This is a genomic window from Micromonospora sp. NPDC005205 (assembly GCF_040608275.1).
GTDB lineage: Bacteria > Actinomycetota > Actinomycetes > Mycobacteriales > Micromonosporaceae > Micromonospora.
Map to the genome: position 1 here is coordinate 55,928 of NZ_JBEXHV010000018.1, position 57,671 is coordinate 113,598.

The 57,671-nt window shown below is 72.2% G+C and carries 52 protein-coding genes (2 of these 52 running past the window's edge); 5 read left to right on the top strand and 47 right to left on the bottom strand.

Features of this window, described 5'->3' with window-relative positions; all coding sequences use genetic code 11:
* On the bottom strand, positions 1–599 hold the start of the coding sequence (locus ABZU43_RS26560; protein WP_355009187.1) for a tetratricopeptide repeat protein. It extends 1,885 nt beyond the left edge of the window; the window shows 599 of its 2,484 coding nt (coding positions 1–599); its start codon is at positions 597–599; its stop codon lies beyond the left edge, outside the window.
* 239 nt (positions 600–838) lie between these two features.
* Here ABZU43_RS26560 and ABZU43_RS26565 point away from each other — a divergent pair, with 239 nt between their 5' ends.
* Positions 839–2,119 carry a hypothetical protein gene (locus tag ABZU43_RS26565; RefSeq protein WP_355009188.1) on the top strand — a complete coding sequence of 427 codons (1,281 nt, stop codon included), beginning with the start codon at positions 839–841 and terminating at the stop codon, positions 2,117–2,119.
* Between the two features lie 73 nt (positions 2,120–2,192).
* Here ABZU43_RS26565 and ABZU43_RS26570 read toward each other — a convergent pair whose 3' ends face one another.
* The 15 genes from ABZU43_RS26570 to pyrR form a co-directional block, all read right to left on the bottom strand.
* Entirely contained in the window at positions 2,193–3,176 is a 984-nt protein-coding gene (locus tag ABZU43_RS26570) for an AAA family ATPase (protein WP_355009189.1), read from the bottom strand.
* Positions 3,177–3,433: 257 nt separating this feature from the next.
* Positions 3,434–5,344: a primosomal protein N' gene (locus ABZU43_RS26575; RefSeq protein WP_355009190.1), complete on the bottom strand. Its 1,911-nt coding sequence runs from the start codon at positions 5,342–5,344 to the stop codon at positions 3,434–3,436.
* A 59-nt stretch (positions 5,345–5,403) separates the two neighbouring features.
* Entirely contained in the window at positions 5,404–6,597 is a 1,194-nt protein-coding gene (gene metK, locus ABZU43_RS26580) for a methionine adenosyltransferase (RefSeq protein ID WP_091401916.1), read from the bottom strand.
* Between the two features lie 87 nt (positions 6,598–6,684).
* Complete coding sequence (coaBC, locus tag ABZU43_RS26585; RefSeq protein ID WP_355009191.1) at positions 6,685–7,893, bottom strand: bifunctional phosphopantothenoylcysteine decarboxylase/phosphopantothenate--cysteine ligase CoaBC; 1,209 nt, start codon at positions 7,891–7,893, stop codon at positions 6,685–6,687.
* 14 nt (positions 7,894–7,907) lie between these two features.
* Complete coding sequence (gene rpoZ, locus ABZU43_RS26590; protein WP_030335666.1) at positions 7,908–8,171, bottom strand: DNA-directed RNA polymerase subunit omega; 264 nt, start codon at positions 8,169–8,171, stop codon at positions 7,908–7,910.
* Positions 8,172–8,235: 64 nt separating this feature from the next.
* Positions 8,236–8,769, bottom strand: coding sequence for a guanylate kinase (locus ABZU43_RS26595; RefSeq protein WP_355009192.1), 534 nt, complete (start codon positions 8,767–8,769; stop codon positions 8,236–8,238).
* A gap of 25 nt (positions 8,770–8,794) precedes the next feature.
* Complete coding sequence (gene mihF, locus ABZU43_RS26600) at positions 8,795–9,112, bottom strand: integration host factor, actinobacterial type (RefSeq protein ID WP_030335662.1); 318 nt, start codon at positions 9,110–9,112, stop codon at positions 8,795–8,797.
* A gap of 178 nt (positions 9,113–9,290) precedes the next feature.
* Entirely contained in the window at positions 9,291–10,127 is an 837-nt protein-coding gene (pyrF, locus tag ABZU43_RS26605) for an orotidine-5'-phosphate decarboxylase (protein WP_355009193.1), read from the bottom strand.
* A 73-nt stretch (positions 10,128–10,200) separates the two neighbouring features.
* Entirely contained in the window at positions 10,201–11,475 is a 1,275-nt protein-coding gene (locus tag ABZU43_RS26610; RefSeq protein WP_355009194.1) for an adenosylmethionine--8-amino-7-oxononanoate transaminase, read from the bottom strand.
* Positions 11,476–11,749: 274 nt separating this feature from the next.
* Entirely contained in the window at positions 11,750–12,796 is a 1,047-nt protein-coding gene (locus tag ABZU43_RS26615) for a quinone-dependent dihydroorotate dehydrogenase (RefSeq protein WP_355009195.1), read from the bottom strand.
* Positions 12,793–16,140, bottom strand: coding sequence for a carbamoyl-phosphate synthase large subunit (gene carB / locus ABZU43_RS26620; RefSeq protein ID WP_355009196.1), 3,348 nt, complete (start codon positions 16,138–16,140; stop codon positions 12,793–12,795). The genes ABZU43_RS26615 and carB overlap by 4 nt, the downstream gene beginning before the upstream one ends.
* Entirely contained in the window at positions 16,133–17,332 is a 1,200-nt protein-coding gene (carA, locus tag ABZU43_RS26625) for a glutamine-hydrolyzing carbamoyl-phosphate synthase small subunit (RefSeq protein WP_355009197.1), read from the bottom strand. Before carA ends, carB begins: the two co-directional genes overlap by 8 nt.
* On the bottom strand, positions 17,332–18,609 hold the full coding sequence (locus ABZU43_RS26630) for a dihydroorotase (RefSeq protein ID WP_355009198.1): 1,278 nt from the start codon (positions 18,607–18,609) through the stop codon (positions 17,332–17,334). Before ABZU43_RS26630 ends, carA begins: the two co-directional genes overlap by 1 nt.
* A complete protein-coding gene (locus ABZU43_RS26635) occupies positions 18,606–19,532 on the bottom strand; it encodes an aspartate carbamoyltransferase catalytic subunit (RefSeq protein ID WP_030335650.1) in 927 nt (308 codons plus the stop codon). The genes ABZU43_RS26630 and ABZU43_RS26635 overlap by 4 nt, the downstream gene beginning before the upstream one ends.
* Positions 19,529–20,113: a bifunctional pyr operon transcriptional regulator/uracil phosphoribosyltransferase PyrR gene (gene pyrR / locus ABZU43_RS26640; protein WP_355009199.1), complete on the bottom strand. Its 585-nt coding sequence runs from the start codon at positions 20,111–20,113 to the stop codon at positions 19,529–19,531. Before pyrR ends, ABZU43_RS26635 begins: the two co-directional genes overlap by 4 nt.
* Before the next feature lie 288 nt (positions 20,114–20,401).
* Here pyrR and ABZU43_RS26645 point away from each other — a divergent pair, with 288 nt between their 5' ends.
* Entirely contained in the window at positions 20,402–20,890 is a 489-nt protein-coding gene (locus ABZU43_RS26645; protein ID WP_007458348.1) for a transcriptional regulator, read from the top strand.
* 91 nt (positions 20,891–20,981) lie between these two features.
* Here the strand turns inward: ABZU43_RS26645 and nusB are convergent, their stop codons facing one another.
* From nusB to ABZU43_RS26670, 5 genes are all read right to left on the bottom strand, one after another.
* Complete coding sequence (gene nusB, locus ABZU43_RS26650) at positions 20,982–21,392, bottom strand: transcription antitermination factor NusB (protein WP_184188983.1); 411 nt, start codon at positions 21,390–21,392, stop codon at positions 20,982–20,984.
* Positions 21,393–21,415: 23 nt separating this feature from the next.
* On the bottom strand, positions 21,416–21,973 hold the full coding sequence (efp, locus tag ABZU43_RS26655) for an elongation factor P (RefSeq protein ID WP_355009200.1): 558 nt from the start codon (positions 21,971–21,973) through the stop codon (positions 21,416–21,418).
* A 98-nt stretch (positions 21,974–22,071) separates the two neighbouring features.
* Positions 22,072–22,497, bottom strand: coding sequence for a type II 3-dehydroquinate dehydratase (aroQ, locus tag ABZU43_RS26660; protein ID WP_355009201.1), 426 nt, complete (start codon positions 22,495–22,497; stop codon positions 22,072–22,074).
* A complete protein-coding gene (gene aroB / locus ABZU43_RS26665; RefSeq protein WP_355009202.1) occupies positions 22,494–23,573 on the bottom strand; it encodes a 3-dehydroquinate synthase in 1,080 nt (359 codons plus the stop codon). Before aroB ends, aroQ begins: the two co-directional genes overlap by 4 nt.
* 10 nt (positions 23,574–23,583) lie before the next feature.
* On the bottom strand, positions 23,584–24,582 hold the full coding sequence (locus ABZU43_RS26670) for a YafY family protein (RefSeq protein ID WP_355009203.1): 999 nt from the start codon (positions 24,580–24,582) through the stop codon (positions 23,584–23,586).
* A 79-nt stretch (positions 24,583–24,661) separates the two neighbouring features.
* Between ABZU43_RS26670 and ABZU43_RS26675 the strand changes: the two genes are divergently transcribed.
* Positions 24,662–25,390 carry an alpha/beta hydrolase gene (locus ABZU43_RS26675; RefSeq protein ID WP_355009204.1) on the top strand — a complete coding sequence of 243 codons (729 nt, stop codon included), beginning with the start codon at positions 24,662–24,664 and terminating at the stop codon, positions 25,388–25,390.
* Between the two features lie 142 nt (positions 25,391–25,532).
* Here ABZU43_RS26675 and ABZU43_RS26680 read toward each other — a convergent pair whose 3' ends face one another.
* The 14 genes from ABZU43_RS26680 to ABZU43_RS26745 form a co-directional block, all read right to left on the bottom strand.
* Positions 25,533–26,036: a shikimate kinase gene (locus ABZU43_RS26680; RefSeq protein WP_355009205.1), complete on the bottom strand. Its 504-nt coding sequence runs from the start codon at positions 26,034–26,036 to the stop codon at positions 25,533–25,535.
* Positions 26,036–27,214, bottom strand: a complete 1,179-nt coding sequence (aroC, locus tag ABZU43_RS26685; protein ID WP_355009239.1) for a chorismate synthase — start codon at positions 27,212–27,214, stop codon at positions 26,036–26,038. The genes ABZU43_RS26680 and aroC overlap by 1 nt, the downstream gene beginning before the upstream one ends.
* 213 nt (positions 27,215–27,427) lie before the next feature.
* Positions 27,428–28,351, bottom strand: coding sequence for a glycosyltransferase family 2 protein (locus tag ABZU43_RS26690; RefSeq protein ID WP_355009206.1), 924 nt, complete (start codon positions 28,349–28,351; stop codon positions 27,428–27,430).
* Positions 28,348–29,022 (bottom strand): glycosyltransferase, encoded by a 675-nt coding sequence (locus ABZU43_RS26695; protein ID WP_355009207.1) that lies wholly within the window; start codon positions 29,020–29,022, stop codon positions 28,348–28,350. Before ABZU43_RS26695 ends, ABZU43_RS26690 begins: the two co-directional genes overlap by 4 nt.
* On the bottom strand, positions 29,019–29,498 hold the full coding sequence (locus tag ABZU43_RS26700) for a UDP-N-acetylglucosamine--LPS N-acetylglucosamine transferase (protein WP_355009208.1): 480 nt from the start codon (positions 29,496–29,498) through the stop codon (positions 29,019–29,021). Before ABZU43_RS26700 ends, ABZU43_RS26695 begins: the two co-directional genes overlap by 4 nt.
* 214 nt (positions 29,499–29,712) lie before the next feature.
* Positions 29,713–30,975, bottom strand: a complete 1,263-nt coding sequence (locus ABZU43_RS26705; protein ID WP_355009209.1) for a hypothetical protein — start codon at positions 30,973–30,975, stop codon at positions 29,713–29,715.
* A complete protein-coding gene (locus tag ABZU43_RS26710) occupies positions 30,972–31,874 on the bottom strand; it encodes a sulfotransferase domain-containing protein (RefSeq protein ID WP_355009240.1) in 903 nt (300 codons plus the stop codon). Before ABZU43_RS26710 ends, ABZU43_RS26705 begins: the two co-directional genes overlap by 4 nt.
* 8 nt (positions 31,875–31,882) lie before the next feature.
* Positions 31,883–33,520, bottom strand: a complete 1,638-nt coding sequence (locus ABZU43_RS26715; RefSeq protein ID WP_355009210.1) for a lipopolysaccharide biosynthesis protein — start codon at positions 33,518–33,520, stop codon at positions 31,883–31,885.
* Positions 33,517–34,806 carry an O-antigen ligase family protein gene (locus tag ABZU43_RS26720; RefSeq protein ID WP_355009211.1) on the bottom strand — a complete coding sequence of 430 codons (1,290 nt, stop codon included), beginning with the start codon at positions 34,804–34,806 and terminating at the stop codon, positions 33,517–33,519. The genes ABZU43_RS26715 and ABZU43_RS26720 overlap by 4 nt, the downstream gene beginning before the upstream one ends.
* 68 nt (positions 34,807–34,874) lie before the next feature.
* On the bottom strand, positions 34,875–36,473 hold the full coding sequence (locus ABZU43_RS26725) for a lipopolysaccharide biosynthesis protein (RefSeq protein ID WP_355009212.1): 1,599 nt from the start codon (positions 36,471–36,473) through the stop codon (positions 34,875–34,877).
* Positions 36,466–36,981, bottom strand: a complete 516-nt coding sequence (locus tag ABZU43_RS26730) for a DapH/DapD/GlmU-related protein (protein WP_355009213.1) — start codon at positions 36,979–36,981, stop codon at positions 36,466–36,468. Before ABZU43_RS26730 ends, ABZU43_RS26725 begins: the two co-directional genes overlap by 8 nt.
* 132 nt (positions 36,982–37,113) lie before the next feature.
* Entirely contained in the window at positions 37,114–39,051 is a 1,938-nt protein-coding gene (locus ABZU43_RS26735) for a hypothetical protein (RefSeq protein WP_355009214.1), read from the bottom strand.
* Between the two features lie 221 nt (positions 39,052–39,272).
* The gene (locus ABZU43_RS26740; RefSeq protein ID WP_355009215.1) at positions 39,273–40,979 is read right to left on the bottom strand and encodes a glycosyl hydrolase; all 1,707 of its coding nucleotides are present in this window, start codon (positions 40,977–40,979) and stop codon (positions 39,273–39,275) included.
* Positions 40,980–41,228: 249 nt separating this feature from the next.
* Positions 41,229–42,059, bottom strand: coding sequence for a shikimate dehydrogenase (locus ABZU43_RS26745; protein WP_355009216.1), 831 nt, complete (start codon positions 42,057–42,059; stop codon positions 41,229–41,231).
* Positions 42,060–42,325: 266 nt separating this feature from the next.
* Here ABZU43_RS26745 and ABZU43_RS26750 point away from each other — a divergent pair, with 266 nt between their 5' ends.
* Positions 42,326–42,757, top strand: coding sequence for a peptidoglycan-binding protein (locus ABZU43_RS26750; RefSeq protein ID WP_355009217.1), 432 nt, complete (start codon positions 42,326–42,328; stop codon positions 42,755–42,757).
* A gap of 112 nt (positions 42,758–42,869) precedes the next feature.
* Here ABZU43_RS26750 and mltG read toward each other — a convergent pair whose 3' ends face one another.
* The 8 genes from mltG to ABZU43_RS26790 all read right to left on the bottom strand — a co-directional run bounded on the left by mltG (position 42,870) and on the right by ABZU43_RS26790 (position 53,187).
* Complete coding sequence (mltG, locus tag ABZU43_RS26755) at positions 42,870–44,063, bottom strand: endolytic transglycosylase MltG (protein WP_355009218.1); 1,194 nt, start codon at positions 44,061–44,063, stop codon at positions 42,870–42,872.
* A complete protein-coding gene (gene ruvX, locus ABZU43_RS26760) occupies positions 44,063–44,521 on the bottom strand; it encodes a Holliday junction resolvase RuvX (RefSeq protein ID WP_184184558.1) in 459 nt (152 codons plus the stop codon). Before ruvX ends, mltG begins: the two co-directional genes overlap by 1 nt.
* A 72-nt stretch (positions 44,522–44,593) precedes the next feature.
* Positions 44,594–47,272 (bottom strand): alanine--tRNA ligase, encoded by a 2,679-nt coding sequence (alaS, locus tag ABZU43_RS26765; RefSeq protein WP_355009219.1) that lies wholly within the window; start codon positions 47,270–47,272, stop codon positions 44,594–44,596.
* A complete protein-coding gene (locus tag ABZU43_RS26770; protein ID WP_091401860.1) occupies positions 47,269–47,574 on the bottom strand; it encodes a hypothetical protein in 306 nt (101 codons plus the stop codon). Before ABZU43_RS26770 ends, alaS begins: the two co-directional genes overlap by 4 nt.
* Before the next feature lie 30 nt (positions 47,575–47,604).
* A complete protein-coding gene (locus ABZU43_RS26775; protein WP_355009220.1) occupies positions 47,605–48,069 on the bottom strand; it encodes a DUF948 domain-containing protein in 465 nt (154 codons plus the stop codon).
* Positions 48,070–48,218: 149 nt separating this feature from the next.
* The gene (locus tag ABZU43_RS26780; protein WP_355009241.1) at positions 48,219–48,914 is read right to left on the bottom strand and encodes a hypothetical protein; all 696 of its coding nucleotides are present in this window, start codon (positions 48,912–48,914) and stop codon (positions 48,219–48,221) included.
* A gap of 2,447 nt (positions 48,915–51,361) precedes the next feature.
* Entirely contained in the window at positions 51,362–52,900 is a 1,539-nt protein-coding gene (locus tag ABZU43_RS26785) for a replication-associated recombination protein A (RefSeq protein WP_355009221.1), read from the bottom strand.
* A 74-nt stretch (positions 52,901–52,974) separates the two neighbouring features.
* Entirely contained in the window at positions 52,975–53,187 is a 213-nt protein-coding gene (locus ABZU43_RS26790; protein ID WP_124855015.1) for a hypothetical protein, read from the bottom strand.
* Positions 53,188–53,327: 140 nt separating this feature from the next.
* On the opposite strand from ABZU43_RS26790, the gene ABZU43_RS26795 reads away from it, so the two are divergent.
* Positions 53,328–54,074 (top strand): GNAT family N-acetyltransferase, encoded by a 747-nt coding sequence (locus ABZU43_RS26795; RefSeq protein ID WP_355009222.1) that lies wholly within the window; start codon positions 53,328–53,330, stop codon positions 54,072–54,074.
* A 34-nt stretch (positions 54,075–54,108) separates the two neighbouring features.
* Here ABZU43_RS26795 and ABZU43_RS26800 read toward each other — a convergent pair whose 3' ends face one another.
* From ABZU43_RS26800 to aspS, 4 genes are all read right to left on the bottom strand, one after another.
* Positions 54,109–55,395: an MFS transporter gene (locus tag ABZU43_RS26800; protein WP_355009223.1), complete on the bottom strand. Its 1,287-nt coding sequence runs from the start codon at positions 55,393–55,395 to the stop codon at positions 54,109–54,111.
* On the bottom strand, positions 55,392–56,000 hold the full coding sequence (locus tag ABZU43_RS26805) for a helix-turn-helix domain-containing protein (RefSeq protein ID WP_355009224.1): 609 nt from the start codon (positions 55,998–56,000) through the stop codon (positions 55,392–55,394). The genes ABZU43_RS26800 and ABZU43_RS26805 overlap by 4 nt, the downstream gene beginning before the upstream one ends.
* 61 nt (positions 56,001–56,061) lie before the next feature.
* Positions 56,062–56,874, bottom strand: a complete 813-nt coding sequence (locus ABZU43_RS26810; RefSeq protein ID WP_355009225.1) for a sugar nucleotide-binding protein — start codon at positions 56,872–56,874, stop codon at positions 56,062–56,064.
* A gap of 100 nt (positions 56,875–56,974) precedes the next feature.
* Positions 56,975–57,671, bottom strand: partial view of an aspartate--tRNA ligase gene (aspS, locus tag ABZU43_RS26815; RefSeq protein ID WP_355009226.1) — the end only. 1,109 nt of this gene lie beyond the right edge of the window; only the last 697 of its 1,806 coding nucleotides appear in the window; its start codon lies off the right edge, out of view; it ends in the stop codon at positions 56,975–56,977.

A 57,671-nucleotide genomic window follows, 5' to 3' on the forward strand; every position in this document is an offset into this window, starting at 1 on the left:
AGGGTCGTCTTGCCGACCCCGGCCGTACCGGACAAGGTCATGACGGGGATCGACGCCATACCGTCGTTCCCGGGTGCCACGGCGCGAGCGCATTCGGCCTCGAGCTGGGCGAGTTGGGTCGCCCGCCCGACGAACCCGGGCAGCGCCGGGGGCAGCTGACGGGGTATCGGGAACCGGGGGGACGTGGTGCCGGCGCGCGGGCCGCCGACCCCCGCCCGCGCGACCGCCCGCCCGCTGGTCGCGTGCTCCCGGTTCGGGCGTCGGCGTCGCTCTTCGACCCGGTCCCGCGCGGTGGCCAGCACCCCCTGTTCGGCGGGGCTGGCCCCGAGCAGTCGGATGAGGACGTCGAACCGCTCCGGTGGCGGCAGGATGTTGCCGGCGAAATACTCCCCGATGATCCCGCGTGACCAGCCGGTCTTCGCGGCCAACTGTCGGTACGTCAGCAGGGTCTCGCCCTGTTGCCGGGCCTCGCGGCGGCGCAGCTGGCGCAGCAACCCGGCCAGCTCGGGCAGTGTCTGTGTCTCGGTGCAGACGCGGACCAGCTCGGCTGACCCGTGTGACGTCTGATGAGTGCCGGACGGTATCCACTGCTCAGACATGCGACCCCCACCCCGGTCATCCGGCCCCCCGGATGCGCACGGGCAGGGTAATTCCGGCCCCACGCCGATCGATAGACGGCTGCCAATGTATGACAGTTCCACTACGGACAGTCGCCCCGTCCAACAGTGTCCAGCGGTGTCCAGTCCCGTCCAGGATCCGCCCCATGGCGTCGACGCCCCTGCCACCGTCCTGGTGCGGGCACGGCCCGCTCCACGACCCCTGGGGGAAGAGGTACCAGATGATCCGTCCACACCCGACCACCCGGCGCCCCGTGGCGATGCTGCGTCGCGTCGCCGTCACCGCGATCAGCCTCACGCTGCTGGCCGCCGGCCTGACCGCCACACCGGCCACCGCCGCACCCGCGGGCAAGGCCCCCGCCACCGGATCGTTCATCGACAGCACACCGGTGCCCGGCGGCTTCGCCTCCTGGTCGGAGCTGCTCCGGGTGCAGCAGCGGATGAACAACGCCGCCGCCCAGATCACGAACGCGGCGCAGCGCAGCGCCAACTCCGGCTTCGCCGGCATCGTCGCCGACCCCACCACCCGCCACCTCCAGGTCTACTGGAAGGGTGAGCCGCCGGCCAACCTGGTGGCCAACGCCCGGGCCACCGTCGCCACCAAGGTGCTCCCCGCCGCGTACTCGCAGCGGGAACTCATGGTCGCGGCCGACCGGCTGCGGGCCGCCGCCGGGGACAAGATCACCACGGTGGGGCCGCGCGCCGACGGCGCCGGCCTGCTCGTCGGCACGCAGGACGGGCTGCTCGGCGCCACGGCCATGGCCGGCGTGCCGGTGACCGTGCAGACCAAGGTCGCCGCCGCGCCGGCGACCCGATGGGACGACACGGCGCCGTGGTGGGGTGGTGCCGCCTGGCGCAACGCCAACACCGGCGGCGGCTGCTCGACCGGCTTCGGGGTCTTCCAGGGCGGGTCCGCGCGGATCCTTTCCGCCGCGCACTGCGGCAACATCAACAACGCCGCGACCGACCCGACCGGGCAGTCGATGGGCATCGTCGGCACCCGCAACGCCGGCACCGACACCCTGCTGCTCTCCGGCGCCGCGGGCGGCCGGGTCTTCAACAACAGCACCGCCGCGAACGGCGACGTGGTCAGCGAGTTCAGCAACCAGGTGATCGGCGCGTCGGCCAGCCAGGTCGGCAACTGGGTGTGCACCTCCGGCGCGTACTCCGGCACCCGCTGCTCGATCCAGGTGAAGGCCCGCAACCTCTGCATCAACGTGCGCGACTTCGGCCAGGTCTGCGGGCAGGTCCAGGCCGAGAACACCCTCCACAGCAACGCCGTCGGCCAGGGCGACAGCGGTGGCCCGGTGGAGATCGTGAACGCGGCGAACACGCTCCAGGTCTGGGCCACCGGCACCAACACCGCCATCGACGACACCTTCACGTCGACGGCCTGCACCGGCTACATGAAGACCGGCCGGGTCTGCGCCTGGCGGTTCTACTACGAGGACATCTTCTCCGGCATGGCCGGTGTCGGCGCCTCGGGCGTCATCCTCGGCTGAGCCGTCTCGGCGACCGCCGTACGACTCGGTGGCCGGGCCGGCGCGCGTACCCCGCGCGTCGGCCCGGCCTCGCTCAGACGCCGGCGGCCGGGTCCCCCGCGAGCACCGCGTCGCCGCGGAGCAGCGCCGGCTCGGGCAGCGGCAGTTGGATCTTGTGAGCCGCCTCCCAGTCGTAGATCAGGCCGGGGCGCACCTGGGCGGCGAAGTAGTCGATCGCCGTCATCCCGCCCACCACCGGCTCGTCGACCTCGGCGACCAGCTGGGCGGGGACCAGGGAGAACCCGTTCTGCAGAGCGGCGCTGAGGCGGCGATGGCCGTCGACGACGAAGAAGTACTCGCCGGTGAACCCGATCTTCAGCGGTTCGAGGGCCTCGTCGCCGGCCTCGGCCACCCCACCGACGAAGTCGGTGTCCCACAGACCACGCAGGGTGGCGATGTCCTCGGTCGGGTAGACCCGGGCCGGGTCGAGCAGCAGCAGCGGCGGCCCGTCGCGCAGCACCTCGGCGCCGAGCGTGCCCTCGTACGCGGCCACGATGTGCTCGATCACCTCGGCGGCGGACGCCCGGGTGGTGTCACAGATCAGGTCATAGTTACGCAGCCGGGCCTTGTCCACCCCGTAACGGATGATGAACCGACTGCGCTCGCTGGCGCTGCGCTCCCGGAGCTTGGCTTTGGCCTCCTCCAGCGAGGCGTAGCTCTCGGCCGGCCCGGAGGGGCGGGCGAGCACCCGGCGGGCCGCCTCGCCCGGCTCGGTGATCATGTGCACCTTGAGCGCGTCGGTGAAGAAGTGCCACGCCAGCCGGGAGTCCATGATGAGGGGCTCACCGGAGGCGGCAATGTCGCGCTGGAGCTGGTCCACGTAGCCGTCGACGGCCTGATCCAGCTCGGCGTGCAGGTTGAGCTGCAGCGCGGTCATCTGCCGCTGCTGCGCCATCTCCCGGTAGAGGTCCCCCACGCTGACCCGGCGCATGCCGAGCCGCTTGGCGATCTCGACCGACACGGTGCTCTTGCCGCTGCCGAGGTCGCCGTTGAAGACGATCGATTGTCCAACGGTCACGACTGGTCCACCCCTGATCACCGGCTCTTAGACATCATCGACCTCGCGCCCGACCGACGCGTTCCCGCCATCGTCGCGCCATCCCGCGACGGCCCCAGCTCGGCGTGGCTGACGCCCCCTCGAAACCTGGAGCCCGTCGTACGCCTTGGCATGACGGGCGATGCTACCACTCGGGCGCCACCGCTTTGCCGGACGCGGTGTGCGAGGGCCCCCGGCAGCGGGTGAGGTCCGCGACCGTCAGCACCGGCCGAAACACCTCAGAACAGGCTCAGCGGATCGACCTGGAGACGAACCGGATCGGCGGCCTTGCGAGCGGCCCGGACGCCGGCGGCCGAGTGCAACGCCTCGGCGAGCGCAGCGGCGCGGGCCCGGGGCACCCGGACCAACATCCGTTCCCGGCCCTCCTCGGCCGGCACCGGCCCGAGCACCTCGGCGTCGTCCGGCAGCCGAGCCGCCGCCAGCAGGTCCGCGACCGCCTCGGCCACCCCGGTGACGCTCGCCATCCGCACGGCCGGCGGGAAGCCCAACTCGCGGCGCTCGGCCAGCTCGCGGCCGGCGAACCAGCCGGCGTCCCAACGCAGCAGCGCCTGCACCGGGGCGAGCGCGCCGTCGGCGACCACCACCACCCGACCGGCCGGCGCCGGGCGGGCCAGCGCCGCCGCCGCCAACCAGCGGCGCAGCGACTCCTCGCCGGCGCGCAGGTCGGCCCGGGTCAGCAGGGCCCACGAGTCGAGCAGCAGCACCGCGCCGTAGCCGCCCTCGGCGACCGGCTCGGCGCCCGGGGTGGCCACCACCAGGGCCGCGCCGCCTGGCACGTCGGTCAGCACCTCCTCGCGCCCCGAGGTGCGCACCGGCACGTCGGGGAACGCCCGGCCGAGCTCCTCGGCGGTCCGCCGGGCGCCGGTCACCGCGGCCCGCAGCCGCCGCCCACCGCACTCCGGGCAGGCGTACGCGGCCGCCACCCGGGCGCACCACCGGCAGGCCGGGGTACCACTGGCCGAGGGCAGCGCGAGCGGGCCGGCGCAGTGCGCGCAGCGGGCCGGGGTGCGGCACTCGGCGCAGGAGATCGACGGGATGTAGCCGCGGCGGGGCACCTGCACCAGCACCGGCAGGTCCTGGCGGAGCGCGTCGCGGGCAGCCGTCCAGGCCAGGCTGGGCAGCCGGGCGGTGGCGGCCCCGGGGTCGCGGGCCAGCTGCGGGTCGTCCCCGGTCGGCGCGATGACCGGAATCCGCGCCCGCACGGTGGCCCGGTCGGCGACCACCTCCGGGGCCCAACCGGTCTCCACCAGCAACTGCGCCTCGGCCGTCCGGGCGTACCCGCCGACCAGCGCGCCGGCCTCGGCGAGGTGGGCGCGGGTGAGCAGAACGTCGCGGGCGTGCGGGTAGGGCGCCCGGGGCTCGGAGTGCAGGTCGTCACCGTCGTCCCAGACGGCGACGAGGCCGAGCCGGGCCACCGGGGCGAACATCGCCGCCCGGGTGCCGATCACCACCGGCACCTGGCCACGGCGAGCGGCGAGGAACGCCCGGTACCGCCGGGCCGGGCCGAGAGCGGCGGAGAGGCTGACGTGCCGCCCCGGGCCGAGGACGCCGGTGAGAGCCGCGTCGAGACGGTCGAGGTCACGCGCGTCGGGCACCACGACCACGGCGCCGCGCCCACCGGCGACGGTGGCCGCCACCGCGTCGGCGTACCGGGCCGCCCAGTCCTCACCGGGCAGCGCCGACCAGACCGCGCGGGGCGCCCGGCCGTCGGCGAGCGCCCGCAGCAGAGCCGGACCGGTCGGGTAGTCGCGCCACCCGCGCGGGTCGACCGCCCCGATGGGGGCGGCCGGGGTGGGCGGCTCGTCGTGGGGCTCCTTCTCCACCCGCGCGTGCCGGGGCGGCACGGCGAGCCGGAGCACGTCGGCGAGGCTGCCCGCGTACCGGTCGGCGACCGCCCGGGCCAGCCGGGCGACCTCCGGGGCCAGCACCGGCTCCGGGGACACCACCTTCTCCAGGTACGCGAGTCGGCCGGTGTGCCCGGAATCGTCGGCACGCGACAGCAGCCACCCGTCGACGAGTTGCCCGGCGAAGCGCACCTTCACCCGGGTACCGGGCACCGCCACCTCGTCCAGCTCCGCCGGCACCAGGTAGTCGAACGGCCGGTCCAGGTGCGCCAGTCCGACATCCACGCAGACGCGCGCGACCGGCGACCCGTCCGCGGGTCGCCGGTCGCTGCGCTTGGTGGCGGTCAGGCTCCCGCGGCCGACTTGAGGTCGGCGGCCCGGTCGGTGCTCTCCCAGGTCAGGTCCGGCAGCTCCCGGCCGAAGTGGCCGTACGCGGCGGTCTGCTGGTAGATCGGGCGGAGCAGGTTGAGGTCCCGGATGATCGCGGCCGGCCGCAGGTCGAACACCTCGGTGACGGCCTTCTCGATCGAGGACACGGGCACGGTCTCGGTGCCGAACGTCTCGATGAACAGGCTCACCGGGTGCGCCTTGCCGATGGCGTAGGCCACCTGCGCCTCGCACCGCTCGGCCAGACCGGCGGCGACCACGTTCTTGGCCACCCAGCGCATCGCGTACGCGGCCGAGCGGTCCACCTTGGACGGGTCCTTGCCGGAGAACGCGCCGCCACCGTGGCGGGCGTACCCGCCGTAGGTGTCGACGATGATCTTGCGGCCGGTCAGTCCGGCGTCGCCCATCGGGCCGCCGATCTCGAAGCGGCCGGTCGGGTTGACCAGCAGCCGGTAGCCGTCGGTGTCCAGGCCGAGGCTCTCCAGCTCCGGGGCGATCACGTGGTCGCGCACGTCCGGGGTGAGCAGCGAGTCCAACGAGATGTCGGCGGCGTGCTGGCTGGACACCACGACGGTGTTCAACCGGACCGGACGCAGCCCCTCGTACTCGATGGTGACCTGGGTCTTGCCGTCCGGCCGCAGGTACGGGATCGTGCCGTCCTTGCGCACCGCCGAGAGGCGGCGGGCCAGCCGGTGCGCGAGCGCGATCGGCAGCGGCATCAGCTCGGGCGTCTCCGAGCAGGCGAAGCCGAACATCATGCCCTGGTCGCCAGCGCCCTGCGCGTCCAGCGCGCTCTCCGACGCTCCGGTGCGCAACTCGAAGGCGTTGTCCACACCCTGCGCGATGTCCTCGGACTGCGCACCGATGGAGACGCTGACCCCGCAGGAGGCGCCGTCGAAGCCCTTCTTCGACGAGTCGTAGCCGATGTCGAGGATGGTCCGGCGGACGATCGTCGGGATGTCGGCGTAAGCCTTGGTGGTCACCTCACCGGCGATGTGCACCTGACCGGTGGTGATCATGGTTTCCACTGCCACGCGGCTGTGGGGGTCCTCGGTCAGCAGCGCATCGAGGATGCCATCGCTGATCTGGTCAGCGATCTTGTCCGGGTGGCCTTCCGTGACCGATTCGGACGTGAAGAGACGGCGTGTCACGGCACTCCTAAGCGTATGAAGTCGTTCCGCGGAAGTTTAATCACCACTGCGGTCCGTGTCGGGTTCGGTTGTGCTCTGTTCCACCCGTCAGGAGCCACCAGGCAGCCGCGCTACGACGAGATCCCAGACGGCGTCGGCCACAGCTTCCTTGGCCTGCTCGGGCAGCCGGCTGACCGAGCCGTCCGCGCCGATGACCGTCACCGTGTTGGTGTCGGCGCCGAAGACCAGGTCCGGACCGACCTCGTTGATCACGATCAGGTCGGCCCGCTTGCGGGCGAGTTTCGCCCTACCGTTGGCCTCGGCATCGCCGGTCTCGGCGGCGAACACCACCAGCACCTGCCCTGGCCGTTTGCGCTGGCCGAGCTCCGCCGCGATGTCCGGGTTCGTGACGAGCTCGATGGTGGGTGCGACACCGTCGTCCGACTTCTTGATTTTGCCAGTCGCGTACGTCGCGGGCCGGAAATCGGCCGGCGCCGCCGCCATCACCACCGCGTCGGCCTCGACGGCGGCCTTGACTGTCGCCTCCCGCAACTCGGCGGTGGTGCCCACCCGGATCAGGTCGACCCCGGCCGGGTCGGCGAGGCCGACGTTGGCCGAGATCACGGTGACCCGGGCACCCCGGGCGACAGCCGCGCGGGCGAACGCGTACCCCTGTTTGCCCGACGAGCGGTTGCCCAGGAAACGCACCGGGTCGAGAGGCTCGCGGGTGCCACCGGCGGTGACCACCACCCGGCGACCGGCCAGGTCGGCGGGGGCGGAGTCGCCACGGGCCAGCAGCCGACCCGCGACGGCGAAGATCTCCGCCGGGTCGGGCAGCCGGCCCTTGCCGGTGTCGGCGCCGGTGAGCCGGCCGACGGCGGGCTCGATGACCCGGACCCCACGGGAGCGCAACGTGGCCACGTTGGCCACTGTGGCGGGGTGCTCCCACATCTCGGTGTGCATGGCCGGGGCCAGCAGGACCGGGCAGCGGGCGGTCAGCAGGGTGTTGGTCAACAGGTCGTCGGCGAGGCCGTGGGCGGCCTTGGCGAGCAGGTCGGTGGTGGTCGGCGCGACCACCACCAGGTCGGCCTGCTTACCGAGCCGGACGTGCGGCACCTCGTGGACGTCGGTCCAGACGTCGTCGGCGACCGGTTGACCGGAGAGCGCGGCCCAGGTCGGCGCTCCAACGAAGCGGAGCGCCGACGCGGTTGGCACCACCCGAACCCGGTGACCCGATTCGGTGAAGAGTCGCAGCAGCTCGCACGCCTTGTAGGCGGCGATGCCGCCACCGACCCCGAGGACGATCGAGGCGGACATCGGCCAGCGGGGGCTTACGGCTGGTCGGTCGGCTCGGCGGTGAGCAGGCCCGAGTTGATCTCGCGCATGGCGATGGAGAGGGGCTTCTCCTGCGGGGTGGTCTCGACGAGCGGGCCGACGTACTCCAGCAGACCCTCACCGAGCTGGCTGTAGTAGGCGTTGACCTGGCGCGCGCGCTTGGCGGCGAAGATGACCAGCGCGTACTTCGACGTCGTCTTCTCGAGGAGCTCGTCGATCGGCGGGTTGGTGATGCCTTCGGGGTTGGCGATGGATCCCACGAATTAACCTCTGCGTCTTTCGAGCCGCGCGGACGCGGTGCTGAGTCTCAACGGCGGCCGACCGTCAGCCACGCACGCGTGACCAGGCCGGATCCGGATAAGAAGAACCGAGTAAGCCTACCAGCTCCTCAACCACCCGTTCGGTGTGGTCGTGGGTCAGCGCGTACGCGACGGTGGCGGCCACCGTGGCGTCGGGCGCGTACCCGGGTGGGCTCAGCAACACCAGCCGGGCATCGGGCAGGCGCGCCCGGACCAGCGGGACGCCGCGCAGGTCGAGCGGGAGCAGCACCGGCTGCCCGGCGTCGAGCCGGGCGCGCAGCGGTGGGTACGGGGTGCCCCGGCGGTGCGAACCGATCCGGGACCACTCCAGCAGCTCGCCGTCGACGATCCGTCGATCGAACTCGGCGGGTGCGAGGAAGACGCGGTCCACCCCGTCGATCTCCGACTCCCGGCGCGGCCTGGTGGTTGCCGCGACCGGGATCCACACGGACGGAGAACGCGCCCGGACGAGCTCGACGACACTCTCCCTGCCGGAACCCGAAGGTCCAGCCAGGACAGTGAGCCGAGCCGCCGGGCGCGCCTCGTCATCCGTGCTCACTGCTTGTTTCTACACGCTGCCAGGTTCAGTTGGCGGCGAACTCTCCAAGCAGTGCCTTGCGCTGCTGCTCGCCGAGGCCACGCAGGCGACGGCTGTCGGCGATCTTGAGCTTCTCCATGATCTGGGTCGCCCGGATCTTGCCGATGCCCGGCATGGCCTGCAGGACGGCCGACACCTTGAGCTTGCCAACGACGTCGTCGCTCTCGGCCCGCTCGAGGACAGCACCGAGGGTGGTCTTGCCCTGCTTGAGCTGCTCCTTCAGCTGAGCACGGGCCTTGCGGATCTCCGCGGCCTTCTCGAGCGCGGCAGCGCGTTGTTCGGGGGTCAGTGACGGGAGCGGCACCAGTTCTCCTCAGGTCCCTATCGCGGCGGGCGGGGCGCACCGCCGCATCTGTGAAACGTGGTGTCGCTGTGAACCAAGGGGTCCATGGTTCCCAGCGCGGGGAAAACTAGCGGCCAACGGAGCTTTCGGCAACGTGGGGGCCGCATGATCACCGTAGAGTGACCGACCCGTCAGTCAGTCACCGGGCAGGCAGAACGGCCCGGCAGTCGACCAGAACGCGGTCCGCGGCGACCCGCAGCGCAACCACATCAGGGCCTGCCGAGAGCACTTCCCGGGAGTACGACGGGAGCACCGAGGCGAGGCTCGAACCGAAGACGGTCCGCAGATCGGCCGCACCGGCACCCTGCGCGCCGAGCCCCGGAGCGAGCAGTGGGCCGCCCACACCGGAGAGGTCGTGACCGGTGTCGCCGATGGTCGCGCCGACCACCAGACCGAAGCTCCCGAGTGGGGACGCACCCCTGTTGAGCTGGGAAATCTCGTCGATCACGGTTTGCGCCACGGTGCGGCCGTCGGCCGTGACGGCCCGCTGCACGGCGGCACCCTCGGGGTTGGAGGTGAGGGCCAGCACGAACACGCCGCCGCCGTGCTCGGCAGCCAGTTCGAACATCGGCGCCAGCGAACCGACCCCGAGGTAGGGGCTCGCGGTGACCGCGTCGACATACATGGGGCTGGATGGATCAAGGTACGCGGCGGCGTACGCGCTCACCGTCGAGCCGATGTCGCCGCGCTTGACGTCGAGCAGAACGAGCGAGCCGGCATCCCGTAACTGTCGGATAGTTGACTCAAGAATCGCCACACCTCGGGACCCGAACCGCTCGAAAAAGGCCGACTGAGGCTTGACTACCGCAACCCGGTCACCGAGGGCTTCCACCACGGTTCGGCTGAACCGGTCGAGCCCCTCGACGTCGTCCGGGAGGCCCCACTGAGCCAGCAGACCCGGATGCGGGTCGATGCCCACACAGAGTGGGCCCCGCTCGGTGATCGCCCGGTGCAGCCGGGTACCGAAGCTCTCCATCGGAGTGTTCCCCTCTTCTCGTCCGGGCGGCTGACCCGCCCGGGTAACCCGTCGACCCGGTGGCCGGGCCGACTCAGCCAGCCGCCACCGCCGCCGCCACCCCGGTAGCGATCCGGGCCACGTCGGCATCGTCGGTGACGTACGGCGGCATCGTGTAGATCAGGTCGCGGAACGGGCGCAACCACACCCCCTGGGCGACCGCGGCAGCCGTCGCCGCGCCGAGGTCGACCTCGTGATCGAGCTGGACCACGCCGATCGCGCCGAGGACCCGTACGTCGGCCACGCCCGGCGTGCCGCGCAGAGGCTCCAGACCGGCGCGCAGGCCGGCACCGACCCTGGCGACCTGCCCGGCCCAGTCTCCGGCCCGCAGCAGCCCGATGGAGGCGTTCGCCACCGCGCAGGCCAACGGGTTGCCCATGAACGTGGGCCCGTGCGCCAGCACACCGCTCGTCGAGATGCCCCGGGCGACCTCCGCGGTGCACAGGGTGGCCGCGAGCGTGAGGTAGCCGCCGGTCAGCGCCTTGCCCACACAGAGCACGTCCGGCGTCACCCCGGCGTGCCCGGCGGCGAACATCTCGCCGGTACGGCCGAACCCGGTGGCGATCTCGTCGAAGATCAGCAGAATTCCGTGCGCGCGGGTCACCTCGCGCAGCACCCGCAGGTAACCCGGGTGGTGGAAGCGCATCCCGCCGGCGCCCTGGACGACGGGCTCGACGATCACGGCGGCCAACTCGTCGGCATGCCGCTCGACCGTCTCCACCAGCGCCGCCACGTACCCGTCGTCCGGCGGATCGGTGAAACCGCCCGGCGGCACCGGGGCGAACACCTGCCGGGGCAGCACGTCGCCCCACAGGTGGTGCATCCCGCCCTCCGGGTCGCAGACGCTCATCGGATGGAAGGTGTCGCCGTGGTAGCCACCCCGCCAGGTCGCCAGCCGGCGCCGCTGGGGCCGCCCGACGGCCCGCTGGTACTGCAGGCACATCTTCACCGCCACCTCGACGCTGACCGAGCCGGAGTCGGCCAGGAACACGTGCTCCAGGCCGTCCGGGGTCAGCTCGACCAGGGTCCGGGCCAGCCGCACCGCCGGCTCGTGGGTGAGCCCGCCGAACATCACGTGGCTCATCCGGCCGAGCTGGTCGGTCACCGCCGCGTCGAGCACCGGGTGCCGGTACCCGTGGATCGCCGCCCACCAGGACGACATCCCGTCCACCAACTCCCGCCCGTCGGCCAGGGTGAGCCGTACCCCCTCGGCGCCGCGCACCACGTAGGGCGGGTTGGCCGGCGGCAGCGCGGCGTACGGGTGCCAGACGTGCGCCCGGTCAGCGGCCAGGATCTCCTCGGGTGTCACGCGTACTCCTCTGCGCCTCAAGCGGTCCGGACGGCGGACGTCCTGCGGCCGGGTCGAACCTCTCCGCCGCCGCCTCCCCCGCCGTGGCCGCCGCTTCCATTTCCGCCGCCTTTGCTCTGCACCCGCGGATGCGCCATCCGGTGGCGGCCGCCTGTCGCGCCCCGAGTGGTGCACCCACGGGTGCAGAGCAAAGGGGCAACAACGGGCGTGGTGTCGTCGACGCGGAGCGGGCCCGGCACCCGGTTGCGCCGGGCCAGCACCGCACCGGGGGCGGTCACCGGCCGGCGACCGCTTCCGGTGCCGCCGTTGCGGCCGCCGCGCGGGCGACGGCGCGGACCAGGGCCGGTCCGCGGTAGATGAAACCGGTGTAGAGCTGCACCAGGTCGGCGCCCGCATCGAACATCCGCGCCGCGTCGTCCGGGTCCAGCACACCCCCGACGCCGACGATCGGCAGCCGGCCGCCGGTCTCGGAGTGGACGAAGGCGACCACGTCACGGGCCCGCCCGGTGAGCGGCCGACCCGAGAGGCCGCCGGCCTGCCCGCCACGCTCGACGTCGACGTCGGCCAGCCCGTCCCGGGACAGCGTGGTGTTGGTGGCGATCACCCCGGCGGCGCCCCGGGCCAGGCAGACCTCCAACAGCTCGGCGATCGCCGCCTCGGTCAGGTCTGGCGCGATCTTGACCAGCACCGGCTTCTCCCCCACCAACGCGCCGAGCAGCGCGTCCAGGTGGGCACGGTCCTGCAACGACCGCAGACCCGGGGTGTTCGGTGAGGACACGTTCACCGCGAAGTAGTCGCCGTGCCCGCGCAGCGCCCGGTACGAGGCGAGGTAGTCCTCGACCGCCTCGTCCAGCGCTGTCACCTTGGACTTGCCCAGCGAGATGCCCAGCGGCACCCCGAGCGGGCGCGGCAGCGCCGCCAAACGGACGGCCAACGCGGCGGCCCCGGCGTTGTTGAAGCCCATCCGGTTGACCACCGCCTCGCTGGCCGGCAGCCGGAACAGCCGCGGCCGGGGGTTGCCCGGTTGGGCGTGCGCGGTGACCGTGCCGACCTCCACGAAACCGAAGCCGAGCGCCGGCCAGGCCGGCAGCGCCGCGCCGTCCTTGTCCATGCCGGCGGCCAACCCGACCGGGTTGGGGAACCGCACCCCGAACACGGTGCGCGGCGCGTCGACCGCGTAGCGGGCCCGCAGCGCGGCGAGCGCGGCCGGCCGCCGCGACAGCGCCGCCAACCGCCGCAGCGTCCACTCGTGCGCAGCCTCGGCGTCGCCGCCGCCGATCCGGAACAACCCAGGTCGTACGACCTGCTCGAACAGTGTCACTGGGCGGCCCGCAGAGTGGCGTGCAGGTCCTGCAGGGGGCGGACCTGCATGTCGCCGCGGATCCGCGCCTCGATGCCCATCACCGCCGCGGCGGCTCCGGGAACCGTGGTGATGCACGGGATGTCCGCCGTGACGGCCGCGCTGCGGATCTCGTAGCCGTCGGAACGGGCGCTGGCGCCCGAGCCCTGCGGCGTGTTGATCACCAGCGCCACGTGACCGCCGCCGATCAGCGACACCGCGTCGTCGCCCGCACCGGCCTGGTAGTGCTTCCGGATCTGCTCACAGGCGATGCCGTGCCGGCGCAGCACCTCGGCCGTGCCGGCGGTGGCGACGATCTCGAAGCCCAGATCGGCCAGCCGCTTGATCGGGAAGATCATGCCGCGCTTGTCCCGGTTGGCCACCGAGACGAAGATCTTCCCAGCGGTCGGCAGCGACCCGTACGCGGCCGACTGGCTCTTGGCGAAGGCGTGCCCGAAGTTGGTGTCGATGCCCATCACCTCGCCGGTCGACTTCATCTCCGGCCCGAGCAGCGAGTCGATCCCCTTGCCCGCGCGGGTCCGGAAACGCTTGAACGGCAGCACCGCCTCCTTGACCGCGACCGGCGCGTCGGCCGGCATCGTGCCCCCGTCCCCCGTCGCCGGCAGCAGGCCCTCGGCGCGCAGGTCGGCGATGCTCGCACCGAGCGCGATCCGAGCCGCCGCCTTGGCCAGCGGCACCGCCGTGGCCTTGGAGACGAACGGGACGGTCCGCGACGCGCGCGGGTTGGCCTCCAGCACGTACAGCACGTCGTCCTTGAGGGCGTACTGCACGTTGAGCAGGCCACGGACCCCGACGCCACGCGCGATGGCCTCGGTGTAGCGGCGGACCTCGACCAGGTGCGAGCCCGCGAGGGTGATCGGCGGGAGCGCGCAGGACGAGTCGCCGGAGTGGATGCCCGCCTCCTCGATGTGCTCCATCACGCCGCCGATGTAGACCTCGCCGTCGGCGTCGCACAGCGCGTCCACGTCGATCTCGATGGCGTCGTCGAGGAACCTGTCCACCAGCACCGGGTGGTCCGGGGAGATGTCGGTGGCCCGGCCGATGTAGTCGCGCAGCGTCGGGTCGTCGTAGACGATCTCCATGCCCCGCCCGCCCAGCACGTACGACGGCCGGACCAGCACCGGGTAGCCGATCTCGTCGGCGATCGTCTTGGCCTCGTCGTACGAGGTGGCCATGCCGTGCGCCGGCGCGCGCAGGCCGGCGCGGGCCAGCACCGCGCCGAACGCGCCGCGCTCCTCGGCCAGGTGGATCGACTCCGGGGAGGTGCCCACGATCGGCACACCGGCGTTCTTGAGCCGCTGCGCCAGCCCCAGCGGGGTCTGCCCGCCGAGCTGGACGACCACCCCGACCACGCCCGGCCCGCCGGCCGCCCGGCCGGACGAGTCCTCGGCGTGCCAGACCTCCAGGACGTCCTCGAAGGTCAACGGCTCGAAGTAGAGCCGGTCGGCGGTGTCGTAGTCGGTGGAGACCGTCTCCGGGTTGCAGTTGACCATGACCGTCTCGTAACCGGCCGACCGCAGCGCCTGGACGGCGTGCACGCAGGAGTAGTCGAACTCGATGCCCTGCCCGATCCGGTTCGGGCCGGAGCCCAGGATCAGCACCTTCGGCCGGTCCGACGGCACGACCTCGGTCTCCAGGTCGTACGTCGAGTAGTGGTACGGCGTGGTCGCCTCGAACTCGGCCGCGCAGGTGTCCACGGTCTTGTAGACCGGGCGCACGTCCAGGCGGTGGCGCAGGGTCCGCACGCCGTCCTCGGCGGCCAGCTCCGGGCGCAGCGCGGCGAGCTGCCGGTCGGACAGACCGGCCCGCTTGGCACGACGCAGCAGGTCGGCGTCGAGCACCGGCGCGTCGACGATCTCGGCGCGCAGCTCGATCAGCGCGGCGATCTGGTCCAGGAACCACGGGTCGATCCCGCCGGACGCCTCGGCCACCTCGGCGATCGACGCCCCGAGCCGCAGCGCCCGCTCCACTGTGTACAGCCGGCCGTCGTGGGGGATCCGCAGCGCCGCGAGGGTGTCGGCCAGGGTGACGCCGGCAGGGTCCGGCACACTCCAGAAACCGGCCGACTTGGTCTCCATCGAGCGCATCGCCTTGTTCAGCGCCTCGGTGAAGTTGCGTCCAAGGCTCATCGCCTCGCCCACCGACTTCATCGTGGTGGTCAGCTCCGGGTCCGCGCCGGGGAACTTCTCGAACGCGAACCGGGGGATCTTCACCACCACGTAGTCCAGGGTCGGCTCGAACGCCGCCGGGGTCTTCAGGGTGATGTCGTTGGGGATCTCGTCGAGGGTGTAGCCGATGGCCAGCTTCGCGGCGATCTTCGCGATCGGGAAACCGGTCGCCTTGGAGGCCAGCGCCGAGGACCGCGACACCCGGGGGTTCATCTCGATGACGACGATCCGGCCGTCGACCGGGTTGACCGCGAACTGGATGTTGCAGCCGCCGGTGTCCACCCCGACCTCGCGCAGCACGGCGATGCCCAGGTCACGCAGGTGCTGGTACTCCCGGTCGGTGAGCGTCATGGCCGGCGCCACCGTGACGCTGTCGCCGGTGTGCACGCCCATCGGGTCGATGTTCTCGATCGAGCAGACCACCACCACGTTGTCGTGCCGGTCGCGCATCAGCTCGAGCTCGTACTCCTTCCAGCCGAGCACGCTCTCCTCGATGAGCACCTCGTGCACGGGGCTGGCGGACAGGCCGTCGCCGGCGATGCGGGCCAGGTCCTCCGGGGTGTGCGCCATGCCGGAACCCAGGCCACCCATGGTGAACGACGGCCGGATCACCACAGGCAGGCCCAGCTCGGCGACGGTCGCCTCGACCTCGTCCATCGAGTGGCAGACCCGCGAGCGGGGCACCAGGGCGGTCGGGTCGTCGATGCCCAGCCGTACGCCGGCCTTCGCGACGATCTCCTTGAACAGCTGCCGGTCCTCGCCCCGGTTGATGGCGTCGATGTTCGCGCCGATCAGCTCCACGCCGTACTTCTCCAGGACGCCGGCCTCGTGCAGGGCGACGGCCGTGTTCAGCGCGGTCTGCCCGCCGAGGGTCGCGAGGATCGCATCCGGGCGCTCCTTCGCGATGACCAGTTCGACGAACTCCGGGGTGATCGGCTCGACGTACGTGGCGTCGGCGAACTCCGGGTCCGTCATGATCGTCGCCGGGTTGGAGTTGACCAGGCTGACCCGGATCCCCTCGCTGCGCAGCACCCGGCACGCCTGGGTGCCCGAGTAGTCGAACTCGCAGGCCTGCCCGATGACGATCGGCCCGGAGCCGATCACGAGGATGTGCTGGAGATCGGTCCGCTTAGGCATTGCTGCGCCCCTTGCTGTGGGTCCGGCCCTCGATGAGTTCGGCGAAACGGTCGAAGAGGTAGTCCGCGTCGTGCGGACCGGCCGCCGCCTCCGGGTGGTACTGGACGGTGAACGCGGGCAGGTCCACGGCCCGCAGCCCCTCGACCACGTTGTCATTGAGGCAGACGTGCGACACCCGTACACCGCCGAAGTCGGTGTCGATCACCTGGTCGGGGACCACCGCGCCGCCCACCACGCCCGGCACCTGGACGGCGCCGAGCCGCTGTTCGCGGCCCGACACGTCGACCGCGAAGCCATGGTTGTGGCTGGTCACCTCGACCTTGCCGGTGACCCGGTCGAGCACCGGCTGGTTGATCCCCCGGTGGCCGTAGCCCAGCTTGTAGGTGCCGAAGCCGAGCGCCCGACCGAGGATCTGGCTGCCGAAGCAGATGCCGAACAGCGGCACCTCGCGCCGCAGCGCCTCCCGGGCCAGCTCCACCGCGGCGTCGGCGGTGGCCGGGTCGCCCGGACCGGGCGACAGGAAGATCGCGTCGGCGCCGGTGGCGAGCATCTGGTCGATGCTCGACGACGCCGGCAGCACGTGGGTGGTCACCCCCCGGGTGGCCAGCCGACGCGGCACGTTGCGCTTGATGCCCAGGTCCAGCGCGGCCACTGTGAACCGGTGCTCGCCCAGGGCCTCGACGACGTACGGCTCGGCGGTGCTCACCTCGGCGGACAGGTCCGCGCCGACCATCTGCGGCGCCTGACGGACCCGGGCCAGCAGGCTCTGCGGATCGTTGTCGATGCTGGAGATGCCCACCCGCATGGCGCCCCGCTCGCGCAGGTGCCGGGTCAGCGCCCGGGTGTCCACGCCACTGATGCCCACCACACCCTCGGTGGCGAGACGGTCCTCGAGACCACCGGTGGCCCGCCAGTTCGAGCCGATCCGGGCCGGGTCGCGCACGACGTAGCCGGCCACCCAGATCCGACCGGACTCGTCGTCCTCGCCGTTGACGCCGGTGTTGCCGATGTGCGGCGCGGTCTGCACCACCACCTGACGGTGGTACGACGGGTCGGTGAGGGTCTCCTGGTAACCGGTCATGCCGGTGTTGAAGACCGCCTCGCCGAAGGTCTCTCCGACGCTGCCGTACGCCTCGCCGGGGAACGTACGCCCGTCCTCCAGCACCAGGATTGCGGGTCTGCGCTTGACCATTACTTGACAGCCTTTCCGTCCAGGACCGTCGGCTCGCCACGCAGGAAGGTCGCCACGATGCGACCTGGCAGCGTCATGCGGGCGTACGGGGTGTTGCGACTGCGACTGGCCAGCTCCGCCGGATCGATGGTGCGGTGGGCGGCCGGGTCGATCAGGGTCAGGTTGGCCGGCACACCCGGCGCGGGGTCGACGCCGTGCCCGGTGAGGCCGGCGATCCGTGCGGGGGTGCGCGACATCCGCTCGGCGATCAGGTCCCACTCGGGGCCGAGCACGTCCAGCGCGATGGAGAGGGCCGTCTCCAGACCGAGCATCCCCGGTCGGGCGTACGCCCACTCGCACTCCTTGTCCTCCACCGCGTGCGGCGCGTGGTCGGTGGCGATCACGTCGACCACCCCGTCGGCGAGGGCGGCGCGCAGGGCGGCGATGTCCGCGGCGGTGCGCAGCGGCGGGTTCACCTTGTAGACCGGGTCGTAGCTTTCCGCCCGTTCGTCGGTGAGCAGCAGGTGGTGCGGGGTCACCTCGGCGGTCACGCGTACCCCGCGGGCCTTCGCCTGGCGCAGCACCTCGACGCTGCCGGCGGTGGAGACGTGGCAGACGTGCAGTCGGCTGCCCACGTGCTCGGCGAGCAGCACGTCCCGGGCGATGATCGCCTCCTCGGCGACCGCCGGCCAGCCGATCAGGCCGAGCCGGGTGGAGACCTCACCCTCGTGCATCTGGGCGCCCTCGGTGAGCCGGGGCTCCTCGGCGTGCTGGGCGATGATCCCGTCGAACGCCTTGACGTACTCCAGTGCTCGGCGCATCAACTTCGGGTCGGCGACGCAGTGCCCGTCGTCGGAGAAGATCCGCACCCGGGCCGCCGAGTCGGCCATCGCGCCCAGCTCGGCCAGTCGCTCGCCGGCCAGCCCGACGGTGACCGCGCCAATCGGCTGCACGTCGACCAGACCGGCCTCGCGGCCGAGCCGCCAGACCTGCTCGACCACGCCGGCGGTGTCCGCCACCGGGGAGGTGTTGGCCATCGCGCAGACCGCCGTGTAGCCGCCCAGCGCGGCCGCCCGGGAACCGGACTCGACGGTCTCGGCGTCCTCCCGGCCGGGCTCGCGCAGGTGGGTGTGCAGGTCGACGAGGCCGGGCAGGGCGACCAGGCCGGTGCCGTCGACGACTGTGGCGTCCGGCGCGGTCAGGCCGGGGCCGACCTCGGCGATCACGCCGTCGCGGATCAGCAGGTCGGTCGGCGCGGCGCCGACGACACTCACGCTGGTGATCAGGTACGCGGTCACCGGTTGTTCCCTCCGAGCAGCAGGTAAAGGACAGCCATCCGCACGGAGACCCCGTTGGTGACCTGTTCGACGATGGTGGAGCGGGGTGAGTCGGCGACCTCGGGGGTGATCTCCATCCCCCGGTTCATCGGGCCGGGGTGCATGACGATCGCGTGCTCGGGCAGCCGGCGCATCCGGGGCCCGTCCAGACCGTAGCGGCGGGCGTACTCGCGCGCGGAGGGGAAGTAGGAGTCGTTCATCCGCTCCCGCTGCACGCGCAGCATCATCACCACGTCCACGTTCGGCAGGACGGAGTCGAGGTCGTAGGAGACGTCGGTGCCGGGCGCGAGGGCGCCCGCGATGTCGACCGGGATGAGGGTCGGCGGGCCGACCAGGGTGACCTTGGCGCCGAGGGTGGAGAGCAGCAGCACGTTGGAGCGGGCCACCCGGGAGTGCAGCACGTCCCCGACCACCGCGACCGACAGACCGGCGAGCCGGCCCAGCCGGGCCCGCATGGTGTACGCGTCCAGCAGCGCCTGGGTGGGGTGCTCGTGGGTGCCGTCGCCGGCGTTGACGACCGACCCGTCCACCCAGTTGGCCAGGCGGTGCGGCGCGCCGGAGGCGGGGTGTCGGACGACGACGGCGTCCGCGCCCATGGCCTGCAGGGTCAACGCGGTGTCCTTCAGGCTCTCACCCTTGGTGACGCTGGACCCCTTCGCGGAAAAGTTGATCACGTCGGCGCTGAGCCGCTTCGCCGCCGCCTCGAAGGAGATCCGGGTACGGGTGGAGTCCTCGTAGAAGAGGTTCACCACGGTCCGTCCGCGCAGCGCGGGAAGTTTCTTGATCTCCCGGCCGGCGACGGTGGCCATCTCGGCGGCGGTGTCCAGGATCTCGGTGGCGGTGTCGGCGTCCAGGTCCCCGCCGGAGAGCAGATGCTTGATCATGAGGCAGTTCCCCCGTACAGCTTGACCTCGTCCGTCCCGTCGATCTCGGCGAGCGTCACCTTGACGCTCTCGGCGAGCGAGGTCGGGATGTTCTTGCCGACGTAGTCGGCGCGGATCGGCAACTCCCGGTGGCCCCGGTCGACCAGGACGGCGAGCTGGACCGAGGCCGGGCGGCCCACGTCGTTGAGCGCGTCGAGCGCGGCCCGGACGGTGCGGCCGGAGAAGAGCACGTCGTCGACCAGGATGACCCGTTTGCCGTCGATCCCGCCGGGGGGCAGCTCGGTCGGACCCACCGCGCGGGTGGCGTGCCGACGGAGGTCGTCGCGGTACAGGGTGATGTCGAGCACACCGACTCCGACGGCGACGTCCTCGAAGGTGCTGATCCGGTCGGCGAGGCGCCGGGCGAGGGGGGTGCCCCGGGTGGGAATCCCCAGCAGCACCGTGTTGGCGGCGCCCTGGGTCTTCTCCAGGATCTGGTGGGCGATGCGGTCGACCACGCGTTGCACGTCGGCGCTGGCGAGGATCACCTTCACCGAGGGTTGTTGCGGTGGTGACGAGCGGGCAGCCGGTGGGTACGCCACGGCGGACCTCCTTCCCCGCCTCACGGGACGGGTCGTTAAAGGATGTCGGGCACCTCCGGCCGGACCGCACAGCGGACCTGGACCGGGGCTTCCGCCACGTTACCAGTGGTCACCGGGGTGATGGCCGGCGGCCACTGACCACCGGGTCAGGTACCGGAAAAGGGGAAAACTCCCCGGACGCTCCGCAACGGTAGGGGCACGACCACTTGACCACGTGTCGCATTCCCCGTACCGTCACGCTCCGTAGCGATCGACGGGAGAACCCCGAGCAGCACTGGGAGTGTCCGAATGCCCTCTGAATACGCCAAGTCTCTGGGCGCCCGCCTGCGCTCCATCCGCCAGCAGCAGGGTCTCTCCCTGCAGGGTGTGGAGGAGAAGTCGAACGGGCGGTGGAAGGCCGTGGTGGTCGGCTCTTACGAGCGTGGCGACCGGGCCGTGACGGTGTCCCGCCTGGCCGAGTTGGCCGAGTTCTACCGCGTACCCGTCTCGGAGCTGCTGCCTGACGGCAGTGGCGTCCGTCACGAGCCCACCAGCAAGATCGTCCTGGACCTGGAGCGGCTCTACGACGAGGCCTCCGAGGACCTGGCCTACGTCGCCCGCTACGCCCGCGCCATCCAGCAGCAGCGCGGCGACTACAACGGCCGGGTGCTCTCCATCCGCGCCGACGACCTGCGGGCGCTCGCGATCGTCTACGACGCCTCACCGTCGGGCCTGATCGAGCGGCTCACCGAGCACGGCGTGCTGGTGGCCGACCCCCGGGCGTTCTTCGCCTCCTGATCTGCCGCTTCACCTGATCTGCCGCTTCACCGAAAGGGCCCGTGCCAGCTGGCACGGGCCCTTTCGGATTAGCTGTGTCCGGTGCGGACGCTCAGCGGGTGGCGTACTCGGCGATCCGGCCGAGCACCCCGTTGAGGAAGCGCGGCGAATCGTCCGTCGACATCTGCCGAGCCAGCTCGACGGCCTCGCTGATCGCCACCGCGTCGTCGATCTCGTCGACGTAGAGCAACTCGTAGACGGCGATCCGGGCCAGATTACGGTCGACGACCGGCATCCGCTCCAGCGTCCAACCCTCGGCGTAGCTGGCAATCAGCTCGTCGATCCGGTTGAGGTGCTCGGCAACCCCCTCGACCAGACCCACCGCGTAGCCGAGGTGCTCCGGCCGGGGCTGCTCGATCCGCTGCACGTAGCCGGCGAGCACCTCCACCGGAGGCTTGTCCCGCAGGTCGGCCTCGTAAAGGACATCCAGCGCCCGCTTGCGCGCCTTGCGGCGCGCCGGCATCTGCTGCTTGGAACCCTCAGCCATCAGGCGCGGCCGAGGTAACGGCCGTCGCGGGTGTCGACCTTGATCTTCTCGCCGGTGGTGATGAACAGCGGAACCGGCACGGTGGCGCCAGTCTCCACGGTCGCCGGCTTGGTGCCGCCGGTCGAACGGTCGCCCTGCAGGCCCGGCTCGGTGTAGGTGACCTCCAGCACGACGCTGGTGGGCAGCTCGATGTAGAGCGGCACACCCTCGTGCTGGGCGATGGTCGCCTCCGCCTCGGGCAGCAGGTAGTTGGCTGCCTCACCGACGGTGCCACCGGGCACGGTGATCTGGTCGAAGGTCTCCAGATCCATGAAGACGAAGTCCTCACCGTCGGCGTACAGGTACTGCATCGTGCGCTTGTCAACGGTCGCGGTTTCGACCTTGGTGCCCGCGTTGAAGGTCTTGTCGACCACCTTCCCGGACAGCACGTTCTTCAGCGTGGTGCGCACGAAGGCACCACCCTTACCGGGCTTGACGTGCTGGAACTCGACGACGGCCCAGAGCTCGCCGTCAAGGTTGAGTACCAGGCCGTTTTTGAGGTCGTTGGTGGAGGCCATTTCCTGCCTTGATCATCAATTGGCGGACAGACCTGGCAAGTCTACAAGCTGCGTCGAATCGGACGGCCCCCCGTTCGGAGCACCCAGTCGGTGGGCCCTCAGCGGGTGGCCAGATGGTGCAGAGCGAGACGATATCCGTCGATACCGAGACCGCAGATCACCCCGGTCGCCACCGCCGAGATCACCGAGTGGTGCCGGAACTCCTCACGGGTGTGGATGTTGGAGATGTGCACCTCCACCAGCGGCCCGCGCAGCATGGCGCAGGCGTCCCGCACCGCGTACGAGTAGTGCGACCAGGCGGCCGGGTTGAGCACCACCGCGGCTCCCTCGTCGGCCGCGGTGTGCAGCCAGCCGAGCAGCTCGTGCTCCGCGTCGGTCTGCCGGACCGTCACCGCCAGCCCCAGCTCCCGACCCGTGCTCTCGCAGAGCGCCACCAGGTCCGCATAGCTGGTCGCGCCGTACACGTCGGGCTCGCGGGTGCCCAGCCGACCCAGGTTCGGCCCGTTCAGAACGTAGACCTTCAAGGGGTTGCCACCTCCCGGTAGGCAGCCTCCAGCAACGCGTCGTCGGGGCCCTCCAACATCGCCGGGCGGGCCAGCCCGTCGAGCACCACGAAGCGCAGCCGAGCGCCCCGGGCCTTCTTGTCCACCCGCATCGTGGGTAGCAGCTTCGGCCAGGCATCGGCCGGGTAGCTCACCGGCAGGCCCAGCGCGCTCAGCGTGACCCGGTGTCGGTCGGCGGTCGGCGCGTCCAACCGCCCGGCGAGCCGCGCCAGCGTGGCCGCGTACACCAGACCGACAGCGACGGCGTGGCCGTGCCGCCAGCGGTAACCCTCGTTCTGCTCGATGGCGTGGGCCAGGGTGTGACCGTAGTTGAGCACCTCCCGCAGGCCCGATTCGCGCAGGTCGCCGGCGACCACGTCGGCCTTGACCCGGATGGCCCGCTCGATCAGCTCCCGGCTCACCGGACCACGGGGGTCGGTGGCGGCCTCCGGGTCGTTCTCGATGAGATCCAGGATCGTCGGGTCGGCGATGAAACCGCACTTGACGACCTCGGCCAACCCGGCCGCCAGGTCGACAGCGGGCAGGCTGTCCAGAGTGGCCAGGTCCGCCAACACCCCGACCGGCGGGTGGAACGCGCCCACCAGGTTCTTGCCGGCGGCCGTGTTGATGCCCGTCTTGCCGCCCACCGCGGCATCCACCATGCCCAGCAGCGAGGTCGCCACCGGCACCCAGCGCACACCCCGCAACCAGCAGGCCGCGACGAAGCCGGCCAGGTCGGTCACCGCGCCGCCGCCCACCCCGACCACCGCGTCGGTACGGGTGAAGCCCGCCGCTCCGAGCCGGTCCCAACAGGCGGCGGCCACCTCGACGTGCTTCCCCGACTCGGCGTCGGGCACCTCGATCGGCAGTGGCTCGACGCCGGCGGTGCGCAGGCGTTCGCCGAGCGCGTCCGCGAGGGCCTTGAGCGGACGCGCGTGCAACACCGCCACCCGGGTCGCGCCGGGCAGCAGGCCAGGCAGCGCACCCAGCAGGTCACGTCCCACCAAGACGTCGTACGGCCGCTCGCCGCCGACCGGAATTCGGGTCACCTCGTCCATCGCCGGCAGCCTAGTCCAGCGGGCGGCGCGGGGAGGGCGGCTGTCCACCTGCTGGCCGAGCGGCCCAGTCCGCCAACCGGCGGGCGTGCTCGGCCACCGCGGCGCGCAGCGCGTCCGGATGCCGCACGGTGAACGGACAGCCCAGCCCGGCGAGCAGCGCCGCCATCCCGGGCAGGCTCTCCGCTCGGGCCCGCAGCAGCACCCCGTCGGTGGTGGCGGTCAGCTCGGCCACGCTGGGCGGGATGCGGCGGCGGGCGGCGACCAGGTCGGTCTCCAGCACGACCTCCACCTCGTGCCGGTACGGCACGCCGGCCAGCGACCGGGTCACCCAGGCCACCGCCTCGAAGCCGTCGGGCACCGTGAACGTCGCCGCGCCGGGCGTCACCGCGCCGATCCGGTCCAGGCGGAAGGTCCGAATCTCCCCGCGTCGGTGGTCGTGGCCGGTGACATACCAACGGCCGGCGTGGAAGACGAGCCCGTACGGGTCGAGTTCGCGCTGCGACCGCTCGCCCCGCCAGGAGCGGTAGTCCAGCGCCACCCGCTGCCGGTGCCGGGCGGCCGAGGCCAGCGCGAGCAGGGTGCCGGACGCCGGCCCGCGCTCCGCCTCCGGGCGGCGCAGGGTGAAGCCCAGGTGCTCCTGGACAGCGGCGAGCCGGTCGGCGAGCGCAGCCGGCAGCACCCGGCGGATCTTCGCCAGCGCGGTGGCGGTGGCGGGCTGCTCGGTGGCGAGCCCGACCCGTTCGGCGACGACGAGGCCGAGCAGCACGGCCACCGCCTCGTCGTCGGTGAGCATCAGCGGCGGCAGCTTGTACCCGGGGTGCAGCCGGTAGCCGCCGTGGCGGCCCCGGTCGGCGGTGACGGGTATGCCCAGCTCGACGAGCGTGGTCGCGTACCGGCGCACCGTCCGCTCGTCCACCCCGAGGTGGCCGGCGAGTTCGGCGGCCGTCGACCGGTGCCGGGTCTGCAGCAGTTCGAGCAGGGCCAGCACCCGCGCTGCGGGATGTGACACGGGCCACTCCTTCAAACCGGGCGGATCCTGTCCGGAATAGATCGTACGGTCTGTCGGTAACCGAGAGAAGGAGCCACAGATGGCGACATTCGTGCTGGTGCCGGGATTCTGGTTGGGTGCCTGGGCGTGGCGGGACGTGACCGCCGCGCTGCGGTCGCAGGGGCACGAGGTCTATCCGATGACGCTGACCGGGGTGGCCGAACGCGACCACCTCGCCGGGCCGGAGGTCGGCCTGGACACGCACACCACCGACATCGTCCGACTGATCGAAGTCGAGGACCTGCGCGACGTACTGCTGGTCGGGCACTCCGGCGGTGGGATGCCGGTCGCCCAGGCGGTGGACCGCATCCCGGGCCGGATCGCCCGGGTCGTCTACGTGGAGAGTGGGCCGCTGCCGGACGGCACGGCACAGTTCGACACGGTGCCGCCGGACGAGCAGCAGCGGCTACGCGAAGCGATCGGCACCGGGCACCTGCTGCCGCCGCCGGCCTGGGACCCGGCCGCCGACCCGACGAACCTGGCCGGCCTGGACGAGCCGACGCTCGCGCTGCTGCGTACCCGGGCCACCCCGCAGCCGCTGCGGGCCGCCACCGACCCGGTCCGACGCACCGGCGGGCACCCGGTTCCGACCGCGCTGGTCGCCAGCACCTTCCCGCTCAGTGTGGTGCGGCAGATGATCCAACAGGAGCATCCGTTCTTCACCGGCCTGGCCGACGGCCAACTGCACGAGTTGCCCACCGGGCACTGGCCGATGCTCAGCGAGCCGAAGGCCCTGTCCGACGTCCTGGACCTGATAGCCCAAGCCTGACCCCGCCGTCAGCGCCCCCGCCCCGCCCCTCCTGCGCCGATCTTGCACTTTCGGTTGCCGAAATGCGCTGAATGCCCTTCAAGTCAGAGCAGGAAGTGCAAGATCGGCGCAACAGGGGGGCGCGGGGGCGCGGGGCCTGACGTCAGCGCGGGAGCAGGGCGGCGACGTCCGCGACGACCTGCGCCGGGGCTCGGCCGTCGGTGACCACTGTCTCGGTGGCGACCTCGGCGTAGAGCGGCCGGCGCTGGTCCAGCAAATGCTTGAGGGTGGCCCGGGGGTTGATCGCCAGCAGCGGCCGGCCGGCGCCGAGCCCGACCCGCTTGACCGCGTCGGGCAACTCGACCGAGAGGTGCACCACCCGGTGCCCGATCAGGGCCGCCCGGGTCTCCTCGGCCAGCACCGCGCCGCCGCCGAGGGCGAGCACGCCGGTGCCGCCGGCCAGCGCCGCGGCCACGGCGGCCCGTTCCAAGGTACGGAAGTGCGCCTCACCCTCGTCGATGAAGATCTCCGGGATCGGCTTCCCGGCCATCTGCTCGATGTCGGTGTCGGTGTCGCGGAACTCCACGCCAAGGGTGGCGGCGAGCGCCCGGCCGACAGTGGTCTTGCCGCAGCCGGGGGCTCCGACCAGCACGACGACCGGTGCCATCAGCGGATGACCAGCGCGTCGAGGTACCCGGCCAGGTTGCGGCGGATCTCGGCTATCGAGTCTCCGCCGAACTTCTCGGTGGCCGCCTCGGCCAGCACCAGCGCCACCATCGCCTCGGCGACCACCGCCGCGGCGGGCACCGCGCAGACGTCGGAGCGCTGGTTGATCGCGGTGGCCGGCTCGCCGGTGGCGACGTCCACGGTGGAGAGGGCACGGTTCAGCGAGGAGATCGGCTTCATCGCGGCGCGGACCCGCAGCGGCTCGCCGGTGGTGATGCCACCCTCCAGCCCGCCGGCCCGGTCGGTGACCCGGCGGACGCCGGTGGCCGACGGGATGATCTCGTCGTGCGCCTCCGAGCCACGGGACCGGGCCTGCTGCCAGCCGTCGCCGATCTCCACACCCTTGATCGCCTGAATGGACATCAGCGCGGTGGCCAGCCGGGCGTCGAGCTTGCGGTCCCACTGCACGTGGCTGCCCAGCCCCGGCGGCACCCCGTACGCCAGCACCTCGACCACGCCGCCGAGGGTGTCGGCGGCCTTCTTCGCGGCATCGACCTCGGCGACCATCAGGGCGCTGGCCTCCGGGTCGAGGCAGCGCAGCGGGTCGGCGTCGATCCGCGCGGCGTCGGACGGCGTGGGACGCAGCCCGGGCTTCGCGGCCACCGGCCCCAGCTCGACGACGTGCGAGACGATCTCGATGCCGAGCGCCTGCCGGATCAGCGCCTTGGCCACCGTGCCGACAGCCACCCGGGCGGCGGTCTCCCGTGCGCTGGCGCGCTCCAGGATCGGCCGGGCATCGGTGTGGCCGTACTTCTGCATGCCGGCCAGGTCGGCGTGGCCCGGCCGGGGGCGGGTCAGCGGGGCGTTGCGGGCCTGCCGGGCCAGCTCGTCGGGGTCGACCGGGTCGGCGGCCATCACTGTCTGCCACTTCGGCCACTCGGAGTTGCCGACCCGGATCGCCACCGGGCTGCCCAGGGTCACGCCGTGCCGCAGGCCGCCGAGCAGCTCGACCTCGTCCCGCTCGAACGACATCCGGGCACCCCGCCCGTAGCCCAGCCGTCGACGGGCCAGCTCGTCGGCGATCTCGGTGGTGGTCACCTCGATGCCGGCCGGCACCCCCTCCAACATCGCGACGAGGGCGGGACCGTGCGATTCACCTGCAGTCAGCCAGCGCAACACAGCGGTCAGTCTGTCACGGCGGGCCACCGACGCGGCGCGCTCCCCGGGGCGTCCCGCCCAGCGGACGCCGCCGCCCGCTGAACAGGACATCCTGTGCTCTGCACCCGCCGCCGCGACAACCCGCGACGCAACCACCGGACGGCCTTTGCTCTGCACCCGCCACTGCGACGCGACGCACGACGCACGACGCACGACGCGCGACGCGACGGTGGCTCAGATCCCCCGACCGCGCTTGTGCAGGGTGCGCAGCACCGCGTCGGCCCGGACCACCCGACCCGCGACGGCGAGAGCCAGGTAGGCGCGCGGCTCGCGGGGGTTGCTCCGCAGGGTGCGCCGGGCCCAGCGCAGCGCGCCCCGGCGGTCGCCGGAGGCGGCCTGGGCGAACGCGATCTGCCCGGCGACACGGGCCTCGCCGGCCGGTTGACTGGCGAACTCCGGGTAGCGCTGGAGCAACCACTGCAACGCCTCGGAGATGGTGTCCCACCGCTGCGCGAAGTACGAGCGCTTGTGCCAGCGGACCAGCACCGACGGCGTCCGCAGGTTGATCAGAGGCGCGCTGCGCGCGGCCCGCAGCAGGAACTCGTAGTCCTCCGCGTAGCTGCCCGGGATCTCCTCGTCGACCAACCCGAACCCGTCGCGCAAGGCGGTGGCGCGGATCAGGAAGGTCGACGGGTGCAGCTCCGTCATCCGATCGCGGAGCAGGTCGTCCAGGGTGATCCGGTCCTTGTCGAGCACCCGGTCGACGGTGTGCCCGTCGTAGCTGACCCGGATGCCGCAGCAGACGAACTCGGCGGCCGGGTCGTCGGCCAGCGCGTCGACCTGGGCGGCCAGTTTGCCGGGCAGCCACTCGTCGTCGTCGTCACAGAACGCGACAAGCTCACCCTCGGCGGCGAGGGTCCCGCTGTTGCGCGCACCGGCCAACCCGGGGGTACGGGCGTTGCGGATCACCCGTACCACGCGGGCCGGGCCGCTCCCCAGCTCGGTCAGCGACTCGTCCGGCACGGACTGGTCGAACACCACGACGACCTCGATCAGGGCCGGGTGCTCCTGTGCCAGGATCGCGCGCACCGCGGCCCGCAGCAGCTCGGGGCGGTCCCGGGTGGGCACCACGACGCTGACGGTCGGCTGCTGGGTCATCGAATCTCCTCCGTACCCGGGCGCGGCCGGGACCAGGCCCGCCACCGGGGTGGGCGCGCTGTCGAACGGGCCACCAGGTCGTCGACGATCTGCCCGACCCGGGCCACCGCCGCCCGTCGTGCCTCGTGTGCCTCCGGGTCGGCGGCCACCGCGTACCGGGACGGGTCGGCCAGCCCGGCGGCCAACGCGTCGTGCAGGGCCTCCCGGGTCTCGCAGAGCGCCACCAGCCCGGCGGCGCCGAGCCGGCGGGCGAAGAGGAGCTGGTGGTTGTCGACGTGCTCACCGCGAGCCGGGTCGCGGGGCACCACGATGGGCAGGTGGCCGTGCCGGCGGGCCTCCAGGATGGTCGCCGGGCCACCGTGGCAGACCACCAGATCCGCGTCGATCATCGCCTGTTGCAACGCGTCGTGGCCGAGGAACGGCACCGCGCCGCTGAGCTGGGGCGCGGTCGTGTGCCCGTGCTGCATGGTCAGCCCGATCGGGCCGGCAGTCTGCGCGTGCCACTGCGCCAACCAGTCGACGAGCCGGTCGAAGGGGTGCTTGTCGGTGCCCACCGCTACCAGCAGTCGGAGCTGGGCGACCGCCGAGCTGTCACGCTGGCGCGGCAGGCGGGCCGCCTCGGTGCCCGGTCGGGGTTGCGGACGCCGGGCGGTGCCCGTCTCCCCGGTCACAGCAGCGTCCCGACGACTGTCGCCTCGGGGTACTGCCGGCGCTGCTCGTCCCACTGCACGAGCATCGCGGACAGGAACGGCCGGCAGAGCCGAGCGGTCAACGTCGGGGTGTCGATCCGGTCGTACACCTCGATGTAGACGGTCGGGATGCGCCGCAGCCGGGCCAGCACCACGAACGGCACCGCCACCCCGGCGCCTGTGGTGACCACGGCGGCGACCCGCCGCGCCCGCAGCACCCGCCAGGCCAGCAGCGCGTTGCGCAGCAGGTTCGGCACGTTGCGGGTGGTCGGGTGGTACGCCGGCACCAGGTCCTCGCCGTCCAGCAGCGACACCGCCTCCGGGGTGTCGAAGGTGACCCAGCAGCGCCGCCACTGTTCGTACCAGGGCCGCAGGGCCAGTAGTTGGGCCAGATGGCCACCGCTGGAGCCGACCAGCAGCAGCACCGGTGCCCCACTGTCGTCGTTGTTCGTGTCCACGCGACTCCCCACAAGTTCGCTTGGAATTTCAGTTCACGCCAGGCAGAAGCAGATCACACGATCCCCGGTCGTTGAATAGCGCGACCGGCCGAGGCGACGATCTCCACAGCGGGCGGTGCGGTGCACCGAACGTCCGAGGTCCATCGATCGTCATCACCACCTGCGATTATGTCGTCACTCTGCGACGCACCGTCGTCGCCGCGATTCCTCCAGATCAGCCGCTATGTCTTTTCTCGATGACGTCCAAGAGTGCGGGATGCAGGGCGGCGTTCCAGCCCGCGCCCGCGTCGGCCAGCCGCCACGTCCGCAACCACATCTCCACCAGGTACGCGTCGGCGACGAGCCGGCGCTGCGCGGCGTCGAGGCCGAGTCGCTCGCCGTGCCGGCTCAGGTGTCCGTCCACCGCCGAGGCGGCGGCGGCGGCCGGCTCCCCGCGCAGCACGAGGGCCCGCTGGAACGCGTCGTGCGCCAGATCGAAGCCGACCGGCACGTCCGGCCCGCTGTGCTCCCAGTCCCAGGCGACCAACCGGCCGGCGTGCCAGCCCAGGTTCCACGGCACCCAGTCACCATGCCAGTGACCGAACTCGACGCTGGTGTCGCCATGCCGGCGGGCCAGCGCCGAGACCGCGGCGACCGCCCGCGCACCGGCCGGCTCGGTCGCGGCGGCCCGGCCGGCCTGATCGGCCAGCCGACGCAGGAAGGTCGAGTCGACCAGCGGTCGAGGTGTGCCCTCCGGGCCGCCCCGCCGGGCGACCGCGAGCAGCGCCGCGATCCGGGGCGGGTCGTCCACCGGCACCCCGCGTACCGCCGGGGGCAGCGGCTCGATCACCGCGACCACCTGACCCGCCCACGACGTCTCGGTGAGCAGTCGCGGCGGCGTCGGATGATCGGCGACGCCGACCACCTCGCGCAACGCCCGCAGCGCCGCCGCCTCCGCGCTGACCAGCGCGCGGGTCGCGTCGTTCCAGCCGATCTTCGCGTAGCCGCGCGGACTCCCGTCGGCACTGAAGAGTTGCAGGGTGGGCTTGCCGTTCGGGTCGGGTGGGCGGACCCCGAACGCGGCCAGCAGCGGGGTGTCACCCAGGTCGGCGGAGAGCCGCTCGCTCAGCAACAGCTCCGCGGCCGGCACCCCGGCCGGCACCGAGACGGTCAAGGTGGGAAAGAGCGCGAGCCCCGCCCGACCGAACCGGGCCAGCCCGCCGAGCACCGCCCGCAGCGCGCGCACCTTCGGTGGCCGCAGGGCGTTGTACGCCAACAGGGACGCCGCCCCGGCCCGGGGCGCGCCCAACGGCACCAGGAACCGGGCCCGGGCGACCGACGGCACCACCGCGTACCGGGCCACCGCCTGGTGACCGGCCGGCGGGGCACCGGCCATGGTCAGGCCGACCCGGTCGTCCGGGAAGACCGCGCGGCTCACCCAACCCAGGCCGTCCACCCGCGAACGCGGGTCGGTGGCCGGGCCCACCCCTGCCGTCACGCCGCCCGGTCCGCCCAGTCGAGGTCCAGCCCGAGCCGTTGCCGCAACGCGTCGTTGTACGGCCGGTAGTAGTCGGTCAGCTCGGCGCGCACGCTCGGCTCCAACGGTGCCGAGCGCCGATCGTTGTAGACCTTGAAGTTGGGCAGGTCGTACGCCGGCAGACCGAGGAAGTCCAGGGTCCGTCGGTAGGTCGCCCGCGAGTCGCGGTACAGGTCCTCGCTGGGCAGGAAGAGGATCTGCCCGGAGTCGAAGCGCTCCAGCCACGGCTCCAGGTGCTCCAGGTAACGCCCCCGGGCCCGGTACGTGTACCAGTCGTACGGCTCGCTGAACGACTCCGGCTCGGCGATCAACCGCTCCCGCTCCCCCGCCGTGCGTTCCGGCTCGGCGGCGAGGGCGGCGGCGAAGTCCAGTGGTTCGATGCCGTGGGTGCGGCGTTCCTTCCAGTGCGAGTACGCCCGCTCCACCGGGTCCCGCAGCAGCACGATGAGCTTCACCGACGGCATCAGCGCGGAGACCCGCTCCGCGGCGAGCGGGTGGAACATGTACAGCGGGGCGGCCTCACCGACCCGGACCGGCCCGCCGTGCCGCTTGGCCAGGGCCTCGCGCTGCCGCTCGGTCGGGAAATGCGAGCGGTACCAGGCTTCGCCGCGACCCCAGTGCTCCTCGAAGTAGTGCGCCGACTTGGTGTTCCACGCGGGAAAGAGCCGGGGCACCAACGGGTGCTGGATGAGGTAGTTCCACAGGGAGGTGGTGCCACCCCGTTTGGTCCCGATGATCAGGAAGTCCGGCAGCGGCCGGCGGTCGCTGGTGCGAACGCCGTAGTCGACGAGCGACTCCCTCACCCGGGTGGTCACCTGGGTCGGAACCAACTGCTTGACCCGGTCACGGATGGACACCACGACGAACCTCACCTGCCTCTCGTCGATGCCGAGGTGGGTTCGGCGGCCGCGGCCGCGTTGTCCCCTCCACGGATCTGCCTCATGGTCCCCCGGATGCCGGCGCGCACCCGGGGCAACGTCAACATGCCGACGCAGCCGGTCAGCAGCACCGCCAACGCCACCGCGAGGCCGGGCAGGCCGCGACCGCCCACCAGCACGCCGGCCCCGGCGGCCAAACCCACACCGGCGATCGTGGCCGCCGCGGCACGCACCATCGCGGCGTCGAACAGCGGCTCCCGAACCACCGACCGGGCGAACCCGGCGGCGGTGAGGTTCTCGGTGGCGATGCCGGCCGCCCAGGCCACCGCCGCGCCCGTCGCGCCGTAGCGGGGAATCAGCCAGAGACCCAGCGAGACGGTCACCGTCAACCCGGCAACGGTGGCGACCAGGTGCAGCCCGCTGCGCCCGCCCATCAGGAGCAGGCTCTGCACGTTGCCCACTCCGGTGTTGACGAGCATCGCCAGCGCCAGCACCGTCATCGCCGGCACACCGGCGGTGAACTCCGGCCCGAACAGTTGGAGGAAGGCCAGCGCGAAGACCGCCAGCAGCAGGTACACCGGCCAGGACAACGCCAGCCCCCAGGTGGTCAACTGCCGGTGCACGGCCGCCGCCGCGGCCCGCTCACCCCGCCCGAGCAGCCGGGACAGCTGCGGCGACACCGCCACCCGCAGCCCCTGCATGGCCAACTGACCGGCCAGCACGTACCGGCCGACCGCGCCGAAGACACCGGCGTCCGCCGGCCCGGCCAGCACCGAGGTGAGCAGCACGCCCACCCACATGCTGCCGGCATCGATGGCCGCCGAGGCGGCCCGGGGCAACGCGAAGCGCCAGAACGTGGACCAGTCGGCGCGGTGCGGACGCAGCGTCGCGCCCCGACCCAGCCCGAGCGGGCCGGCGACGAGGGTGAGACAGGCCAGCAGCGCCAACGCCGCCGGCACCAACCAGCCGGTCATGCCGGCGAGCAGGCCACCACCGGCCAACGCGGCCGCGCCGACCAGCACCGGGCGGGCGACCGGCAGCAGCAGGAACTGCACCCCGACGTACGCCCGGATGGGCCGCACGCAGCGCAGCGCGGCCAGCAGCAGGGTCATGGCGACCACCACCGGCACCGCGGCGAACGTGACGGTGAGCAGAGCGTCGCCGCTCGCACCGGAGCCGCGCAGCAGGCGGGGCGCGAGGGCGTCGGCGGCAAGCACGCCCGCGCCGGCGACCAGCAGCCCGGTCAACAGCGGCGGGATCAGCGCCACCGGGAGCACCCGGGCGGCGTCGCCGCGCACGCCGGCGGTGCGGCGGGGCAGGGCCCACATCAGACCGGTCTCCGCGCCGAGCGTGCAGATCGCGGTGGCCACTGTGACGACCCCGATCGCGGCGAAGAACGCGCCCGCACCGGCCGGACCGTAGCCCCGGGTGATCACGACCGCCAGCACGAACCCGAACAGGCCACTGGTGGCCGCGCCGAGCAGTCCGGCCACGCCGCTACGCGCGCTGCGGCGGGTCTCGGCCGAGCCGGTGTCCTCGGCGGGCGACGACGCGGCCTGGCCCTCGGCGGGGGCGGGCGTGGGTCGGCCCTCGTCGGCACCGGCCGACGGTCGGGTCGCGGCGGTCACGCGGGCACCGGCGCGATCCGCGCGGGCGGCGGCGACCCGGCCAGCCGGGTCAGCCGTTCGCGTTCGGTGAGCGCCATCGCGAAGGCCACAGCGAAGAACGCGACCGCCAGGTTCTGGTTCGCCATGCCGTAGAACGGGACCTGCACGAGGCAGACCACCGGCACCACCGCCAGCCACTGCCCGGCCGCCGACGTCGCCCGCGCGCAGATCACCGCCGCGGCGACGAACCACGCCAGGAAACAGATGAGCGCGGGTACGCCGTGGCTGAACAGCACCATCCACAACTGCCCCTGGGTGCCGATCGGCGCGGCCGCCGACACCGTGTCGACGTTCACGGGAGCCCCGTAGCCCAACCAGGGCGACTCCTGCACCCGGCGGATCACCTCGGTGTAGAGCGAGAGCCGGTCGGTGTTCGTGTCGCTGGAGTCGACCCGCCTGCTGATCAGCTCGGTGATCGGGATGAACAGGGTGGCCAACCCGCCGATCACCACGACCCCGACGATGGAGGCGGCCACCCGGACGTTGCCGCGCAGGCTGGCCCGCACCCCGAGCACCGCCAGCCCGGCGCCGAGGCTGAGGAACATCGCCCGGTTGAGGGTGAGGAACGCCGGCGCCAGCGACAGCGGCAGCGACGCCAGCAGCGCCCAGCGCAGCAGCCCCTGCCGGCGCAGCATCGCGAAGGCCACCACGCAGGGCAGGGTCATCGCGTACGCGCTGCCGTAGTTGTTGGTGTACGCGAACGGCGCGGCCGGCCGATAGATCGGGTTGAGCGAACGAGCGCTGTACTCAGCGGTGGTGAGGTGCACCATGTCCTGGATGAACGGGGTGCCGGCCACCCCACCGGGCAGCAGCACCTCCATCGGGGTCGTCATGGCCAGCCGGGGCACGAGCACCCCGAGCCAGCCCAGCGCCACCAGCCCGAACCAGAACGCGCAGAGCGGGGTGAGCACCGCCACCAGGCTGGCGCGTTCCCGGGCTGCCGCGTAGACGTAGACGCCGACCACCAGCGCGGTCAGGTAGAAGGCCAGCCGCAGGGCGAACGTGAGCAGCGAGGCGGGCGACGACAACTGGGTGGCGCTGACCACCACGATGGCGAGGAAGAGCAGCCAGATACCGGCCGCCGGCGGCAGGGGCACGCGCCCCCGGGTCAGCAGCAACGCGAACAGCAGCGCGCCCAGCAGCGGCCAGCCGAGGTAGAACGCACCGAGCAGCCACCAGAGCGGCACCAGGCCGAACATCATCGACAGCGGCCAGAGCGGCAGGTGCGGCGGCGCGGACGGCGGCACCGGCGCGGGCTCCTGCGGAGCGCCTCCGGGTGGTGGTTCGGTCGCCGGGGCGCGGGTCACCGACACGCTCAGGCCCGGCCGTTTCGGGTGAGCACGAAGCCCAGCGGGGTGACCCCGGCGGCGCGCAGCCGCTCCACCAGGCGCCGCAGGTCGCTCTGCCGGGTGCGGTCGCGCTCCACGACCACCACCGCGCTGCCCTGCCGGGCCACGGCCACGCCACGCTCGTCGGACTCGGCCGGTGGGGCGTTGAACAGAACCAGGCCGTGGTCCGCGCCCTGCCGCCAGGTGCCGAACCGGACACTGCCCACACCCACGACAACCTCGTCGGGGGTGACGACGCGACTGTTCTCCGGGCGGGCGGACGCCACCCTCGGCAGCGTCAGGGTGGCGTCGGGGTCGGTGGACGGGCGGGCGCCGGGCGGGTGCGGGGAGGGCCGACGGGCGGGCGTGCTCTCCGTGGTGGCACCGGCGGCCGGTGTGCTGCCGGCCGGCCGGGGCTTGGGCACCAGCGGTCGGGACGGGTCGATGGGCAGTCGCCCCCGGTCGGCGAGGACGCTGGCACGTAGCCGCTCGATCCGTCCGCTGTCGTCGGCGACGAAGACTTCCCGGCCGTCCACGGCGAGCGCCACGGCGAGACCGGCGGTGAGCGGGGTGGCGTCCTCCCGGGCGGTGACCAGGGCCACCCGGGCCGGCTGCCGGACCCGCTCGGCGACCGCCATCGCCACGTACCGGATGTCCGCGTCGACCGCCCGGGGGCTGCCCCGGAACGCCGGCCGGCGCACCGTGCCGAGCAGCGGCAGGCCGGAGGCCTCCCGGCCGTCGGCGACCGAGCGGACCCGCCGGTCGGTCGACTCCCAGAGGTACGCCAGGACGATGCCGACCAGCGCGCCACCGAGCAGGCCGGCGACCAGGTAGAGCGGCCGGTGCCCGGCGGAGGTGACCAGCGCCTTCTCGGCGGTCTGGGTGACCCACCCGGGGTTGACGTCGACCGCGGCGATCTCGGTACGGGCGGCGTTGAGCTGGGTGAGCTGGTTGTTGATCCCGGCCAGTTCGGCCACCAGCGCGTCACCGGCTGCGGTGTCCTTGGCGGTGTTCGCCCGCTTCTGCAACGCGGTCTGCTGGGCGGCGACCTTGGTGATGCTGGCGTCGTAGGAGCGCAGCATCTCGGCGCGCTGCTGCTCGTACATGGTCCGGCGCACGCTCAGGTACGCCTCGGCGGCCCTGTTGGCGCTCTGCACGGCCTGTTGCGCCTCGCGCGCCTGGTAGGTGAAGCGCAGGATCTGCCCACCGGTGGGCACCTCGACCTCGAGCGCGTCACGAATGTCGCGCGGGTCGCCGCCGGCGAATTCGGCGAGCTGCTGCACCACCTCGGTGCCGGTGGCGATGCCGCTCTCCACGTTCATGTTGACCGCGCGGTCGGCACCCGCGCCGCTGGGGGTGAAGGCGTCTGTCACGACCGGCCGGACCGCGACCACGGCGCTCGCGGACAGCGCCGCTGGCACCAGCAGCACGTAGCCGAGCGCGGCGAGCAGGCCGACCATGGCGACCGCCGCGACCAACCGCAACCGGTGCATCGGCACCCGCAGCAGGTCGGTCAGTGTCACGGCACCTGAGGTGCCGGAGGACGGGCCGTCCGTGGGCCAGGGTGCGGGCGCTGCATCAGTCATGGAACTTCTTCACCGTCTGTTGAGGATTGCCGACGACCACGACGCCGGGCGGTACGTCCGTGCGAACCACAGTCGCCGCGCCGACGACGCTGTCCCGGCCGACCCGCACGCCCTTCAGAACGAGAGCGTGCGCACCTACCCAGACGTTGTCCTCGAGAACGATCGGAGCACGGGTGAGCGGGCCGGGCGGTGCGTGCCGCTGCTCGGGAGGCAGGTTGTGGAAGTCGTTGTCGAGCAGCTCGCAGTCCGACAGGAGGCACCTGTCCCCCACTGTCACCGACGTCCAGGTGCCGATCCAGGTGGCGTTGAGCAGACAGTCCGCGCCGACGCGTACCTCGCCGGGACCGGCGAAGCGGACGAGTTTGTTCAACCGGGTGCGGTCACCGATGGTGACCCGCACACCGCGCCGCAACCGGATCCGGCCACGGATCTCCACGTCTCGACCGAGCGTCAACCGTCGGTAACGGAGCTGATACCAGCCGCGTTTGACCGCGAAGACCAGACGCACCGCGCGTCTCGTTCGGATGCCACCGGCGCCGAGCAACGACCCTCCCCCACCGTCGCGGGCCGGCGGCGGTGGGTTCCCGCCACCGGCCCAACGTGAACAATCTACCGATGCTCCGTTACGAACGGTTGACCCTTACTGTACGGAGAAGAATGTCGATGGGGTAGACCAGGACAACTCGGGCGTTGCGCTGCTGATGACCGTCGCCGTGGTGCCGTTGACCACCGCCGTCGGCGCGGCCGTCGGGTCGAACGGCACGCTCCGCAGCGTGCCGTCGGTGGAGCCGTAGACGATCCGGCCGCCCACCCAGGCCATGCCCCGCACCGTGGCCCAGGTCACACCGGTGGTCGGCAGGGTGAACTCGGTGGCACCGAGGTAGTTGCCGTCGATCTCGAAGTACCGGTAGTAGAGGTTGTTGGCCCCGGTACGGGTGTAGTAGAGCCGGCCGTCGAGGAAGAAGGCACCGGTCAGCAACGCCGGGTTGTACCAGTCGTTGTAGCCGGACGCCTCCCACGGCGAGCCGATCGCGCCCCCGTTGAAGAGCGAGATGTCGATCCGACTGCCGGTGGGCGTGCCGGCCACCGTGTGCGACCAGTAGATCCGGTCGTCCACCCGCCACGTCGCGCCGGCCGCCGTGTACGTGGGCTGGCTGACGCTGGTCGCGGTGCCCAGCTCGGTGCCGTTGAACGGCACCTTCGCCACGGTGCCCGAGGCGGTGCCGACGTAGAGGTTGCCGGTGGTGGCCGACGGCGGGTTTTTCGCGGTGAAGGTGCGTCCGCCGGCGAGCGGGAACATACCGAGCCGGCCGTGGTACTCCTCGCCCATGCCATCGGAGTTGTGCCCGAAGTAAAGGCCGTCCGAGCCGCGCCAGAGCACCGGCACCGACGAACCCCAGCTGCTGGTGCCCGACGGCATCGAGGCGCTGCCGCTACGGCGCGGGTTCCAGTTCACCGGCATGCCTGTCGCCGGAGTGACGGCGGCGATGCCGAGCCGGTCGATCGCACCCGAACCCGCGTTGTCGCTGGCGTTCGGGTTGTTCAGCCAACGGAAGTGCCCGCCCAGGTAGATGACGTTGTCCGCGACCTCGACCGAGGTGATGGTGTCGTTGCCGGTGAAGTCGACCCAGGTCGCGAGCAGGCCGCTGCCCCGCGCGGCGGTCTCGAAGCGAACCAGGGCGTCGCAGTACGCGGTCGGCCAGCCGGCGCCGCCGTTGGTGCCGACCACGAACCAGCTGCCGTCCTCACCGAACTTCACGTCCTGCACGTAGTGCACGAAGGTCGTCGGCGCGGCACACGGCGGAACGAACTTCTCGGTGCTCCAGTCGAGCAGGGTGGGGGTCCCGGAGACGTCCACCAACGCCATCTGGTTACGCGGCAGGTCGTTGACGAGCGTGAAGTTGCCGCCGACGACCAGGGTGCCGCCGTCCGGCGCGACGTCGATGGTCCAGACGTACGACGTGGTGCCGTGCCGTCCCACAGTGGCGTCGATGCTGAAGCTCGGGTCGATCGCGCCGGTGGTCGCGTTGAGCCGGCCCAGACCGGCGTGCGCGGTGCCGTTGAGCCAGTTGAACGCGCCGGCCACGTACAGCCAGTTGCCGTGCAGCGCCAGGTCACGGACGGTGCCGCCGTCGGAACGCCCGACCCAGCTGTCGATGATCGCGCCGGTCGACGGGTTGAGCGCCACCAGGTTCTTCCGGGAGACGCCGTTGACGTTCTTGAAGGTGCCGCCGACGATCAGCGTGCCGCCGGGGCCGGCGAGGAGCGTGTTGACCGCGCCGTCGAGCACCGGCAGGAAGGTGGTCGACATGGTGCCGGTGGTCCGGTCGTACGCGAAGAGGTAGCGCTGCGTCACCCACGCGGAAGTCGCGGTCTGCCGGAGCTGGGTGAAGCTGCCGCCGACGAAGACCGTGTTGCCCACCTGCGCGAAGGCACGGGTCTCACCGTCTCGGGCGTGCGGGGTCGTGTCAGCGGGGTTCGCCGACACCAGAGTCGCCGTGGCCGGGACCGGTACCACCGCGGCCGACGCGGTCGTGGGCACGCCCAGAGCTGCGGCGATGATCGCCAACGCGACCATCCCCGCCCGAGTACGACGTCGTCCTGCAAAACGCCACAAGTGCGAGAGTTTGGGCACGCTGCGCCTCCAGATTGGATGAGAACCCGAGGTAGCGTGCCTCGTCCAGCCTGGTAAACAAAATCCGCCGATTGGGCGGTGCATGAATCCGCAAGCCGACAGAACGCCGGAGGATCGGCTGCGCGACCCCCGGCGAACGTCGTCCGGTCAGCCCGTTTCGAACGTCAGCGGTTACCTCCGGTGGGTTGCCGCAGGTAAGGGTCCTGGCCGGCCTTCGCGAAGCCGGCCACCGCCGCGGCGTCGTGGTTCATCGTCATGTCGCAGGTCGACGTGCGGCTGGTCATGCCGGCCGAGTTGAAGTAAATGGCCGCCTTGATCTTCGGGTGCTCCTTCAGCGCCGCCGGGAAATCCTGGAACCAGCGCTGCTTGGCGCCCAGGTCGGCGGAGTTGAAGTTGGTGCCGAACTCGGCGAGCATCCGTGGCTTGCCCGCGCCGATGCCGTTGTCGTCCAGCCACCGGTAGAAACCACCGACCGTCGTGCTCGGGCTCTTCCACACCGTGCTGCCGTTGCAGACGTGGAAGTTGTACGGGTCGTAGGCCACCCAGTCGACGTACCGGTCACCCGGGTACAGGCCGGCGTACCGGGAGTAGTGCCCGGACCAGCCCATCATCGTCCAGACCCAGACCGCGTTGGTCGCACCGGCGTTGGCGAACCGCTCGTGGACGTAGCGCCAAGCCCGGACGAAATCGGCGTCGCTGCCCTTGTTCGGCTCGTCCTCCGGCTCGTGGTCGAAACCGATGAAGACCGGCACACCAGCAGCCTTGATCCGGCCCGCGACCGCGTCGATGGTGCCGTCCTGCTTGCCGCCGTAGACGTCCGACCACTTCAGGGTGGTGCCGGCCGAGAAGTCCCGGGACTCCCAGGCGAAGAACATCAGCCGGCCTTCGCGCATCTGCTGCTGCTCGTACATGTCGGGGAAGGCGCCGTTACTGCCGGCATTCGAGAAGTCGTGGTAGCGGTGCACGATGTCGAACTTGCGCCCGACCTGACTCTCCACATCGGTGACGGCCTTGCCGTGGTCCCAGCCGCCGGCCGCACCGGCGGGCGAGTACATGCCCCACCAGGCGCCACAGGACGGGACGAGCTTGTCCGAGACGGAACCACACTTGCCGGACGGAACGGTGCCGCTGGCGCTCGGGGTCGCCGTCCGGGTCGGGGCGATGGTCGGCGACGGCTTCGGCGAGGCGGTGGTCGGCGACGTGCTCGGCGACGGCGGCGGTGCCGGCCGGGTGGGCGACGGCGGCGACGGCCGGGACCCGAGGTCGTAGCTGATCAGCAGGCTGGGTCGCAGGTCCGGGTTGCGGTTCTCGACCGACGCCCAGTAGATCCGGCTTTCCAGGCCGCTCTGCGCCAACGAGACCGTCCAGGTGCCGTTGCCGGTGACCAGTTTGGAGACGTCCCACTCGTTGAAGCCCTTGGACACGCTGGTCACGCTGTCCAGTGCGGCACCGGCCGACGTCAGCGGCGGCCGCGACTCGCGGGCGCTCAGCGGCGAGGCGTGCGCCGTCACCGTGGCGGGGAACTGCTGCCAGGCGTGCACCCGCAGCGTCGCCCGGATGTTGACCGCGGTGGACGGCACCGTGGTCACCGCGAACTCGATGACCGCCTCGCGGCCACCGCGCGGGTTGCCGTCGCAGCGCGTCGCGCAGGTCGCGAGGGTCGACTTGGCCGCGTTGTCACCGTCCTGCGAGACCGCGGTGGCGGTGGTGTCGGCCGCCGCCCGGATCGACAGGTCGTCGCTGGCGAGCAGCGGCATCATCGTCGCCACGATGCCGGCCACCACCGAACCGCCGACCACGCCGATGGCAATCGCCTTACGCCGGGGCCCGGAGCGGAACCGGGTGATGCGGTGCAGTCCGTGCCTGGTCAAGGAAACTCCCTGTGTCTGCGTCCGTAACGGTGAGCAGCGTATCGATGACCAGGACATGTGGCAGGTAGGACAGTTTTCCGTAAGCGCGTCTTAACCGTCAGCTAAGGAACCGCCTCGGGGAATTCAGGGCCTCTGGCCAGGGGCGCGACCGAAGCCCGCCACACACCTTGCCCGTGGAGCACGCGCGGAGTCAACGGAACCGGTGGAAAGCTGCCGCCTCCAGGACGTTGCGGCTGCCTGTTCGGTCCGTCAGCCGGCACGAGCGGCAGTCAGCGCGGCGGCCATCGCCGCCGTCGGCGCGGTCACGCCGGTGAACTGTTCGAACTGCCCGACCGCCTGGGCCAGCAGCAGATCCAGACCGGAGACGATCCGGCAACCGGCCGCGTCGGCGGCCGTCGCCAACGGCGTCGGCCACGGGTCGTAGAGCGCGTCGAAGAACACCGCGCCCGGCCGCCAGGCCACCGCGCCGGCCAGCGGGTCGGCCACCCCCTTCGGCACCGTGGCGACGACCACGTCGGCGGTGCCGAGCCGCCGGGGCGCGTCGGCCCACGAAGCGGGTGTCAGCGCGACACCCACCGCGTCCGCCACCGGGCGCAACTCGTCGACCGCCTCGGGTCGGCGGGCCACCACCGTCACCGACGAGCAGGCCAGTTGCGCGGCGGCGGCGAGCGCGGCGCGGGCCGTCCCGCCGGCGCCGAGCACCGTCACGGCGGCACCGGCTGCCACACCGGCGTCGGTGAGCACCCGCACCATGCCGGTGACGTCGGTGTTGTCCGCGTACCAGGAGCCGTCCGGACGGCGTACCAACGTGTTGGCCGCACCCACGGCGGCGGCGACCGGCGACGCGGCGGCGGCCACGGCGAGCGCCGCCTCCTTGCCCGGCATGGTCACCGACAACCCGGCCCACTCCGGGCCCAGGCCGGCGACCAGATCCGGCAGCTCGGCCGCCGCGCACTCGATCCGGGTGTACGACCAGCCGCTCAGCCCGGCGGCGACGTAACCCGCGGTGTGGATCACCGGGGAGAGGGAGTGCGCGATCGGCTTGCCCAGCACCGCGGCCCTACGGCTCGCCTCGGTCACCCCGCACCACCCAGCGCTGCTGTCGTGTTCCGCATCACGTCTCCGTCCTCACGGACCCTCGGATCGACCCTACCCAGCAGGCAGATCGAGCCACCAGAGACCCACTGTCGAGGACCACGCCCGGGGGCGGCCAGCGCTTGACGCTCATCGATGGGAGTGAAAGCATTCCGGCGACGGTACGACCGATCCGAAAATGGGGGGAACCTTTGAACAAACGCATTCTGCGTGCCCTGATCGCAATTGCCGCGGTCTTCAGCCTTTCGCTGATGATCGGCGCGCCCGCCAAGGCCGACGCCGCAGCGGGAAGCTGGTCGGACAACCACCAGCTGTGCAATTCCAGCTCCTGCGTGCGCTCGGGCAACATCGTGCGGCTCTGGCAGGCCATCGTCTGGGCCGACGACCTGAGCGGCACCGTCGGCACCAGCTTCATCGACGGGGAGTTCGGCTCCAACACCGCTGCCAAGACCCGGACCTGGCAGGACGTGATGAACATCGGCATCGACGGCTCCGTCGGGCCGCAGACCTGGGGCAAGGCGTACGGCGCTGTCAACCGCAACACCGGGTTCGACACGAGCACCCAGACCGGCTACTTCTACTACGGCTACAACCGCACGTTCGGTCTGCGCAAGCAGAACAGCAATGGCGTGTGGACGTTCCTCAACCCGCGCACCGGCACGTGGACCGGCACGAGTCACTGACAATGACGCAGTAATTGCGCGTCAGGACTGCAAGCGTAAAGGCTCCCTTCCCGGCGGCGACCACAATTGCGGTCACAATGGGAAGGGAGCCTTTACGGCGTGATTCGGCCGGTCAGATGATGCCGGCCTCCCGAGCCTTGTTCTCATTGCGCTTGTGCTGCTCGTACGTCTCGGCGAACTCCGAGTGGCCTTCCCTGTCGATGGCCACGAAGTAGAGCCACTTGCCGGTCGGCGTGTCCATCGCCCCTTCCAGGGCCTGCTTGCCCGGGTTGTTGATCGGGGTGGGGATCATGCCCGGCAGCTTGCGGTTGTACGGGTTCTTCGGGTCGTCCAGCTCGGCCGCCGTCATCTGCTTGGACGACTTGGTCGGCTTACCGATCGACTCCAGGTAGTAGTTGACGGTGACGTCCATCTCCAGGCAGTTGCACGGGAACTCGCCGTACGCGCGGTTGTAGGCGACCCTGGCGACCTTCCCGAGGTCGTCCTTGTTGCCCGCCTCGGCCTGGGCCAGCGAGGCCACGATCAGCGCCTCGTACGGGCTGACCTTGCGTTTCTCCTGCACCCGGTCGGCGAACTTCATCTCACCGGTCACCGACAGGAAACGGTTCACCATCAGCTTGAGGATGCTCTCGGCGGTGGACTTCGGCGGGATCTCGTAGGTGTCCGGGAAGAGGAAACCCTCGATGGACTTGACGCTCTTCTTGCCGTCACCGCGCGTGTACCACCAGTCCGGGACGCCGAGCCCCTCCGGGTCCTTCGCGGCGGCCTGGAAGTCCTTGACCGGGATCTTGGTCTTCTCGGAGAGCAGCTTGTAGATGTTGAAGCTGGTGCGGCCCTCGGGGATGGTCAACCCGTTGACGATCTTGTTCTTCAGGTCGAGCATCGCGGTCACGGCGTTCGCGCCGCTCATCTGCTTGCGTAGCTTGTACGTGCCCGGCTGGATGTTCTTGCTGCGCGAGTTGGCCTCGGCCGCCTCGATGAACGCCTTCTGGCTCTTGACCACGTCAGCTGCCACGAGGGCGTCGGCCATGTCGGCGAGCAGCGCGCCGGCCTTGATCTCGACGGTGATCTCACCAGCCCCGCTGCCGTCGTAGTCGGGGGTGACGAAGTAGTTCTGGATACGGTCGAAGCCGTAGAACGCGCCACCGCCGATGCCGCCCAACAGGAGCAGGGCCATCAGCAGAGCCAGGAACGTCTTGCCCCGGCCGCCGCCGGACCCGCTCTTGCGCTTGCGGAAGCCGCGCCGGTGCCGACCCTTCTCCCCCCGCTCCGCATCGTCGAACCCAAGATCCAGATCGTCGATCATTACGTCCGCCTCCGCTGCGCGTCCAGCCAGCTCTGCAGGATCTCCACCGCGGCCGCCTGATCGACAACCGCACGTTGACGTTTACCTCGGACGCCACGCTCGGCAAGCCTACGAGAAGCGACCACGGTCGACATCCTCTCGTCAGTGAGCGTTACCGGGACAGGCGCTATCACATCGACCAGTCGGTCAGCGTACGCCTTCACATGGACGGCCGCAGGACCATGCTTGCCGGCGAGATTGACCGGAAGACCGACGACAACCCCGACGGCCTCGTGCTCGGCCACCAACGCGGCCAACTCGGCGAGGTCGCTCGGCACCGCGTCCGGCGCCGCCGTGAGATCGCGGGCCAGCGTGACCAGCGGCGTTGCCAAGATCCCGTCCGGATCCGAGCGGGAGATGCCCACCCGCACCTGACCGACATCCACACCGATCCGCACACCGCGCGTCAGCTCAGCCACCGACGGTCACCCCCGACCGGGTACGAACCAGGGCGGACCAATCGGCCCGCCCTGACTCGCAGTGATGATCCGTCACGCTTCAGTAATCGCCTTCTCGACGGTGAGCAGCAGGTTGGGCGCGTCGGCCGCGGGCAGACCGCCGCCCTGGGCCAGATCGGGGCTGCCACCGCCCCGCCCGGAGAACGCCGCCTTCACCAGATCCGACGCGGCCAGGCCCCGGCTGCGCGCCGCCGCGTTGACCGCGACCACCAGGGACGCCTTGCCGTTCGACCGCGCCGCCACCGCGACGACCGCCGGCCGCGCCGGGTCGATCTTGCCGCGGATCTCCTGAGCCAGGGTGCGCACATCGTTACCGGCCGCGCCCTCCGGCGCCTCCGTGCCCACGTATGCGACCCCGCGCACGTCCTTGGCCTGCGCCGCGAGCGACGCCGCGCCACCCAGCACCAACTGGGCGCGCAGCTTCTCCAGCTCCTTCTCGGCGTCCCGAAGCTGGGTGACGGTCTGCTCCACCCGGTCGGCGACCTGATCGTTGGGCACCCGGTACAGCTCGGCCAACCGGGAGACCAACAGGTGCTCCTTGGCCAGGAAGCCGAAGGCGTCCATGCCGACCAGCGCCTCCACCCGGCGGACGCCGGAGCCGATCGACGACTCGGAGAGGATCTTCACGAGGCCGAGTTGGGCCGAGCGGGCCACGTGCGTGCCGCCGCACAGCTCCCGGGCGTAGTCACCCACCTCGACGACCCGCACCTCCTCGCCGTACTTCTCGCCGAAGAGCGCCATCGCGCCGATGCGCCGCGCCTCCTCCAACGAGGTGATGAAGGCGTGCACCTCCAGGTCGGCCAGCAGCACCTCGTTGACCTGCTGCTCCACGTCACGCAGGACGCTCGGCGACACCCCGGTCGGGGTGTTGAAGTCGAACCGGAGCCGACCGGGGGCGTTCAGCGACCCGGCCTGCGTGGCCGACTCTCCGAGGAAGTTGCGCATGGTCTGGTGCACCAGGTGCGTGGCGGTGTGCGACCGGGAGATCGCCCGACGCCGCGTCGTGTCGATCTCGGCGAAGCCGGCCTCACCGGCGCGTACCTCGCCCCGGATCACCCGAGCACGGTGCACGATCAGACCGGGCACCGGCTGCTGCACGTCGAGCACCTCGACCTGCCCGCCACCAACCGTGATCATGCCCTGGTCGGGCTGCTGCCCACCGCCCTCGGCGTAGAACGGGGTGGTGTCCAGCACCAGCTCGATGGTGTCGCCCTCGGTCGCCGCCTGACGCGGGCCGTCGGCGCCGAGCAGCGCCCGCACCGTCGACTCGCGGGACACCTCGCCGTACCCGGTGAACGTCACCGGACCACCCGCGTCGAGCACCGACCGGTACGCCGACAGGTCGACGTGCCCCGTCTTGCGGGCCTGCGCGTCGGCCTTCGCCCGGGTCCGCTGGTCGGCCATCAGCCGCCGGAACCCCTCGTCGTCGACGCTGAGGCCCTGCTCCGCGGCGATCTCCAGGGTCAGATCGATCGGGAAGCCGTAGGTGTCGTGCAACTGGAACGCCTTCGCCCCGGACAACGCCGAGCCGCCCGCAGTGCGGGTCTCCGCGATCGCGGTGTCCAGGATCGTCGTTCCCGCCCGCAGCGTGGACAGGAACGCCTCCTCTTCCGCGTACGCGTAGTCCGCGATCCGGTCGAAGTCACTCGCCAACTCCGGGTACGACGGCGCCATGCAGTCCCGCGCCACGGGCAGCAGCTCGGGCAGCGCCCGCTCCTGCCAACCCAGCAACCGGATCGACCGGATCGCCCGACGCATGATCCGCCGCAGCACGTACCCGCGGCCCTCGTTCGACGGGGTCACCCCGTCACCGATCAGCATCAGCGCCGTGCGCACGTGATCCGCGATCACCCGCAACCGCACGTCGTCCGGGTGCGACTCACTCGCCACGTGCCCCGAGTGCGCCCCGTACCGCTTCCCGGTCAGCTCGGCCGCCCGCGCCAGGATCGGCCGGACCTCGTCGATCTCGTACAGGTTGTCCACACCCTGCAGGATCGACGCCATCCGCTCCAGGCCCATGCCCGTGTCGATGTTCTTCGCCGGCAGGTCACCCAGGATCGGATAGTCCTCCTTGTTGGTGCCCGGCCCCCGCTCGAACTGCATGAACACGAGGTTCCAGTACTCCATGTACCGGTCCTCGTCGACCGCCGGACCACCCTCACGCCCGTACTCCGGGCCCCGGTCGTAGAACAGCTCCGACGACGGACCGCACGGCCCGGGAATGCCCATCGACCAGAAGTTGTCCGCCTTGCCCCGACGCACGATCCGCTCCGCCGGCACACCCACCGACCGCCAGATCTCGTACGCCTCGTCGTCGTCGAGGTAGATCGTCGGCCAGATCCGCTCCGGATCCAGCCCGTACCCACCCTCGGCGATCGGCTTCGTGGACAACTCCCACGCCAGCGGAATCGCACCGGCCTTGAAGTAGTCCCCGAAGGAGAAGTTGCCGTTCATCTGGAAGAACGTGCCGTGCCGGCTCGTCTTACCGACCTCGTCGATGTCCGGCGTACGGATGCACTTCTGCACACTCACCGCCCGCTGGTACGCGGGCGTCTGCTGACCCAGGAAGTACGGCACGAACTGCACCATGCCGGCGTTGACGAACAGCAGGTTCGGATCGCTGATGGCGGGCAGCGGAGCGGACGGCACCACGGCGTGCCCATTCGCCTCGAAATGCGCGAGGTACCGCCGCTTGATCTCCGCCGTCTTCATCGCTGGTGTTCCTCCGGAAAGATTTCTCGATCGCCGATTCGCGGGTCTTCCCGCAGGTCGGCGAACTTGTCGTCGAACGCCTCGCCCTGGGCGAACGCGTGGTGGATCTCCTGCTCGCGTTCGGCCATCCCGACCCGGACGTCCTCCACGAAACTACGCAGCGACTCGACGAGCCCGCCAGCGGATTCCGTCAGCGAGCTGGCGATACCCGCCGGCGTGTACGCCTGCGCGGTCCGGGTCGCCTTGCGGACCACGATCACACCGACGGCCACCCCGATGCCGAGCCAGAACAAGCGCCTCATGTCCCGCTACCTCCTGGTGCGCCGGGCCGGTCAGCTGTTGCCGCGTCGCGCGGCCCGTCGCTGCTGCTTGATGGTGTCGCGTACCTCGCGCTCGGTCTCGGCGTGCCGGCGGCCGGCGGCGGCCTTCCGCACGCCGTAGCCGAACGCGGCCACCTTCACCAGAGGGTTGGCGGCCGCGGCGGAGACCACGGTGGCCAGGTTGGCGACGTTGGCGGTGACGTTCTGCGCGTGGCTGGTCATGGTGTCGACCTTCGCCAGCTGGAGGTTCACACCGTCGAGCGAGATCTGCACCTGCTCCAGCGCGGTGTTGACGTTCTTCACAGTGGTGTTCACGTCGCCGAGCAGCGGTGCGGTCCGATCGTTCAGGTCGTTGATCATGCGGGTGGTGGCGTCAACCGTGTGCCGCAGCCGCAGGACGGGCAGCGTCAGGATGAGCACCAGCACCGCGAACGCGGATGCCGCGATCAGCGCCGCTATCGCTCCAATGTCGCCCACGCCTGTCCTCCTCAAGCAGAGTTCCGCAGGACCCGACGTCCCCGGAACGCACAACCATGCCGCCCGTACCGGCCGCCGAGCCGTCGGCGCTCACCGGTAGCGGGCGTGCCCGCCAGCCCCAGACCCTACCGTCCGTGATGGAGACCGGCTCAGGACGGTGAGGGTGTCTCCTCGCCCAGCGGGTCCGCACTGACCGTCGGGAACGGATCCTCACCGGTCAGTGACGGGTCGGTGGTCGGCTGCGGCCTGGTCCGCTCGTCGTCGATCGCATTGCGCACCTTCACCGACACCAACGAGCCGGTGCACTCGGTCGCAGCGGCCGACGGGTCGCCGGACGGCACGACCGCCGGCTCGCCGTCCACCGGCGGCGGCACACAGGTCGGCTCGCGTACCCACAGGTCGAGGGTCAACTCGTCGCGACGCCAGCAGGTGTAGCTGCCCTTCGTCTCCTGCTCCGGGCAGCGGCTCACCTTCCACGGCTGCCACCCGTCCCGGCGCAGCGCGTCCTCGTAGACCTGCGCCGTCTCCTTGGGCGCTTTCTCCGAGGTCACGGTGCGCTCACGCAGCCGGCAGTCGAGCAGACACCAGCGGCTGCCGCTGACGTCGTCGACCGTCTTCGCGGCCGCCCAGCCGGGCACGCCGAGCTGGTCCAGGTTGTCGAAGACCGGGTCACGGCTCAGCGTCCGGATCCCGAAGAAGAGCGGCACCGCACCGAGCAGCACGACGCTGACCAGCACCAACACCGCCGCACGCAGGCGACGTCGTTCACGGGTCTGCCGGCGTTCCTCGGAACGGGCACCCGGTGCGGCGTCGTCGTCCGGCGCGTCCTGACCGGCCGAGCGCAGCGCTGGCCCGTCAGAGGGCTCCGGTTCCGGCCGGTCCACCGGACCGGCGGTGGCGGGCACCGCGGCGGCGGCGCGGGCCACGCCGACGGGCTCGCCGGCGCGTCCGGGCGGCGGCACGGGCGCGACACCGCTCGGCTCGGCACGGCCGGGCTCCCGATTCGGCGGCAGGGCGCGGCCGGCGGCGCGGTCGGCCGGCATGGGTCGCCCGGCCGGCGCAGCACCACGGGCCGGGCCGGACTCCCCGGTCCGGTCGTCGGCTGCCGGCTGCCCGCCGGGTGGGCGGACAGCGGCACGAGCCGCACCATCCGGACGGGCACGCGGCGGACCGTCCACACCCGGCGGCACTGCGGCACGAGCCGGACCATCCGGACGGGTCGCGTCCGGGGGTGCCACATCGCCACCCGGGCCGGGACGCGGTGGGCCGTCGGCGCCACGGCGCCCGGTGCCGGGTGCCGGCGCGTCGCCCGGAACAGGGCGGGCCCGCCCGGGTGGGACGGAGCGGGCAGCGCCCCGAGCAGCGGGACCGCCGCCGGGTCGAGCGCCGGCGTAGGGGTCGTCGCCACTGTCGCTCGCGGCCCCCTGTCGACCGGGGGCAGCCGTACCGTCAGGGCCGGCCTCGGCCGGTCCACGTCGTCGTCGGCCGGTCGGATCCGGGGCGGGCGGTGCGTCCGGGCCGGGCCCCGCCACGGCACGGCCGCGCCGAACAGTGGGGTCCGGAGTGAGAGGCACCGCCGCAGCGCCCCGCCCACGGGCGGGCCGCTCACCGGGCGGCGAGGGGTAGGTCAGAGCCTGCTCTCCGGTGGATCCCGACCCGTCGGGCCGGACGGCGCGACGACCGGCCGGTGCGTCCGCGCCGGGGTCGACCGGCGGGCCGGCGGGCCGGCGGGCGGCGGTGCGTTCCGCGGCCGGGTCGGGCACGGCGAGCCGACCGGACGCCTGGTCGGTGAGGTCTACCGGCCCGGTGGGCGGCGCCGGACGGCGTCCCCCGGCCGGCGGACTGCCGTCTCGGCGGTTGACCACCCGCAGGGCGGGGTCGGTGTGTGGCAGGCGGCCGGCCTGGCGCAGCCAGTCCGCTGGCCGCTCCGGGCGGTCCGGCCGGTCCGGGCGGGGTTCGCCGCCGGGCGGTGTTCGGCGTTCCGGTTCATCGGAGACGACCCGGCGGCGACCGGTGCCGTCGGCGGGGCCGGTGGTGGGCAGGGCGCCACTGTGCGCGCCGGTCGCCTCGGGCACCGACGACGCGTTCCCCGAGCGGGGCACGGGTGGCGCGTTACCCGAGCGGGGCACGACCGGCTCGTCGGGTTCCGCGGCGCGGCGACGCCCGCCGGCTGTCGGACGGGCACCCTCGGACGCGCGCGCGGCGGGTTCGGGTGCACCGGGGTCGGCCGGGCCCGGACGACGCCGGGCGGTACGCGGGTCACGGTCGATGGCGGGGTCGGGCCGCAGGCCGTCCGCTGTCGACGGCACGACGCCGGCCGGCGCGCCGTCGAAGCGGGCCGGCCCGGGGGCGGCGGGAGCTCCGGCGGACCGCGTCGGGTCGGGTGCCGAGCCGGCGGCGCGGCGACCGGCGGGCGTGCCGTCGGCGGGAGGACGGGCACGGCCGGGTTCGACCGGTTGCTCCGGGCCGGGTCGGCGGACCGGCGGACCGGCGTCCGGACGGCGCAGCGGCGGCATGGAGTCGGGTTGACCGCCGGGTGCGGCGGGGTCCTGATGACGGCCCGGCGGAACAACGGCGTCCGGACGACGGGCCGGCGAAGCGGCGGCGTCCGGGCGACGACCGGCCGGTGGGCCCGAGGTCGGTGGGCCCACGGGTGGGCCGGGAGGGGCGACCGCACCGCGCGGACGGGCCGGGCCGCCGGGCGCGTCGGGTGCCGGACGAGGCCCCGGCGGGCCGGCCGGGTCACCCCCGCCCGGGCGAGCGGAGGGCGGCGACTGTGGTGCGGCGCCGCGGGCGCCGGGCACCGGCTGAACACCGCGGCGTGGCGGCTGCCCGGCTACGGGGCCGGCCGCGGGCGGCCGGTTGTCCGGGCGACGGCCCACTGGCGGTGTCTCCCCGGGCCAGGGCCCGTCGACCGGGCGACGGGCGGCGGCACCGCCCGGTTCACTCTGACGCGGAGCCGGCGGCGCCGAGGGCTCCGGCGCACTGCCGCGCGCACCGGCCGGCTCTCCCGCCGTACGCGGGGCGGCGGGTTGTGCCGGAGGCCCGGCCGGGTCTGCCGGCGGCATACCCCCGCGGGGCCGGTTCGGCTCCGCCGGTGCGCCGTCCGGGCCCAGCTCGGTGCGTTGCTGCTTGGCCGAGCGCAGATCGTCGATCCAGCCGAACTCCTCGCCGGCGACCGGCTCCTCCGGCTCGGGCTCAGCCGCCCGGCCGCGACCCCAACGGCGGGTCTTGGCGCGGGGATCGCGCCGCTCGTCCGGGCCCTCGTCCGGGCGGTCCCCACCACGCGATCTCACTGTTGACCCTCTCCTGCGGCGTCGGTGCCGCTGTCCTGCATCGTGCCGGGGGCATCCGTGCCCGTCGTCGGACGGGCTGCCCCCGGGGATAGCGCTGGCGCGGTCTGCGCCGTTACGGACGGCTCGGATGTCGGCGTCTGCGGGCGCACGGCCGGAGCCGGCAGACCACGCACGATCCGGCGCAGCAGCGGCAACCTGGTGGCCACCGCCCGCTCCGCGCCGTGCGGGCTGGGCTGGTAGTAGTCGGTGCCCACCAGGTCGTCCGGGACGTACTGCTGGGTGACCACGCCGCGCTGGTCGTCGTGCGGGTAGCGGTAGCCGGTCCCGTGGCCCAACCCTCGGGCGCCGGCGTAGTGCGCGTCGCGCAGCCCTCGCGGCACCGGGCCACCGCGACCGGCCCGGACGTCGGCGATGGCGGCGCCGATGGCGGTGGTGGCCGAGTTCGACTTGGGCGCGGTGGCCAGGTGGATCACCGCCTGGGCGAGGTTGAGCTGCGCTTCGGGCAACCCGACGTACTCGACCGCGTGCGCGGCGGCGGTCGCCACGCTCAGCGCACCGGGGTCGGCCATGCCCACGTCCTCGCTGGCGAAGATGACCAGGCGACGGGCGATGAACCGGGCGTCCTCACCGGCGACCAGCATGCGGGCCAGCCAGTGCACCGCAGCGTCCACGTCCGAGCCGCGCATGCTCTTGATGAAGGCGCTGACCACGTCGTAGTGGGCGTCTCCGTCGCGGTCGTAGCGCACCGCCGCCACGTCGACGGCCTGCTCGGCGGTGGCGAGGTCGATCCGCCCGCCGCCGAGGGCCGTCGCGGAGGCGGCCGCCGCCTCCAGGGCGGTGAGTGCCTTACGGACGTCACCGGCGGCCAGCCGGACCAGGTGATCCTCGGCCTCGGTGGTCAGCACCAGCGCGCCGTCCAGACCACGCTTGTCGGCGACCGCGCGGCGCAGCAGGCCCCGCACCGCCTCGTCGTCCAACGGTTGCAGGGTGAGTAGCACGCACCGCGACAGCAGCGGTGAGATGACTGAGAAGTACGGGTTCTCGGTGGTCGCCGCCAGCAGGGTGACAGTGCGGTCCTCGACGGCGGCGAGCAGCGAATCCTGTTGGGTCTTGCTGAAGCGGTGCACCTCGTCGATGAAGAGCACGGTCTGCGGGCCACCGGAACGACGCTGGCGGCGAGCCGCCTCGATCACCGCCCGGACGTCCTTCACGCCGGCGGAGAGCGCCGACATGGCGACGAAGCGGCGGTCGGTGGCCCCGGCCACCAGGTGCGCGATCGTGGTCTTGCCGCTGCCCGGCGGGCCCCAGAGGATCACCGACATCGGAGCACCGCCGGAGACCAGTTGCCGCAGTGGTGCGCCGGGAGCGAGCAGGTGCTCCTGCCCGACCAGCTCGTCGAGGGTCACCGGGCGCATCCGGACGGGCAGGGGCGAATCGTCGGCCACCGCGGTGAAGCCGTCGACACCGGCGGGACCGTCGGGCGCGCTGCGCGACCCGGCGGGTTCACCGAGGGAGAAGAGGGCGTCGGACTCCATCACGAAGACAGTACCGGGCCGGGCCCACGACGCCGGAATCGCGCCGCAGGCCCGCCACCGGTGATCGGTTCCGGTCAGCCACGCCCGGGGCGACGGCCCCGGTACCAGCGGCCGCCGCCACCGCCGCGCGGGCCGCTGCCGACGCCGGCCAGGTAGAGCGAGAGCAGAAGCAGCCCGATGAGTACGAGGGTGTTCCAGTTGAACAGGTCCGGCGCTCCGAAGTCGGTGCCGAGCAGGTCGAGCAGCAGGGCAAAGCCAAAAACGATGGCCGCGAGAATGGCGAGCATGTCGGTCCTCCGGTGGGGGTTCCCAGTAGGTCGGCGCGTGATGTACCCAATCGGTCGACTCGCCAATCTCCACGCTGGAGGTGGCCACGCCGCGACGGCCCGACGGAGGCATTCGAACCCCGGCTCCTAGGCTGGGCCCCATGATCACCGACGACCAGGTGCTCCAGGACCGGAGCGCCGTCCTGGCCGCCGTCGGGCACCACCCGTTCGCCCGGCACGCCCTCGGACGGGCCGGGCCGGTGCGCGCGTACCAGCGTGATGGTGCCGTGCTGTGGGTGGTGCCGCCGGGACACGGGCCGGCCGGCTGCGCGATCGGCCCGGCCGAGCCGGCGCTGGAGATCTGTGTCGCGCTGGCCACCGACGGGATGTTCCAGTCCGGACAGCGCCCGCACCTGCACCTGCCTCGACACGATCGCGGTCTGCTGGTCGACCGGCTGGCGGTGACCGAACACAGCGACTGGGACTTCCACTGGACCGACACGGCGCCGCCGGCGCAGCCGGACGAACAGCCGGTGGTCCGCCTCACCGCCGCCGACCAGCCGGCGCTGGCGGCACTAGTCGAAGAGTCGTTCCCCACCAGCACCTCGCGGCCGGGCGACCCACGGGTGGTCGACTGGTACGGCATCTGGGCCGACAACCGGTTGGTGGCGTGCGGCGCGGACCGCAGCCAGGGGGACATCGGCTTCCTGGCCGGCCTGACCGTCGCCCCCGACCAGCGGGGCCGAGGGCTGGGCGCGTCCCTGACCGCCGGGATGACCCGGGCGCTGCTGGCACGTCACGACCTGGTCGGGCTCGGCGTCTACACACACAACGTCGGTGCGGCGCGGCTCTACCGTCGGCTCGGCTACACCTCCACCCTCCCGCTCAGCTCGATCCGCCTCGCCTGACCGGCCTGCCGTCCGGTCAGGCGAGGGGCGTTCGCTAACGGTCGGTGGCGGGCACCGGGACCGCGGTCGGCTCGACGGCCGAGGCGGCCCGACGGCCGGCCAGCCAGGCGGGCAGGTAGAGCGGGGCGGCGACGGCCAACACCACAGCGCCGACCACCATCGCGGTGCTGACGCTGGTGGCGGCCGCGAGCGCGGTGAGCACCACCCCGCCGAGCGCGCCGGCCGGTTGCCCCATCATCGAGTTCAGCGAGAGCACGCTGGTCCGGTACGGGCCGTCGACCTGCCGGTGCAGCAGCCCACTGTGCAACGGGTTGGACGCGCCGTGCACCGCGTAGCAGGCGAGGTAGGCCACCAGCACGCCGACCGGCCCGGCGAACAACCCCATCCCGACCACAGTCACGCCCTGCAGGACTCGGAGCAGCGCCGCACCCGGAGCGGCGCCGAACCAGCGCAGCAGCAGTGGGGTCAGTGCCGCGCCGGCAGCCGAGGCGAGCCAGGCGGCCGAGTTCGCAGGCCCGAGCAGCACCGCGGCGCGTTCCGGATCACCGATCACCTCGGCGAGTCGGACCGGCAGCAGCGACTCGAAGGTGACCATGCCGAAGCCCCAGAACAGCTCGACGGCCACCAACGCCAGGAGCACCCGGGAACGACGCAGCAGCCCGACGGCCTGGCCGATCATCCGGGGCGCCTGGACCACCGAGGCCCGCATCGCCGCGACCCCGGTGGCCGGCCGCTCCTCGACCAGCAGCACCACGAGCGCGACGAGCGCCGCCGTCTGCGCCACGATGGCGGCCAGCACGGGCACCGTGAGCGCGGTGACCGGCCCGATCGGGCCGAGCGCGATGAGACCACCGCTGAGCAGCGCGCCTCCGCCGATGGCGCCGCCGACGACGGTGCCGGCGTAGCCGAGGCCACGCTCGTACTCGGCCTGCGGGTCGGCGGCCAGGGTGGCGTCGACGTACCAGGACTCCAACGGGCCGCTGTCCAACGCCCGGTAGATGCCCTGCAGAGCCCAGACCACGAAGAACAGCACGAACGAGTCGGCCACGGCGAACAGCGCGAGGGAGACAAGGTTGAACACCCCGGCGGCGAGCAGCACCGGTCGACGACCGAGAGCGTCGGCGAACCCGCCGGTGGGCAACTCCAGCGCCAGCACCAGCAGGCCCTGAGCCGTGCCGACCAGGCCGATCTGCGGCAGCGACAGGCCGCGCTCCTGCATCAGCAGGATCATCACCGGGATCATCAGACCCGTGGGCAGCCAGCGCAGGCCGTAGAGCGTGAGGTAACGACGCCGAACCTGACGTACGGTCAACGCGCTCACCGGAGGCCCTCGCGCAACGGGTAGGCGGCCAGGAAGACCTGCACCGGGCGGGCGTCCGGGTCGGTGGGGGCGTCGGGCTGGGCCTCGCGGTGGTAGCGCTCCAGCACCTGCCACACCTCCGCCTTGAGCTCCTCCAGTCTCGCGGGCGGGATGGTCATGAAGATGTCGCCCATGCCGAAGCCGTCCCGCCAGGCGGGTGACCACTCGTGCTGGGTGGCGAACCAGCGGTCGGCGGTCTCGACGAGGAGACGCACCTGGTCGCCCTGGATCCACTCGATCGCGGCCCGGGCGTCGGGGTCGTCATCGAAGTCGCTCGGCTCCCAGTTGGTGACGTCGTGCGCCGCCTGCCACCACCGTTGCCGCCCGGTGCCTCGGTCGGGATCCTCGATGACGAGCCCGACCTCGGCGAGTTGACGCAGGTGGTAGCTGGTCGCGCCGGTGTTTGTGCCGAGCAGTTCGGCGAGGGTGGTGGCGGTGGCGGGCCCCTTCACACGCAGGGCGCCAACCAGCCGCATTCGTAGCGGATGCGCCAGGACCCGGACCTGCCGCTTGTCGATGCGGACCTCACGTAGCGCCGCCCGCTGAGCGTCTTCGTCGTTCGCCATGAACGCAGACTATCTCTGCACACTTTCTATGCACAACTATTCTGCACAGAAAGTGTGCCTGTCAGCCGGCGAGGAGTTCGCGTACCCCGCGCAGTCGCGTCCGCAGCAGGGAGGCGGCGCGCGCGGAGTCGAGGCGTACGTCCAAGGGGCGCACCAGACCGGTGGCCGCGCTGGTGGTGGTCCTCAACCCTGCCGCGTCCAAGCCGTACCGCTCGGCGACCAGCAGGCCCAGGTCGGCTCGGCTGACCGCGTCCGGGCCGGCCACGTTGAGCACACCGGCGTACGTCGAGGCGACCAGTTCCAGCACGGCGGCGGCCAGGTCGGCGACGTCGATCGGGCAGCGCAGTTCGTCGCTGAACAGGGTGGCCCGACCGGCGAGCGCGTCCCGGCAGAGCTGGATCTGCTTGCTGCCCTCCCCCACGATCAGGGAGGTCCGCACCAGCGCCGCGCCCGGGTCGATCGCCCGTACGGCGGTCTCGGCCGCCGCCTTCGCGGCACCGTACGCGTGCACCGGCGTGGGTGGTTCGTCGTCGGCGTACGGCACGGGTCGTCCGGCGTGCAGCGCGTCGCTGGACACGTGCACCAGCCGGGCACCCACCTCGGCGGCGGCGACCGCCACGTGCGCGGCCCCGTCGGCGGTGACCGCCCAGTCGCCGTACCGATACGGGGTCCCGACCACGGCGTCCGGCCGCACCTCGGCGACCAGTGCGCGCACGGCGGACCGGTCGGTCACGTCCAGCCGCCGTGCCGCGACCCCCGGCACCGCGATCTCACCGGAGTGGAACGTCCCGACAACGGAGAACCCGGCGCTCAGGCCCCGCCGACAGACCTCTCGCCCGAGTAACCCACTACCCCCGACAACAAGCACCCGCATCCCAGCCCACTCCCCCACCGCCGCCGCCGATCATGAGGTTAACGAGCGACACGCCGTGGCGCGGGCCCGTCAACCTCATGATCGACGGCGCGATAGGGGGTCAGACCGGGTCTGCCACCGGGGCTGCGGGGCCGGCCGTTCCGGTGTGGGCGGTTGCGGCGGGCTTGGGCTTGGCGTCGATGCCGGCCTCGGTGCGCTGCTGCGCGGTGATCGGGGTGGGCGCACTGGTCAGCGGGTCGAAGCCACCCCGGGTCTTCGGGAACGCGATGACCTCGCGGATGGAGTCGGCACCGGCGAGCAGCATGCAGACCCGGTCCCAGCCGAAGGCGATGCCGCCGTGCGGCGGGGCGCCGTACTTGAACGCCTCCAGCAGGAAGCCGAACTTGTCCTGCGCCTCCTCGGGGGTGATGCCGAGCAGGTCGAAGACCCGCTTCTGCACGTCACCCCGGTGGATACGGATCGACCCGCCGCCGATCTCGTTGCCGTTGCAGACGATGTCGTACGCGTACGCCAGGGCCCGGTCCGGAGCCTCCTCGAACCGGTCGACCCACTCCGAGTTCGGCGAGGTGAACGGGTGGTGCACGGCCGTCCAACCGCCCTCGTCCGTGCGCTCGAACATCGGCGCGTCGACCACCCAGCAGAATGCCCAGGCGCTCTCGTCGATCAGGCCGGACCGCTTGGCGATCTCGACGCGGGCCGCACCCAGCAGCTCCTGCGCCTCCCGGGTGGTGGCGCTCGCGGCGAAGAAGACCGCGTCACCCGGCTTCGCGCCGACCGCGTCGGCGAGCCCACCCAGG

What these genes read in the sequence shown, in the direction of transcription:
- carA (WP_355009197.1), bottom strand. Translation starts at nt 17,332, where the DNA reads ATGGTCAAGCGCAGACCCGCAATCCTGGTGCTGGAGGACGGGCGTACG.
- ABZU43_RS26770 (WP_091401860.1), bottom strand. Translation starts at nt 47,574, where the DNA reads ATGAGGCGCTTGTTCTGGCTCGGCATCGGGGTGGCCGTCGGTGTGATC.
- carB (WP_355009196.1), bottom strand. Translation starts at nt 16,140, where the DNA reads ATGCCTAAGCGGACCGATCTCCAGCACATCCTCGTGATCGGCTCCGGG.
- ABZU43_RS26785 (WP_355009221.1), bottom strand. Translation starts at nt 52,900, where the DNA reads ATGGAGTCCGACGCCCTCTTCTCCCTCGGTGAACCCGCCGGGTCGCGC.
- ABZU43_RS26810 (WP_355009225.1), bottom strand. Translation starts at nt 56,874, where the DNA reads ATGCGGGTGCTTGTTGTCGGGGGTAGTGGGTTACTCGGGCGAGAGGTC.
- ABZU43_RS26635 (WP_030335650.1), bottom strand. Translation starts at nt 19,532, where the DNA reads ATGATCAAGCATCTGCTCTCCGGCGGGGACCTGGACGCCGACACCGCC.
- ABZU43_RS26790 (WP_124855015.1), bottom strand. Translation starts at nt 53,187, where the DNA reads ATGCTCGCCATTCTCGCGGCCATCGTTTTTGGCTTTGCCCTGCTGCTC.
- ABZU43_RS26725 (WP_355009212.1), bottom strand. Translation starts at nt 36,473, where the DNA reads ATGACTGATGCAGCGCCCGCACCCTGGCCCACGGACGGCCCGTCCTCC.
- ABZU43_RS26750 (WP_355009217.1), top strand. Translation starts at nt 42,326, where the DNA reads ATGATCGGCGCGCCCGCCAAGGCCGACGCCGCAGCGGGAAGCTGGTCG.
- ABZU43_RS26680 (WP_355009205.1), bottom strand. Translation starts at nt 26,036, where the DNA reads ATGGCACCGGTCGTCGTGCTGGTCGGAGCCCCCGGCTGCGGCAAGACC.
- ABZU43_RS26690 (WP_355009206.1), bottom strand. Translation starts at nt 28,351, where the DNA reads ATGACCCAGCAGCCGACCGTCAGCGTCGTGGTGCCCACCCGGGACCGC.
- ABZU43_RS26645 (WP_007458348.1), top strand. Translation starts at nt 20,402, where the DNA reads ATGCCCTCTGAATACGCCAAGTCTCTGGGCGCCCGCCTGCGCTCCATC.
- ABZU43_RS26795 (WP_355009222.1), top strand. Translation starts at nt 53,328, where the DNA reads ATGATCACCGACGACCAGGTGCTCCAGGACCGGAGCGCCGTCCTGGCC.
- ABZU43_RS26805 (WP_355009224.1), bottom strand. Translation starts at nt 56,000, where the DNA reads ATGGCGAACGACGAAGACGCTCAGCGGGCGGCGCTACGTGAGGTCCGC.
- aroB (WP_355009202.1), bottom strand. Translation starts at nt 23,573, where the DNA reads ATGGACGAGGTGACCCGAATTCCGGTCGGCGGCGAGCGGCCGTACGAC.
- mltG (WP_355009218.1), bottom strand. Translation starts at nt 44,063, where the DNA reads ATGATCGACGATCTGGATCTTGGGTTCGACGATGCGGAGCGGGGGGAG.
- nusB (WP_184188983.1), bottom strand. Translation starts at nt 21,392, where the DNA reads ATGCCGGCGCGCCGCAAGGCGCGCAAGCGGGCGCTGGATGTCCTTTAC.
- ABZU43_RS26565 (WP_355009188.1), top strand. Translation starts at nt 839, where the DNA reads ATGATCCGTCCACACCCGACCACCCGGCGCCCCGTGGCGATGCTGCGT.
- ABZU43_RS26735 (WP_355009214.1), bottom strand. Translation starts at nt 39,051, where the DNA reads ATGGTCGCGTTGGCGATCATCGCCGCAGCTCTGGGCGTGCCCACGACC.
- pyrF (WP_355009193.1), bottom strand. Translation starts at nt 10,127, where the DNA reads ATGGAGAGCTTCGGTACCCGGCTGCACCGGGCGATCACCGAGCGGGGC.
- efp (WP_355009200.1), bottom strand. Translation starts at nt 21,973, where the DNA reads ATGGCCTCCACCAACGACCTCAAAAACGGCCTGGTACTCAACCTTGAC.
- coaBC (WP_355009191.1), bottom strand. Translation starts at nt 7,893, where the DNA reads ATGTCCGCCTCGATCGTCCTCGGGGTCGGTGGCGGCATCGCCGCCTAC.
- ABZU43_RS26675 (WP_355009204.1), top strand. Translation starts at nt 24,662, where the DNA reads ATGGCGACATTCGTGCTGGTGCCGGGATTCTGGTTGGGTGCCTGGGCG.
- alaS (WP_355009219.1), bottom strand. Translation starts at nt 47,272, where the DNA reads ATGAAGACGGCGGAGATCAAGCGGCGGTACCTCGCGCATTTCGAGGCG.